Genomic DNA, 42398 nt, shown 5'->3' with positions numbered 1-42398 from the left:
GCCACGGCACCCTCGCCGACGAGGACGAGATGATCGAGCTCACCTTCTGGACCGGCGACGACCACTACTGGATCGCCGTCTCCGACCCCGGCTCCCCCCCCCCCCCCCCCCCCCCCCCCCCCCCCCCCCCCCCCCCCCCGGCCCCGGGGGCCGCCCCCCCCCCCCCCCCCCCGGGCGGGGGGAACGGCGTGGGCTCAGCCCAGGGAGGCCAGGTGGGCCTTGTAGCCCGCGCCGTAGGCGGTCGGGGTGCCGTCGTAGGCGGAGATCAGCGAGGGGCCGCTGGAGCAGTCCCAGGTGTTCCAGGTCCAGGCCAGGTAGGAGATGCCGTGCTGGTCCAGCCAGGGCAGCAGCGAGTCCAGGTAGCCGTGCGCGCAGTCGCTCTCGCCCAGCTCGCCGGCGACCAGCGGCACGGCGGCCGCGACCGGGGCGATCTGGCTCGCCCAGCAGCTGCTGGAGGAGCAGGCGTTGAAGTTGTACGAGTGCCAGGAGGCGGCCAACTGGTGCAGCGGGTCGGTGGGTTCGTAGGCCAGCCACTGGGTCAGGTCGTTGGCGTACTCGATCCCGCCGAGCATCAGCACGTTGTCGGCGCCGGTGCCGCGCACCGCGTCCACCAGCGACTGCATGCCGGCCACCTGGTAGCCGATGCCGTTGCAGCTGCCGCCGTCGCGCCAGCAGGCCCAGCCGCTGGCCTCGCTGCCGGTGGCGCGGGAGGCGTAGGGCTCGTTGAACAGGTCGAAGACGGTGGCGTCGTCGCCCTTGAAGGCCGTGGCCACCGAGCGCCAGAACGGGATCGCGTCGGCGGCGTCCGGCATCGGCTTCTGGCAGGTGGCGGTGGCCGAGGTGCAGGCCGAGGAGTTGCCGGTGTAGACGCCGTCGGTCCAGTGCAGGTCGAGGATGGTGTCGATGCCGTTCTGGTGCAGCAGGGCCACGTAGGCCTTGATCGCGTTGATGTAGGTGGTGCCCGCGTAGGCGGACTGGACGTTCGGCAGGCCGAGCCAGCAGTCCTCGTTGAGCGGGACGCGGACGGCCGTGACGTGCCAGCTCTTCATGGCGTCCACCGAGGCCTGGTCGACGGGGCCGTCGAAGATGCCCTTGCCCTGGACGCAGGCGAACTCGGCGCCGGAGCGGTTGGCGCCGTGCAGGGTGACGGTGTGCCCGGTGGCGTCCTGGAGCTGGTTGCCGACCACGTGCAGCGCGGGCGCCGGACCACCGGGCGTGGGGGTGCCGGTGGGCGTGGGCGTCGGGGTCGGCGTGGGCGTGGGGGTGGGCGTCGGAGTCGGCGTGGGCGTCGGGGTCGGGCTGGACTGCGGGCCGCAGGGGGTGCCGTTGATGCTGAAGGCGGTGGGGGCGGTGTTGGTGCCGCTGTAGTTGAAGTTGGCGCTGGTGGTGTAGCTGGCGCCGGGGTTGATGGTGGCGGCGTAACTCGGGTTGGTGACCGTGACGTTGCTGCCGCTCTGGGTCCAGTTGCCGTTCCAGCCGTTGGTCAGTGTCTGGTTGCCGGTGTAGCCGTAGGTCAGCGTCCAGCCGTTGATCGCGGAGGTCCCGGTGGCGCTGATGGTGAGGTTGGCGGTGAACCCGCTGCCCCAGTCGTTGGTGCTGTAACTGACGTTGCAGGAGACCGCGTTGGCAGCCGCGGCGGGGACCGCGCCGACCGGCAGCAGCAGCGCGCCGGCCAGCGCGCCGGCCGCCGCCAGGGCCGTACCGAACACCGTGTGCGGAGTGCGTGCTCTCATGGGAGCGCTCCAATGAACAAGTCGGGGCCGGCCGGTGGGTGGTCCGGCCGGCCCCGAGGGTGGGGGAGGGGTGGGTCAGCCGGCGGTGCAGGTCAGGGTCGGGGCCGCGTTGCTGCCCGAGTAGGTGCCCTGGAAGCCGAAGCTGGTGTTGCCGGCCGCCGCGACGGTGCCGTTGTAGGCCGCGTTGACGGCGCTGACCGAGGAGCCGGTCTGCGCGACGGTGGCGTTCCAGCCGTTGGTCACCTGCTGGTTGCCGCCCCAGCTCCACGCCACCTTCCAGGAGTTGATGGCCGTGCTGCCGGTGTTGGTCACCGTGACGTTGGCGGTGAAGCCGCTGCCCCAGTCGTTCGACACCGTGTAGGTCGCGGTGCACCCGGCGCCGCCGGTGCTGCCGCTCGCGGTGGTGGCGGTGACGGCGCTGGAGGCGGTGGAGACGTTGCCGGCGGCGTCGTAGGCGGCGACGGTGTACTGGTAGGCGGTGGCGGCGGTCAGGCCGGTGTCGGTGTAGCTGGTGGTGCTGCTGGTGCCGACCTTGGTGCCGTTCCGGTAGATGTTGTAGCCGGTGACGCCGACGTTGTCGGTGGAGGCGGTCCAGGAGAGCGAGGCGCTGCTGCTGGTGGTGCCGGTGACGGTCAGGCCGGCCGGGGTGCTCGGCGGCGTGGTGTCACCGCTGTTGCCGCTCGCGGTGGTGGCGGTGACGGCGCTGGAGGCGGTGGAGACGTTGCCGGCGGCGTCGTAGGCGGCGACGGTGTACTGGTAGGCGGTGGCGGCGGTCAGGCCGGTGTCGGTGTAGCTCGTGGTGGTGCTGGTGCCGACCTTGGTGCCGTTGCGGTAGACGTTGTAGCCGGTGACGCCGACGTTGTCGGTGGAGGCGGTCCAGGAGAGCGAGGCGCTGCTGCTGGTGGTGCCGGTGACGGTCAGGCCGGCCGGGGTGCTCGGCGGCGTGGTGTCACCGCCGCCGGTGCTGCCGAAGGACGGGTAGGCGTTCTGCACCAGCTGCTGGAACTGGGCGCCGAACCACTGGCCGGCCGGGACGTCGTAGCCCGGGATGGCGTCGGTCGGGTAGGAGTTGGTGCCGTCGGTCTGGGTGCCGTTCGGGTCGCAGTGCGGGTCGCCGTGCGGGTGGGTCGCGGTCGGGTAGTCACCGTCCGACTCGCCCGGGGGCTTCACCCAGACGTAGGCGATGATCGGGTTGGTCGAGCCGAACGGCGTGGCCTGCGGCCGCGCGCCGATCCCCGCGCCGTTGACGTTGCACCAGTCGCCGCGGAACGGGCGCTGGTCCACCTTGTTGGCCGAGACGTAGCTGTTGACGTTGGTCGGCGTGGAGTTCAGCGAGGTGGGCCGGGCGCTGCCGCCCCAGCCGTTGCGCGAGGTGTCGATCAGCATGCCGATGGTGCTCGGGAAGCCGTTGGACACCATGGTCGAGTACATCTGGGTGTCGTAGTTGTACTCGTCGAAGTCCGGGTTGTACTGGTAGAAGTTGGCGGACTTCAGCGGCTGGCCGCCGACCTGCAGGTCGGGGTTGGTCAGGAAGGGCTCGTTCACCGGGGTGGTGTTCGCGGTGTCGCTGATGAAGCCGTCGATGCTCGCGAAGCCGGCGTTGGTGGCCTTGGCGACCTTGGCGTACTCCTGGGCGGCCGGGGCCATGTTGCTCGACCAGCCGAGCCAGCCCGAGTGGCCGATGTCCAGGTAGTCGTAGACGTTGCTGATCGGGTGCAGCTTGTTCAGCGCGTACTCGATGCCGGACTCGTAGAACGGCGTGGCGGTGGCGCACGCGGTCTTGCTCTGGTTGGTGACCGCGTTCGGCAGCGAGTCGGGCTCGATGATGGCCGCGATGCGCAGCGAGGCGTACTTCGGGTTGGCCAGGATCGCCGCGAGCGGGTCGATGTACTGGCTCTCGTAGGTGCTCAGGCCGGCTGCGGTGGCGGGGATCTCGCCGTTGGAGGCCAGCGCGGCGCAGTCGCGGCCGGGCAGGTCGTAGACGACGACCTGGAAGACCACGGGGGTGCCGGAGCTGGTCGACTGGGCGAGCGCCGCGTCCAGGTGGGCGCTCAGGCCGAGGCGGCCGCCGTCGCCGGCGATGGCGCCGATGTGGTCCATCCAGACGGCGGTGGAGTTGCCGGCGACCTTCGCCTCGGTGGCGCCCAGCGTGCCGCCGTCGGCGGCGGCCTGGGCGTTGACCTCGGAGGTGAAGTCCGGGTTGAGGTAGCCGGTGGCGCCGACGAACGGGTTGGTCAGGTGGGTGGTCGCGGCCTGTGCGCTCTGGGCGCTGACCACGGGCACGAGCGCGGCAGCGCCCAGGGCGGCTGCGGCGGCCGCCGTGCGGAGTCTGCGGAGAACGGGGTGGGGCACGGTCGGGTCCCTTCGGGTGGGGGTGGGGTGGCCCGGGTTGCGCCTTGCTGGGGGAGTCAGTGGACTCCCAGGAAGCGTGGGAGCGCTTCCACTCATCGGCAGGCGGTGCTCGCCGGTGCCGAAACACATGAAGCCAGGACGGTGATGGTCCGTCAAGAGCCGTAGCGAGATGAGTTGGTCGACGTGGGCACGCTCCCATGAAACTCGGATGTAACTTACCTGCCATCCGGGCCGTCATCCGCCGGGCGTCCGTGCTGGTCGGCGCCGAGATGGCGGCCCGGTGCCCGGGCGGGCCGCGGGCGGCGGGGTTTCCCGGGCCCCCGTAGCGCGGGACGCTGCGCCACACGGGCCCTGGTCCCGCTTCCCCCACCCGAGGAGTCATGCATGAAAAGGAAGACCCTGCGATCCCGCGCTCCCGTACCCACCCTCGCGGCGATCAGCGCGCTCGCTCTGGCGGCGGCCGCCGGCGGCGCCCTCAGCACTCCGGCAGCCGCCGCCGGAGCGGTGTCCTGCAGCGTCAGTTACAGCACCAACGACTGGGGCAGCGGGTTCACCGCCAACCTCACCATCACGGACGCCGGGACCTCCGCGATCAACGGCTGGACGCTGACCTACGGCTACACCGGCAACCAGACACTGACCAACGGCTGGAACGGCAACTGGACCCAGAGCGGCAGCAACGTCACGGTCACCAACCCGAGTTACGCCGCCACCATCAACCCCGGCGCCAGCTACACCACCAGCGCCAACTTCAACTACAGCGGCACCAACACCGCCCCCAGCACCTTCAGCATCAACGGCACCGCCTGCCACGGTGCGAACCAGGCGCCGAGGGTCTCGCTGACCTCCCCGGCGGCCGGCCAGACCTTCACTCCCGGCTCCACCGTCCCGCTCGCGGCCACCGCCGCGGACGCGGACGGCAGCGTCGCCAAGGTGGACTTCTACGCCAGCACCGGCGCGGGCAACAACACCCTGCTCGGCACCGCCACCACCGCGCCCTACAAGTTCAACTGGGCCACCGTGCCGGCGGGCGACTACTCGCTGACCGCGGTGGCCACCGACAACCTCGGCGCCACCACCACCTCGGCCCCGGTGGCGATCAAGGTAGCCGGGCCGACCGTGCTGGTCAACCCGACCAGCCTGGCCGTGCAGCAGGGCAGCACCGGCACCTTCACGGTCGCGCTCTCCCAGGCGCCGACCGCCAACACCACGGTGACGGTGACCCGTTCCGGCACCGACAGCGACCTGTCGGTGAGCTCCGGCGGCACCCTCACCTTCACCCCGGCCAACTGGAGCACCCCGCAGACCGTGACCGTCGCGGCCGGCACCGACGCCACCCAGGCCGGCGGCACCGCCACCTTCACGGCGGCCGGCACCGGCTACGGCTCGGCCGCGGTCACCGTGACCGAGGCGGCGAAGACCTCGGGCTACGACCAGTACTTCCTCGACCTCTACAGCAAGATGAAGAACCCGGCGAACGGCTACTTCAGCCCGCTCGGCATCCCCTACCACTCGGTGGAGACGCTGATCGTCGAGGCGCCGGACTACGGTCACGAGACCACCTCGGAGACCTACAGCTACTGGCTCTGGCTGGAGGCCGACTACGGCCGGGTGACCGGCGACTGGACCGGCTTCAACAACGCCTGGACCAGCCTGGAGACCTACATGATCCCCGGGCACGCGGACCAGCCCGGCCAGAGCACCTACAACCCGGCCAAGCCCGCCACCTACGGACCCGAGAAGGCCCAGCCGGACCAGTACCCGGTCAAGCTCAACTCCTCGGTCCCGGTGGGCTCGGACCCGCTGGCCTCGGAGCTGTCCAGCACCTACGGCAGCTCGGACATGTACTCGCCGGCCTGGATCATGGACACCGACAACAAGTACGGCTTCGGCCGCTGCGAGGACGGCACCACCAAGCCCAGCCTGATCAACACCTACCAGCGCGGCCCGCAGGAGTCGGTCTGGGAGACCATCCCGCAGCCCGACTGCGACGTGCTCAAGTACGGCGAGTCCGGCTCGGGCTTCCTCAGCCTCTTCAACGACGGCGGCGGCTCCTACTCCAAGCAGTACAAGTTCACCGACGCGCCGGACGCCGACGCCCGCCTGGTCCAGGTCGCCTACTGGGCCGAGAACTTCGCCAAGTCGCAGAACAAGAGTTCGGCGATCAGCGGCACCGTGGCCAAGGCGTCCAAGCTCGGCGACTTCCTCCGGTACGCGCTCTACGACAAGTACTTCAAGCAGGCCGGCAACTGCAACGGCTCGACCACCTGCCCGGCCGGCACCAGCAAGGCCAATGAGCAACTCGGCCTGCTGACCTGGTACTTCGCCTGGGGCGGCGACACCGGCGGGGCCTGGTCCTGGCGGATCTCCGGCTCCACCGCGCACCAGGGCTACCAGAACCCGATGGCGGCCTGGGCGCTCTCCAGCGACCCCGGCCTGGAGCCCAAGTCGCCCAGCGCGGCCACGGACTGGTCCGGCAGCCTGGACAAGCAGCTGCAGTTCTACCAGTGGCTGCAGTCCAGCGAGGGCGGCATCTCCGGCGGCGCCACCAACAGCTGGGGCGGCAACTACGGGGACGACGCGGCCCCGCCGGCCGGCGACCCGACCTTCTACGGCCTCTACTACGACTGGCAGCCGGAGTACCACGACCCGGCCAGCAACCAGTGGTTCGGCTTCCAGACCTGGTCGATGGAGCGGGTGGCCGAGTACTACTACGCCACCGGCGACGCCCGGGCCAAGAGCGTGCTGAGCAAGTGGATCCCGTGGGCGATGTCGGTCAGCAAGGCCGACCCGACCACCGGCACCCTGACCACGCCCGACACCCTCACCTGGACCGGGGCCCCGGACACCTGGAACGCGACCAGCCCGGGTACCAACGCCGGCCTGCACGTCACGGCCGCCGGTGCGGACACCGACCTCGGGGTGGCCGGCTCGCTGGCCAAGACGCTCTCCTACTACGCGGCCAAGGCGGGCGACAGCACCTCGCAGAAGTTCGCCCAGAACATCCTGGACATCATCCACGCCAAGTACAGCGACTCGCTGGGCTACTCGGCCCCGGAGACCCGGACCGACTACAACCGGTTCACCCAGGCCTACGACCCCAGCACCCACCAGGGGGTCTACATCCCGCCGGGCTGGACCGGCAGCTACCCCGACGGCACCCAGCTCAGCTCCAGCACCAACACCTTCCTGTCCATCCGGCCCTGGTACACCAGCGACCCGCAGTGGTCCAAGGTGCAGAGCTACCTCAACGGCGGTGCGGCACCGGTCTTCAACTACCACCGGTTCTGGTCCGAGGCGGACATCGCGACCGCCTTCGACACCTTCGCCCAGCTGTTCCCGACCGTGAACCCCGGGTCGTGACGGCTTCCTGACCGATCGTCAGGCAGGAGTGCCGTGCGGGCTGCGCCCCCGCACGGCACTTCGGCCTGCCCGGTCAGCGCGCCGACTCGCGCAGCACCAGGCTGGTCGGCAGCACCAGGGACTCGGAGCGCTCGGGCCGGTCCAGCAGCATCTCCAGGGCGCGGGCGCCGATCTGCTCCACCGGCTGGTGCACGGTGGTCAGCCCGGGGCGGGCCCGGGCTGCGGCCGGCGCGTTGTCGAAACCGATCACCGCGACCTGCTCCGGCACCCGGCGGCCCAGCCGGCGCAGGGCCCGCAGCGCACCCAGCGCCATCGGGTCGGAGGCCACGAACACCGCCTCCAGATCCGGGCGTTGCTGCAGAAGGTGGAGCATCGCGTGTTCGCCCGAGGAGCCGGAGAAGTCCCCGTAGGCCACCGCCGGCCGGCCGGTGAGCCCGGCCTCGCCGAGCGCCTGCCGGTAGCCGGCCAGCCGGTCCGCGCCCACCGTGGTGTCCGGCGGACCGGCGATGGTGGCCACCGAGCGCCTGCCCGTGCCGCAGAGCCGCAGCGCGGCCAGGTGGGCGCCGCTGGCGTTGTCGGCGTCCACGTAGGCGACCGTGCCCGGGTGCAGCGGCCGGCCGATCGAGACCACCGGCACGCCCGAGGCGCGCAGCAGCCGGGGCAGCTCGGGGTCGTCCCAGGCGCCGACCAGCAGTACGCCGTCGACGTGGCCGCCGCACAAGTGGCGGACCAGCGCCGGGCGGTGGGCCCGCTCCGGGACGGTGAAGACGGCCAGCTCGCGCTCCGGCCCGGGCGCGGCCTGCCGCATTCCGGCCAGTAAGCGCAGGTGGAACGGGTCGGCGTGGTAGCGCAGTGGATCGGCGAAGACCACCACCGCCACCACGCCGGTGTCCCGCCCGCGCGGCGCCCGCCGCCGGACGTAAGCCAACTCCCGTGCGGCGGCCTCGACCCGGGCGGCCACCGCGGAGGAGACGGGCGCGGAGCGGTTGAGCACCCGGGAGGCGGTGGCGGTGGAGACCCCGGCGTGTCTGGCGACTTCGGCCAGCGTGGCCGGGCCGCGCGGGTGATGCTCGGGACGGGGGCCGGCCGGGCCGGCGGGGGGAACGCCCGGAACGGGCTGCTGCTGCGGCATGCGCGTTGTCCTCGACTGTCCGGGGACTGGGTGGGGGGAGCGCGCGCCGGCCGCCACGTCGCGCCAGGTCACCTTCGCGCACCAACGGGGTCGCGTCAAGGCATTCGACGGGGTCGCGTCAAGACATCCGGTCGGGAACGAACTCGGGCGGTGGGCGGTCAACTGAAGCGCGGGTCCGGGCGGCTGACGGCCCGGGAACGTCTTGAACGGCCCGTTGAAGGGTGGCAGCATCCCGGAGCCGGGTCGCCGGTGAGGCCGGCCCGGCCCGCAGGAGGAGGCACAAGGCCCGGCTGACCGAGCTGATCGAGTGCCAGCGGGCCGACCGGCGCCCGGGCGAGCGCGAAAGGCGCTGGAGGCGGCCCGCGACCGCTGGGCCTCGCTGACCGGCTCCCGGCCGGGGTGACACGCCGTCAGGGCCGCACCGGTGGTGCAGTAGTGTTCGAACGGCATTCGGGCCGCGAGGGGCGACTTGCAATGCCTTCCATTGGCCGTAGGCCAATGGTTCTCGGGGGCAGCACGGAGCAGGGACAGGGGAACGGGGCATGTGGAGTCGGGGCACGGTCCTCGGGGGCCGCTACACGCTGGTCGAGCGGATCGGCGGCGGCGCGATGGGCGAGGTCTGGCAGGCCGAGGACCAGGTGCTGGAGCGCCGGGTGGCCGTCAAGATCGTGCTGCCCGCGCTGCTGGACGATGCCGACTTCGCGGCCCGGTTCCGCCGCGAGGCGCTGATCCTCGCCTCGCTCAGCCACCCGAGCATCGTGGACATCCACGACTACGGCGAGGACGAGGAGCAGCCCACCGAGCGGCTGGCGTACATCGTCATGGAGCTGGTGGAGGGCCGCCCGCTGGACGCCGTCCAGCGCGAGCGCGGCAAGCTGCCGGCGGCGGAGGCGCTGGACCTGGTCGCCCAGGCGCTGGACGCGCTGCAGGTGGCCCACGAGCGCGGCATCGTGCACCGGGACCTCAAGCCGTCCAACCTGATGGTCACCGACGGCGGGCTGGTCAAGGTCACCGACTTCGGCATCGCCAGGGCGCTGGCCGGGACCAAGATCACCACCTCGCACTCGGTCTTCGGCACCGCGCTGTACATGGCCCCCGAACAGGCCGAGGGCCGCGGCATCGTGCCCGCCTCCGACCTGTACTCGATCGGCGTGGTCGCCTACGAGCTGCTGACCGGCGAGCTGCCGTTCACCGGCGAGGCGGTGCTGGAGATCGTCCTCAAGCACGTCCGCGAGCCGGCCCCCGCGCTGCCCGCCGAGTTCGCCGAGCCGGTCCGCGCCTTCGTGGCCCGGGCGCTGGCGAAGCAGCCCGAGCAGCGGTACCCGGACGCGGCCGCGATGGCCGCCGTGGCGCGGCGGGCGGCGCAGGGGATCGCGGAGGCTGAACCGACGGCGACGGTAGCGGCGATCGCTGGGGCGGCGACGGTGGGCGCGGCGGGGGCGGTGCCCACGGGGGCCGGTGACGGGACGTCAACGTCGGCGGGGCCGACGTCCACGGCCCCGGCGGCTCCCGCGGCCCCCGTCGCGGAGATCGCCACCGAGCCGACCGTGATCGGCGCCGCGCAGCCCGTCTGGTGGCAGCAGCGCCGCACTCGCACCACGGCGGCGATCCTGCTCCCCGGCGTGGTCGCCGCCGGCGTGGTGATCGGCGTGCTCACCCACGACGGCTCGGCGAAGGCGAAGCAGCCGCCGGTCGCGCTGCCCCCGGCCGCCGCGCCGAGCAGCGCGGGCGGAACGCCGACCGAGTCCGCCGCGTCGGCCTCGGTCTCGGCGCCGGCTCCGGGCGACCCGACCGCGAGCGCTCCGGCGAACCCGCAGCCCGCGCCGTCGCAGAACGGGGCCGCCGCCGGGAGCACGAGTGGCGGAACGCGCACCACGGGCACGACGGGCGGCACAGGAACCACCGGCACCGGCGGCGGCGCGGGCACGTCGCCCGGCGGCAAGCCCGCGACGTCCGGCGGCACCAGCGGCGGCGGGACGTCCGGCGGCGGTACGTCCGGTGGCAGCAGCACCGGCGGCGGGACCACCGGCGCTACCTCGACTGGCGGTACGTCCGGCGGCAGCACCGCGTCCACCCAGCCCTCACAGACGGTCACGAGCAGCGCCCCGAGCGTCCCCGCCGGCTGCGGCGGCAGCCACTGGAGCTACATCACCAACGTCGGCGACGGCCTCAAGCTCGGTTTCGCCGGCTCGCTCACCGGCGGCTCGGCCGTGGTGATGAACCAGAACACCCAGTACGGCTGGATCTACTCACAGGGCAGCTTCGACTCCTTCTACCCCTGCAACATGTCCGATCCGCCGCTCAACCAGGTGGCTCTCAAAAACACCTTGGACCTGCGCAGCATGAACGACTTCGGATACTACTTCCACGCGGTCTCTGTAAGCGGCGGCATCTACCAGGTGCAGAGCGGCGCGGCCACCGCTCCCGACTGCATGACCGACAACGGGTCCGGCCAGCAGGTCACCATGACGCCGTGCACGCCGGGCAACACGGCCCAGCAGTGGCTGATTCCCGGCGTGCTCGGCTGAGCCGAGCCCCCAGGAGTTGCGAAGCGATCACCCGGTGCGAAGCATGAGGCGTGTATGCGGACGCGCGGGCGCGCGGGCGCCGGAAGGAAGGTGTGCCACATGACCGACTGGGACGACCGGGACTTCGTCGCGGTCGAGGACGACGGCGTGCTGCAGCCCGCGGACTCGCTGGAGACCGACCGGCTGGACGACGACCCGCTGGAGACCGGTCTGACCACCTCCGGCGGCTACCAGGGCGCCACCGCCTACGGCACCACCGCGGCGGAGGCGCAGGAGGGCGAGTCGCTGGAGCAGCAGCTCGCCGCCGAGGAGCCGGACGGCGATCCGGTCTCGGTGGACGACCGCTGGGCCGACGGCCCCCGCCCGCGTGCCGGGCGCCTGGTGCCGGACACCGACGACACCCACGGCTGGGACGTCGGCCCGGACGGCGGCGCGGCCAGCGCCGAGGAGGCCGCCGTCCACCTCACCGACGAGGACCAGGACGCCGACGCGCAGCTGGACGACGCCACCGACCCCGAGACGCTGGGCGAGGCGATCCGCTACACGATCCTGGACGACCTGGACACCGGCGCCCGCCCGGGCGACGACTACCGCTGAGCCCGGTCGCGGCCGTCAGAGCGTGACGAAGGCGAACCCCTTCGCCTTCAGCGCCGGCAGCACCGACTTCAGCGCGTCCAGGGTCTGCGAGCGGTCCCCGCCGCCGTCGTGGCAGAGCAGGATGTCGCCGGGCCGCGCGGCCATCAGCTTCTCGGTGATGTGCGGCACGCCGGGCCGCGACCAGTCGCGCGGGTCCACGTCCCAGTCGATCGGGGTCATGCCGTACTTGGCCGCCGCCTGGAACACCGCCGGCGACCAGTCGCCGCCCGGCGAGCGGAAGAGCGTCGGGGCGGGCGCTCCGGCGTCCACGATCACCGACTGGGCGTCGGCGATCTGCTGCTGGATCTGCGCGTCGGAGCGCTTGGAGAACGGCTGCGGGTGGGTCATGGTGTGGTTCGCCACGGTGTGGCCGTCCGCCGCGATCGCCCGGATCAGGTCCTTGTGCGCGTGCGCCTCGCTGCCCACCACCGAGAAGGTCGCGCGGATGTCGTACTTGCGCAGCAGCGCCAGCACCTGCGGGGTGTAGAGCGGGTTGGGGCCGTCGTCGATGGTCAGCGCGATGGCGTCGCCGGGCGCGTTCGGCAGCAGGTCGCGCACGGTGTAGACCGGCTTGCTGCGGGCGGCCACGGTGGCGGTGGCGGACGGGGTCGGCAGGCCGGCCGCGGCGGACGGGTTCACCGGCGCGGCCGGGGAGAAGGAGTCCGAGGGCTCGGCCGAGGGCGAGGGCGTGCCCGCGCCGTGCGCGTGGGCGGTCTCGGAGCAGCCGGCGAGCGCGGCGGCGGCCAGCGAGGCGGCGCCCGCGGCGGTCCAGGCCAGGAGGCGGCGGCGCGGCTGTGGGACATGCGGCTGTATCGGCACTGGGTTCTCCATGATGGTGCTTCCTCCCCGGCAGGACGATGCGCCGGTCCCCCGGAGCGGCGGCGCTTGCAGTCCCGTGCAACTCATCCTATGACCAGCTGGACGCCTTCCCAGGCACGGGTGGTTGCCTGCGAACGGCCTGGGCGCCGGAGGGGTGCGGAGTCGCCTCCGACGGCCCGTCAGCCGCCGCCGAGCACCCGCCGCATCGCCTCCACCACGACGGCCGGCGGGTGGTCCCGGCCCGCCGCCAGCTCCGCCCGGGCCAGGGCCTCGGGCAGCTCGCCGGGCGCGGCCGAGGCCAGCTCGGCACGGAGCAGGGCCAGCAGCTCCTCGGGCACCTCGGGCCGCTCGCCGGCCAGGATCTCGGCGTCGGTCAGCTCGGGAAGGCCTGCGGGCGGCGCGGGCGGCGGCGCCAGCTCGTCGGGGTGCGCCCGGTAGGAGCGCGGGGCCGCGGGCCCGGGCGCCGCCACGGGCACCGGGAGCCGATCGGTCGCGTACCGGGCCGCCGGCAGCCCGACCTTGCCGGGGTGCACGCAGACCGGGACCCCGGCCGCGGTGAACCGGAACCCGGTCTCCGGATCGAACGGCCACTCCCGGCTCGGCCGGTCGTGCACGTCGAACCGCCCGGCGGCGTGCCGCAGCGAGGGGCAGTACCAGCACACCTCGCTCTCGTCCGCCAGGTACGGCGGCTCCGGGTCGGCGGTCGGGTCCATGGAGCGGGAGCCTACCGTCCGGCCTCCTTGCGCAGGGCGTCGTGCAGGTCGCCCGCCAGGGCCAGGTACTCCTCGGCGTCGCCCGCCGCGTAGTGCAGGTCGACCAGCAGCTCCGCGCCCAGCGCCCCGACCAGGTGGGTCAGGTAGCCGAGCAGCTGGCCGAAGGTGCCGCGCTGCGGCACCTGGTTCTCGGGGGCCGGCTCGGCCGTCAACACCGGGTTGACGCGGACCACCAGCCGCAGCGCCTCCGGGTCCCGCCCGGCCTGCTCGGCGTGCTGCTGCACCGAGCGCCACATCTGCCGCAGCACCGGCACCGGCAGGGCCGCGCCCAGCCAGCCGTCGGCCCGGCGGCCCACCCGGGCCAGGGTGGCGGCGCTGAAGCCGCCCAGCAGCAGCGGCGGCCGGGGCCGCTGCACCGGCTTGGGGCGGACCACCGACGGCGGGACGGTCCACACCGCGCCCTGGTGCTCCACCAGGTCGCCCTCGGCCCAGACCCGCTCCAGCACGTCCAGGGTCTCCTCCAGCCGCGCGCCGCGCCCGGCCCACGGGACGCCGGCCGCCTGGTACTCGTCCCGCGACCAGCCCAGGCCCAGCCCGACGTCCAGCCGCCCGCCGCTCACCCGGTCCAGCGTGGTGAGGGTGCGGGCCAGCAGCACCGGCGGCTGCCAGAGCGCGTTCAGGGCGCTGCTGCCGAGCCGGACCCGGCTGGTCGCGGTGGCGGCCACGGTCAGGATGGTCAGCGGATCCAGGAAGACCTGCTGCTCGGCCGGCGCCGTCCCGTCGCCGCCGGGGTAGCGGCTCCGCGGGGCAGCCGCCACCAGCAGGCGGTCGCCGACCCAGAGGCTGTCGTAGCCGATCAGCTCCGCGGAAGCGGAGACCTCGGCCGCCAGCTCGGGGTCGGCGAACCGGCCGTACTGCGGGATGGAGAGTCCTATGTGCATGCGGCGGAGCCTGCCAGCCGGGGATCAACGTTCGATGAACGCCGCCGCCTGTCCGCGTGTCGCGATGCCGGTCAGCAGTCGCCCAGCACCTGGCGGAAGTCGGCGTAGTGGTCGGCGGTGAACCAGACCTGACCCGTCGTCACCTCGCGCACCAGGCGCTCCGCGTCACGGTGGGCGGCCGGGGCGGTGCGCGGGTTGACGTCGTACTCGTGGTAGGCGCCGTCGCCGGCGGCCGGGAGGTCGCCGCTGCGGTTGCGGTAGGGGTTGCCGCCGCGCAGGAAGCGGCCGTCGGCCAGGCGGTAGTCGACCGGCTGCCCGGTGGCGGGCCAGTGCAGCTGGCCGTGCCAGAGGCCGCAGGCGGCGGCCACCTGCGGGGGCAGGTCGGCGAGCCGGCTCGGCGGCAGCAGGGCGCGCGACGAGGCCGGGTCGGCGGAAGCCGAGCAGGGGACGGCGGACATGGCCAGCGCGAGCATCAGGGCGACGAGGGCGGACCGGCCCCGGGGCGGGCGCGGGCGGCGGTGGCGGTGGCGGGAGGGCATGGCGGTGGTTCCTTCGGGGGACGCGCGGTGGTTCGTTCGGCCGACCGCGGTGGTTCGTTCGGGTGACCGCGGTGCTGCCAGCAGCAGGGAACCGGCCGCGCGCGGCCCGGTCCAGCCGCCGCGCCACCCGAATGCCCGCATCCCACCCGCAGGTGGGACGGGCGTCGGCGCGGAGTTGACGCGGGCAAACCAGGAGACCGGCTCAACCGGGCGTGGTTGACTGCCGGTATGGATCACCCCGCCACCCTCATCCGGGTCTTCACCGATCCCGCCGGCCGGTTCGGCAACACCCTCGCGGTGGTCACCGACGGCGCCGCGATACCCGATCCGACGGACCGTCAGCAGTTGGCCCGCCGCCTCGGCCTGAGCGAGACCATCTACGTGGACGACGCGCTCACCGGCGCCGTCGAGATCTACACCGTGAGCATCCGGCTGCCGTTCGCCGGCTACCCGCTGATCGGCGCCGCCTGGCTGCTGGGCGCCGAGCGCCTCTCGCTGGACGTCGGCGAGATCCCCGTGCAGCACGAGGGCGACCTGACCTGGATCACCGCGCGCCCCGAGTGGGCCCCGCCGCGCACCCTGCGCCAGTACGGCTCCCCGGCGGAGGTGGAGGGGCTGGCCGTGCCCGAACCCGGCGAATGGCTCTACGCCTGGGCCTGGCAGGACGAGTCGGCCGGGCGGATCCGGGCCCGCGGCTTCCCCGGCCGCGGCGACGGCATCGACGAGGACGAGGCCACCGGAGCCGCCGCCCTGCTGCTCGCCAAGGAGTTGGGCCGTCCGCTCACCATCACCCAGGGCGCCGGCTCCCAGCTGCACACCCGGCCGGCCGGCGGCGGGTTCCTCTCGCTCGGCGGCCGCGTCGCCCGGTGACCTCCGCGCCGGCGGCCCGCGCCGAGGAGTGCGCGGCCGGTGCGCTCGACTGGCTGCTGCACACCGCGCTGGCCACGCCGGACGGCGGCCTCTCCTGGCCCACCCGGCCGTCCGAGCCCGAGTTCAACCCCGTGCTCTACAGCGGCACCGCCGGGGTGGCGCTGGCGATGCTGGAGGGCCTGCGCCACTTCGACGACGAGCGCTACGCCGAGGCCGCACTGCGCGGCGCCCGGTCCGTCGCCACCGCCGTGGACGAGGGCTGGGAGATCTCCTCGCTCTACTTCGGCCTGGCCGGCATGGCCTTCGCCCTGCACACCGTCGACCGGCAGCTCGGCGACCGGGCCTGCGGCGCCGCCGCCCGCCGCGCCCTGGACCGGGTCCGCAGCCGGTTCGACGGCACCCGCTGGGCCCCCCAGTTCGAGCTGCTCAGCGGCAACGCGGGCATCGCCCTGGCCGCGCTGGAGATCGGTGACTCCGAACTGGCCCTGCTCGCCGTCGAGCCCTACCTGCGCGCCGCCGAGAGCACGCCGCACGGGGTGAGCTGGATGAGCCGGGTGGACCGGCCGGCCAGGCTGCACCACCTCTCGCACGGCACCCTCGGCGTGGCGTACGCGCTGGCGAGCGTCGGCCGGGCCACCGGCCGCGCCGACCTGCTGGAGCTCGCGCTGGCCGGCACCGCCGACGTGGTCGCCCGGAACGAGGCCGGCCCGACCGGCTTCCTCGTCCCGCACTCCGACCCCCAGGACCGGCCCGACCGGATCGAGCGCTACAGCTACGGCTGGTGCCACGGCCCGGCCGGGGACGCCCAGGCCTTCCGCCATCTGCACGCGCTGACCGGCGACCCCGCCTGGACGGCGCTCGGCGAACGCTGCTGGCACACCGTCACCCGCTCCGGGCTGCCGAACCGGCTGCGCCCCGGTTTCTGGGACAACAACGGGCGCTGCTGCGGCACCGCCGGGGTGCTCGCGCTCGCCTGCGACCGGCTGGCCGAGCGCGGCGACCCGCCCGGCTTCGCCGACACCCTGGCCGGCGACCTGCTCGCCCGTGCCACCGCCGACCGGACGGGTGTGCGCTGGTCCAACACCGAGCACCGGCGCACCCCCAGCGCGCTGGAGCCGCTCACCGGCTGGGCGATGGGCAACGCCGGCATCGCGCGCGAACTGCTGCGCTACGCCCGGATCCGCGGCGGAGGCGAGCCGGGCTACGCGGTGGACTGGCCGGACCACCAGCCGGTGGCCGTCAGCGCTGCGCGGCCTTCTGCGCCTTCTCGGCCCGCTTCTCCTTGATCCGGACGCTCTCGCGGCGCACCTCGGCCTGGATCTGGCGCTCCTCGCGGAGCCACTGCGGGCAGTTCTCCTTGATCGCCTCGATCTCGGCCGTGGTCAGCGCCTCGGTGATGCCGCCGCGGGCCAGGCCGGAGACCGAGATCTCGAGCTTGGCGGCCACCACCGGGCGCGGGTGCGGGCCGTTGCGGCGCAGCTCGGCCAGCCAGGCCGGCGGCTCGGCCTGCAGGGAGTTCAGCTCGTCGCGGGAGACGACGCCCTCCTGGAACTCGGCCGGAGTGGCAGGCAGGTACACACCGAGCTTCTTCGCCGCGGTGGCGGGCTTCATGGTCTGGGTCGTCTTCGGCTTGAGCGATGTCATGGTCACCAGGGTATAGGGGATGGCGGGCACTCCTGATCACGGACGGTAGCCTGGGGCCCGTGACCGATAACCAGGCGACCTCCGCGTTCCGGCTGGCCTACGTGCCCGGCGTGACCCCCGGCAAGTGGATCCGGATCTGGGAGCAGCGGCTGCCCGGCGTTCCGCTCACCCTGCTGCAGCTGGACCCGGCCGCGGCCGAGGCCGCGCTGACCGCCGGCACCGCCGACGCGGCGCTGCTGCGGCTGCCCGTGGATCGCACGCTGCTCAGCGCCATCCCGCTCTACACCGAGACCACGGTGGTGGTGCTGCCCAAGGACCACGAGCTGACCGGCGACGAGGAGCTGCTGGTCGAGCAGCTGGCCGAGCAGGTGATCTGGCACCCCGAGGACGACACCCTGGTCTGGGAGACCCGCCCGGGCACGCCCGGCTACGAGCGGCCCGCCAGCACGGCGGACGCGATCGAGCTGGTCGCGGCGGGTGTTGGTTTGCTGGTCGTGCCGCAGTCGCTGGCCCGGCTGCACCACCGGCGCGACCTCACCTTCCGCCCGCTGGCGGACGCCGCCGCGCAGTCCCAGGTGGCGCTCGCCTGGCCTGAGCAGCAGACCACCGAGCTGGTGGAGGAGTTCATCGGCATCGTGCGCGGCCGCACGGTGAACAGCTCGCGCGGGCAGACGGCGACGGCCGAGGCGAACAAGCGGCCGCAGTCGAAGCCGCAGCCGAAGAAGAAGCCCGCCGCCGCGGCCCCCGCCCGGCGCGGGGGAGCGGCGGCGGGCGCGAAGCGGGGGAAGCCGAAGCGGCGGGGGTGATCCCCTAGCCCCGCAGCCGCGGGTGGTCCGCGAAGCGCCGCAGTGCCGTGTCGCCGAGCCGGCCGGTGAGCGGGCGCAGCAGGCGGGCGGCGGGGGAGCGCAGGCCGCCGAGGGTGGCGAAGCGGGTGCCGTCGCCCTCCGGGACGGCGGCCATCGCGCCCAGCACGAAGCGGCTCTGCATCAGGCACCAGCCGGGGCGGAGCACCACCTCGAAGTCGGCGCGCTGGCCCAGGACGCCGACGGCGTGGGCGGTGCGGCGCTCGTCGGCGTCGGTGCCGGAGGTGAACCGGAAGCTGCGCACGCTGGGGAGCAGGTGCGGCAGTTCGGCCTCCAGATCGGCGGCGACGGCCCAGACCCGGTCCAGCGGGGCGGGGAGCACGAGTTCGCGCAGGCGGTAGGTGCCGCCCGGCAGGGCCGCGGCCAGGATCCGGAGCCGGCGGACCGGGTCGAGCTCGGCGGTCGTCCAGTCCCCGGTCATGACTCCCACACCTTCCGAAAGCTCTTCCGCGCCCGGGCCAGCCGGGACCGCACGGTGCCGAGCGGGACGTCCAGCACCGAGCTGGCCGCCGCCTCGTCCAGGCCGGCCAGGTCGCGGACCAGCAGGACGGCGCGGTGCTCGGGGGTCAGCCGGGCCAGGGCGTCCTCGATGTCGGCGGCCAGCTGCGGGTCGCCGGCCGCGCGCAGCTCGGCCAGCGGCTCGGCGACGGTGCGGCCGGCCCGCTGGGCGGTGCGGACGGCCTCGCGCACCGCGATGGTGCGGACCCAGCCGAGCAGCGCGGCCGGCTCGCGCAGCTGCCGCAGCCCGCGCAGGATCACGATCAGCGCCTCCTGGGCCGCGTCCGGACCGTCCTGGCGGGCGATCGGCCCGCAGATCCGGCCCACGTAGGGCGCCAGCAGCTCCATCAGCTCCGCGACGGCCAGCGGCTCCCCGCGCTGGGCGGAGCGCACCAGCACCGGGTCGATGCCGGGCGCCTGCCCCGCACCGCCGCCGACCGCCGCGCCCTGGCTCACGACCGCCCTCATTCCTTCTCGGCCCGGGGCATTCTGACAGTCCGCCGGAAGTGCTCGCGCGCCGCCCCGGCGACCACCGCAGGCGCCTCCTCGGGCAGCAGATGGCCGCCCGGCACGACCCGGACGTCGATCCCGTGGACTTCCGGTGCGGGCCTGGTCACCGGGTCGCGGTCGCCGCAGAGCATCAGGGTGGGCACGGTCAGCCGCCGGTCGCGGTGCCGACCGGTGGCCAGCGCCGGGATGTCGTGCAGCACGAACTGCCAGAGCAGCTGCTCGGCGACCCGGGCCCGGTCCGGCGCGCGGAGCGCCTGGACGAACTCCTCCAGCACCGCCGGCTCCCAGCAGGACGGGTCGGCCGTCCAGTGCCGGAGCAGGAAGCGGGTGAAGCCCGGCCAGTGCCGCAGCACCCGGCGGCCGATCCCCGGGTACTCCCAGAAGGCCGTGTACCAGAACCGCCAGGCGTCCAGCGGAAGCCGGCCCTGCGGCCGGCGCCACGGGTGCGAGGTGTTCAGCGCCAGGAAGGAGGCGACCCGGTCGGGCGCGGCCAGGCAGAGCAGGAAGCCCAGCCAGCCGCCGCACTCGTGGCCCACCAGCCGCACCGGCTCGCGCAGTTCGAGTGCGTCCAGCACCGCCACGAGGTCCGCCACCAGCCCGGCGCTGTGGTACCCGCGCCGGGGTGCCTCGGACCAGCCGCAGCCGCGCAGGTCCAGGCAGAGCACCCGGTGGTCGGCGGCCAGCTCCGGGACCACCCGGTGCCACGCGTACCAGTGCTGGGTGAAACCGTGCAGCAGCAGCACGGGCGGGGCCTCGGCCGGGCCGGCCTCGGCGATGTGGAAACTGATGCCGCGTGCGCTGACGAACCGGTGGCGCACGCCCGCCACCTCGGGCATCGGTCTGTCGCCCATGTCCCTTCCTCTCCTTCGCGGTGATCCGTTCGCGTTCTCGTGGAGAGAGAGGAAGGGCGGGGCGGCTTCTATCCTGTGACCTGGATCACCGTGCGGCCCTCAGTCGAGCCGGGCCTCGTAGGCCAGGCGGCGGGAGAGCTCGTCCACCGAGGCCTTGGGCAGGCCGCGGGCGGTGAACCAGGCGCCGACGTTGCGCACATCGCGCTCCAGGAAGGTGCGGCCGCGCGGGTTGGCGATCACGTCGACGATCTGCGGCACGTCGATGATCACCAGGCGGCCGTGGTGCACCAGGATGTTGTAGGCGGAGAGGTCGCCGTGGGCGTAGCCGCCGCGGGCGAGCAAGGCCAGGCTGTCGCCGAGCTGGTCCCAGAGGTCGGCCAGGTCGGCTTCCTCCGGGCGGACCTGGGCCAGGCGGGGCGCGGCCGTGCCGGAGTCGTCGCCGATGAACTCCATCAGGATCTCGGTGCCGAGGATCTGCACCGGATAGGGCACCGCCACGCCGACGCTCCACAGCCGGGAGAGGGCGGCGAACTCGGCGGCGGCCCACTGGCCGGCGATCACCTGCTTGCCGAACTCGGTGCGCCGGGCCATCGCCCGGCTGACCCGGGACTCCTTGTGGGCGCGGCCCTCCAGGTAGCCGGAGTCGCGGTGGAACATCCGGTGGTTGCCGTCGCGGTAGCGCTTGGCGGCCATCAGGGTGCGGCGGTCGGTGCCCGGCACGCCGCGCTCCAGCAGGAAGACATCGGCCTCCTTGCCGGTCTTCACGATACCGAACTCGGTGTCGACGGCGGCGAGTTCGGTGATCACCCAGTCGGGCCGGGGGTCCGGGCCCTTCTCGGTGGGGGTGGACTGGTCCCAGGTGGACCAGCGGTCGCCGGACGGCGGACCGTCCAGCGGGGCATCGGCGGCCGGCTCGGCCAGCTGCTCGATCGCGTCGGCGTACGGCTGGTACTCGACGGCGTCGTCCAGGAAGGAACGACGGCCGGGGTTCTTGCCGCGACCCTTGCCACGGATGCGGGAGAAGGAGTCGGCGTCGGAAAAGCGCTCGCGCACTGCGGTGGTCTCCTGTGGAGAAGGCCCACCGGAGGGTGCGTCAGCGGACGACTCGTCAGCCGGCGGGCAGGGAAGAGGGGGAGGCGTATGGCGCGCACGACAGGGCGCGCCGCGTCACGGCGGCAACCACGATGGTGCACCTCCTCCTTCACCCGGCCGGGCAGCGCTCAGCGCTCCGGCTCCCTACGGGAACACGGCGATGCTATCGGCCGGGCTCCGGCGTGCACAGTCATTTTTTGCTCCGTAGCCGGCGCGGGCGCCGCGCGCCGACGGGCGGTTGCCGGTGGCAGGCGGTACTGATGGGGACGGGCGGGTGCGACCCGCCCGTCCCCGTTCGTGACCTCAGCACGCGACAGCTCCGGGAGGAAACCGATGACCGGTCCGCTCACCACCTGCCTCTGGTTCGACGGCCGCGCGGAGGAGGCCGCCGAGCACTACCTGTCGGTCTTCCCGGACTCCCGGATCGGCTCGGTGCTGCGCACCTCCGAGGCCGGCCCCGGGGAGCCGGGCACCGTGCTGACGGTGGAGTTCACGATCAACGGGCAGAAGTTCCTCGGCCTCAACGGCGGGCCGCAGTTCACCTTCAACGAGGCGGTCTCGTTCCAGATCCCGTGCGCGGACCAGGACGAGGTGGACCACTACTGGTCGCGGCTCTCCGAGGGTGGGGAGGAGAGCCAGTGCGGGTGGCTGAAGGACCGGTTCGGGGTCTCCTGGCAGGTGGTGCCGGCGGTGCTGCCCGAACTGCTGGGCGACCCCGACCCGGCCAGGGCCGCCCGCACCACCGAGGCGATGCTGAAGATGGGCAAGCTGGACATCGCCGCGCTGCGCCGGGCCTGGGCGGGGGAGTAGCGCGGTCGCGGGTCGGCTGGGCCGGGCGAGCCGGGAGGGGGCGGGCCGGTCGGGCGGATCAGGAGGCGAACCGAAGGCGGTCGGCGAGGCCGGCCGCGGCGAAGGCGGCGGTCAGCTGCTCGCGGCCCTCGGTGAAGTGGCCCCAGCTGTCGAAGTGGGCCGGTACCACCTGGCGGGCGCCCAGGACGGCGGCGGCCTCGGCGGCCTGGGCGCTGTCCAGGGTGAGCAGGGCGCCGTCCAGCAGCACGGTGCGGGCGGCGCCGGCGAAGAGCACGGCGGTGTCGACCGGGCCGAACCGCTCGGCGACCTCCCGGACCACCGCGAGCGAGGCGTTGTCGCCGCTCACGTAGACCGTGGGCAGGTCGGTGGCGGTCAGCACGAAGCCGACCACCTCGCCGGTCACCGGCTCGCAGCCCTCCGGGCCGTGCTGGGCGGGCGTGCCGGTGACGGTCAGTGAACCGCCGTCCGGGCGGGGCAGGGTGACGGACTCCCAGGGTGCCAGGCCGCGGGCCGCGCCGCCGAGCCGGCCGGCGCCGCCCGGGGTGGTGAGCACCAGCGGGACCTCGGCGAGGTAGGCGCGGCCGGCGGTGTCCAGGTTGTCAGGGTGCTCGTCGTGCGAGAGCAGCACGGCGTCGATCCGGCCCAGCTCGGCGGGGGTGACGGCGGTGGGGGCGGTCTTGGTCAGGGCGCGGTCCGGGCCGATCGGGTACTCGCCGGGGGCGTCGAAGGTCGGGTCGGTGAGCAGGCGAAGGCCGCCCAGCTCGATGAGCGCGGTCGGGCCGCCGAAGACGCGGATGGTGGTGGTCGTCATGGTGGTGCTGCTCCTCCTGATCGGCGGCTCCTCACGGTAAAGGAGCTCGTTTGCCGTGAGGTGAATCTAGCCATCCCTCACGGGGAAGCGCAAGGTTTAACATGAGGGGCATGACGGAGACCGCTGCTGCCGTGACCGCCGACGGTGTCGATCCGCTGCCACCCGCGCCCGGCGCCGCGCAGCACGTCGCGCTCGCCTTCGCCAACAGCCGGCTGACCCTGCCCGCCGGCGCGCTCGACCTGCTCGCCACGCCCGCCGCCGCCACCCGGTGGCTGGTCGACCACGGGTTGGCCCAGGAGGACGCGGTGCTCTACGAGTACTGCTCGGGGCGGTTGCGAGAGCTGCGCTCACAATTGAGAGCACTGCTCTCGTCACGGATCGACGGCGAGCCGGCCCAGCCCGAGGCGCTGGAGGCCGTCAACGCCGCGCTGACCACGGTGCCCGCCGCCGCCCTGCTCTACTGGGACGAGGCCCGCGGGCTGCACCGCGCCCTCGCCCACCCGTCGGACCGGGCCGCCATCCACGCCATGGCCGCGATCGCCGCCGACGCGGCCGAGCTGCTCACCGGCGAGGACGCCGACCGCCTCGCCCGCTGCGAGGCAGCGCCCTGCACCCGCTACCTGGTCCGCACCCACGCCGCCCGCCACTGGTGCTCCACGCGCTGCGGCGACCGCGTCCGCGCGGCGCGCGCCTACGCCCGGCGGACGCAGGCGAAAGCCTGACGGGGGCGGGTCCGGGCCCGGGGCTCCCTGGGCCCGCGGTGCGCGAGGCCGGCGGCGGGCCGGGCAGTGCACCGGCGGGGCCAGGTGCGCACCGGCCGCGAACTGTCACCGGAACCCGCGGAGACGGGGAGGATGGGGAGGGGATCTGACGGACCGTCGGAACCGGGGTTATGATCGGCCGATCATGGATCAGCTGATCAGCATCCCGGGTGGCTGGATCACCCTCTCCGACCGGCGCACCCAGCACCGCTGGGACGTGGAGCTCTCGCCCTACCGGATGGGCGCCTGTCCGGTCACCCAGGCCGAGTACGCCGAGGTGACGGGCGAGCGGCCGGCCGAGCACGACGGCGAGGACCGGCTGCCGGTCGAGACCGTCTCCTGGTGGGACGCCGTGCGCTACTGCAACGCGCGCTCCCAGCGCGAGGGGCTGCGGCCGGCGTACCGGTTCAGCGACCCCGAGAACGCCGTCTGGGACGCCGGCGCCGACGGCTACCGCCTGCCCACCGAAGCCGAGTGGGAGCACGCCTGCCGGGCCGGCAGCACCGGCCCGCACCACGGCGAACTGGACGCGATCGCCTGGTACCGGGAGACCTCCGGCGGGCGGCCGCAGCCGGTCGGGACGAAGGAGCCGAACGCCTGGGGGCTCTACGACATGCTCGGCAACGTCTGGAACTGGTGCTGGGACCTCTACGACGCCGAGGTCTACGGCAGCTACCGGGTGCTGCGCGGTGGCGGCTGGTTCGACGAGTCGTGGAGCTGCCGCGCCTCGGCGCGGCGGCGCAGCCACCCCACGTTCCGGGTGGAGGACGTCGGCTTCCGGGTCGCCCGCTCCGGGGGGTGACGGGGGTTGACGGGGTTGACGGGTCGGACGACCCGGGCGGCCCGGCCGGGTCCGCCGGGCCACCTGTCGCCGCGCGCCCGCCGGTGCCATGATGGCCCGGCCATGCCTCACCCCGTCCAGTCCGCGCCCGGTGCCCCGAGTGCGGCGAGTGCCGAGCCCGCGGCCGTGCCGCGCCGGGTCGCCGCGCTGGACCTGAACCTGGCCCGCTCCGTCCCCTTTGCGACGGTCTGCGTGCTCTTCGGGGCGAGCGGCCACCTGCTCGGGTCGGGTAGCCCCGTGCCGCTCGGCGCGATGCTGTTCGGCTGGCTGCTCGCGCTGGCCGTGGCGATCCGGGCCGCCCGCCGGGAGCGGTCGCTGCGGGCGATCACCGGCGGCCTGGCGGTCGGTCAGCTGGCGCTCCACCTGCTCTTCCAGCTGGCCCAGGCCGTTCACCAGGCCCAGCCCGCCGGGCGGATGCCCGGGATGCCCGGTATGCCGGGCATGGACGCGACCGCCGCGCACCCCCTGTTCGCCGTCACCCCCGCGATGCTGCTCGGCCACGTGCTCGCCACCGTCGCCGCGGGCTGGTGGCTGCGCCAGGGGGAGGCGGCCCTGTGGCGCCTGGCCGGCACCGGCTCCCGCGCCGCCGCGGCCACCTGGCGGTGCGCCGCCGCCGTGCGCACCGTGCGGGCGCTGCTCGGCGCGGCCGTCCCGGCCGCGACCCGGGGCCGGGCGCCCCGGTTCGTCCCCGCCGCCCCGCCCAGTCGGCCGCCCGGACGGCCGGCGCTGCGGCACTCCCTGGCCAGGCGCGGTCCGCCGGTGCCGGTGGCTCGCTGACCGACAGCGAGCCACCGCCAGCCACCGTCAACCACCAGCACCGGCCAACTCGGAGTACCCCCATGCCATTTCCCAAGCCGCTTCCCGTCCGCGCCGCCGTCGCATCCGTCCTCGCCGCCGGCGCCGTGCTGCTCGCCGCGCTGCCCGCCGCCGCGCACGTGACCGTGCAGCCGTCCAGCGTCGCGGCCGACGCCACCGACCAGACCTTCGCCTTCCGGGTCCCGAACGAGCAGGACGGCGCCAGCACCACCAAGGTCGAGATCGACCTCCCGAGCGACACCCCGATCCCGTCCGCCCTGGTCGCCCCCGTGCCGGGGTGGACCGACCAGATCCAGACCGCCAAGCTGGCCACCCCGATCCACACCGACGACGGCGACATCACCGAGGTGGTCTCGCAGATCGTCTGGACCGGCGGCCAGATCGCGCCCGGGCACTACCAGGACTTCACCGTCGACTTCGGCGCACTGCCGACCGGCACCGACAAGGTCGTCTTCAAGGCGCTGCAGACCTACAGCGACGGCAGCGTGGTGCGCTGGATCGACGTGCCGAAGGACGGTCAGCCGGAGCCGCAGCACCCGGCGCCGGTGCTGCACCTGACCGCGGCGGCCGACTCCGCCGCCTCGAAGGCGCCCTCGGCTGCGGCTTCCGCTGCTGGGGCCTCCGCCCCGGCCGCCGCGGCCGCCGTGCCTGTGGCGGTGGCGAAGGACGACGCCGACAGTGACGGCACCGCGCGGGTGCTAGGCGTGGTCGGCATCGCGGTCGGCGCGCTCGGCGTGGCCTCCGGTGTGCTGATCGGACGCCGCCGCGGCACCGGCTCGGCGGACTAGTCCGGGAGGGGACGGGTAGGCGCAGGTCGGGGCCCGGACGCCGGTGGGCGCCCGGGCCCCGTTCGTATACCTACCCCGGCGCGCGCCGGAGCTCGTGGGGCAGTAGTGTGTCCGCCGCGTGAGGAGGCGTGATGATTGCTGGACCGGGATTCTGGGACGCGGAGATAGCGGGGGCGGGTTGGCGGCGGGTGCCGAACCCCGGCCTGGCCGACTTCCCCGAACTGGCCGCACGCGGCACGGCGTGGGGGCGGAACGCCTACGTCCGCGGCGGGCAGCGGCTGGTGATGGAGTGGTCGGACATGGTGACGCTGGCCGCCGTGCTGCTGAACGGCGTACCGCGGACGGTGGCCACCGAGGCGGAGCTCGCGGCGGTGGTCCGGGGCACCTGAGGCCGGTCGGCGCCTCCGGCGTTACGGCCGCCGAATGATCGCGTCCGGTGGGAACCAACCCGGCCTCGATCGGCGTTATCGGGCACGAAAGCCCGTCACCGGCCGGTCGGTGGCCGGCGGGCGGGTTCGGTTATGGAGGAACGTCCATGGGTGAGGCCCTGACGAAGGGCGGCAACGTCTCCCTGGGCCGGCAGGCGCCAGGGGTCGGCACGGTGTTGGTGGGTATGGGGTGGACGGCCGATCCGGCCTACGACCTCGATGCCAGCGCCCTGCTCTGCGACGGTGACGGCCGGGTCGTCTCCGACGAGCACTTCGTCTTCTTCAACAACCTGCGCAGCCCCGACGGCTCGGTCCGGCACCACGGCAGCACGGTCGACGGCAGCGCCGGGCCGGGCGACCGGCAGCAGATCGAGGTCGAGCTGGCCTCGGTGCCGGCCGTCGTGCAGAAGATCGTCTTCGCCGTCGCGATCTACGACGCCGCCCAGCGCCGGCAGAGCTTCGGCTCGGTGCGGCAGGCGTTCGTCCGGCTCGCCGATCCGGGCAGCGGTACGGAGATCGCCCGCTACCAGCTGGCCGACGAGCCGCGCACCGAGACCGCGATGGTCTTCGGCGAGCTGTACCGGCACAACGCCGACTGGAAGTTCCGGGCGATCGGCCAGGGGTACGCCAGCGGGCTGGCGGGCATCGCGACCGACTACGGGGTGGCGCTGCTCCAGGCTCCGGCTCCGGCCTCGCCTCCGCCTCCGCCTTCGGTGGCTGTACCTGCTCCGGCTCCGACCTCCGCGCCCGCGCCAGCGCCCGTGCCGGTCTACCAGTCCGCGGCGGCGGCCGCCGCCCAGCCCGTCCCCGTCACCCCGAGGAGTACGCCCGTGACCTGCTTCTTCGATCCCTCGCACGGTGTCGGCGGCACGGCCGTCGTGTGGTCCCCGCAGTGGGGCGTGCCGCGGCAGGTCCAGGCCTGCGCCGTCTGCGCCCAGCGGGTGCAGACCACCGCGCCGCCGTTCTACACCCCGCCGCAGCCGGTTCAACACGGCTACCCGCAGCCGGTCCAGCAGGGCTACCCGCAGCAGGCCGGTTACCCCCAGCAGCAGGGCCAGCAGCCGCCGGACCAGCAGCGGCGCTACGGCACGGGTGCGCTGATCGGCGCGGGCGTGGCGGGCGTGCTCGGCGGTGTGCTGCTCGACGAGGCGTTCAGTGACGACCGGCCGGACGTCGTGGTGAACAACTACTACGAGGACGACGACGGCTTCTTCTAAGCCGAGAAGCCGAGAAACCCAGGTACCCATATACCCAGATACCGACAGACCGCTCGCCGCACCGGGCCCGCCCGTCACACCGCCCGCCGCCGATCCGTCAGTGCTGCGCCGGAGCGATCCGCTCCGATCCGCCGCAGCCGAGGAGGCGCAGCCGTGCAGGCTCGTATGCAGAACCCCGCCGTGGTCATCCCCGAGGCCGTCCCGGCCGTCCTGGACCTGCTCAAGGCCGTGCGGTCGGGCGGAGTCCCGGAGCGCACGCTGGAGTTGGTGAACCTGCGGGCCGCCCAGCTGAACGGCTGCAGCGCCTGTGCGGACGCGGGGGTGCGCAGCGCCCGCCGGGCGGGGGAGGCGGACGAGCGGCTGTTCGCGGTGGCCGCCTGGCGGGACACCCGCTGCTTCACGGCGGCCGAGCGGGCGGCGCTCGCCCTGACCGAGGCGGCGACCCGCCTGGCGGACCTGCCATCCGGCGCGCGGGTGCCGGAGGAGGTCTGGCAGGAGGCCGCCGCGCACTACGACGAGCGGCAGTTGGCCGCGCTGGTGCTGGCGATCGGCACCGCCAACCTGCTCAACCGGCTCAATGTGACGACTCGGCAGGTTGCCGGTATGCCTTGGTGATTCAGGCGTCCTGGGCGGGCCAGCGGCGAGTCGAGGTCGAACCCGGAGTGCTCCAGGCCCAGTCGGGTACCGGTGCGCTCGGGCTCCAGCCGCCAGGGGAGCCGGCGGCTGGCAGGAGCCGGCGGCGGAGCGGGGCGGCCTCTTCCGCGAACTGCTCGACGTGCAGCGCGACCGGGGGTAGCGGCGGGGGACGGTCGATGCCGATGGTGACCGTCGAGGTGGCGGGCCCATCGGCATCGGTCCCCGGCTCGGCCGGCCCTGAAGGGCCGTGTCCCGGTGTGCGCCGGCCGAGCCGGGGCACCGTGCTAGGTTTCCGCCTAGATACCCTAGGAACCCCGAAGGAGACGCATGGCGCGCGCAGGCCTCACCGCTGCTCGGCTCACCGAGGCGGCGGCCCGGCTGGCGGATGAGAAGGGGCTGGACCGGCTGACCGTCTCCGGGCTCGCGCGGGAGTTCGGGGTGAAGGACGCCAGCCTCTACTCGCACGTGCGGAACCTGCGTGAGCTCCGGGTGCGGGTGGCGCTGCTCGCCGCCGAGGAGATGAGCGAGCGGATCGCCCTCGCCGTCGCCGGGCGGGCGGGCAAGGACGCGCTGCTCGCCTTCGCCGATGCCTACCGCGAGTTCGCGCTCGCCCATCCGGGGCGGTACGCGGCCGCGCAGTTGCAGTTCGAGCCGGAGGAGATCGCCGGCTCGGTCGGCTTCGCGCGCGGGGTGGAGCTGACCCGCCGGGTGCTGCGCGCGTACGGACTGGCCGAGCCGGACCTCACCGATGCCGGACGGCTGCTGCGCGCGGCCTTCCACGGCTACATCCACCTGGAGCTGAACCAGGGCTTCGCCGACAGCCGGGTGGTCGAGGAGTCCTGGCGCCGCTCGCTGGAGGCCCTGCACATCACCCTCGCGAACTGGCCCGTCCGCGGCGGTGCCGAAGCTTCCACGTGACATGGCACCGGCTCGGCTGGTATCCAGGAGTTGATCTTCGAGCCGGGGGAGCCGATGCGCGTACTGCTGCTGGACGCGGCGCCAGGTGTGCTGCTCGACCGCGAACTGGCGCGGGTGGTGGAGCACGGACTCGCCGCCACGCTCAACCTGCGGCGCGTCGAGCGGCCTGCCGAGGTGCGCGGGCGCTGGGGCGGGCGGATCGGGTTCACCGACTTCGACCCGTTCGACGAGCGGGCGCTGATCGCCGAGCTGTGCCGGGACGGCCTCGGCTACCAGGCCGTCAAGTCCCGGGCCGGAGTGCCGTTCCGGGCGCCGCTGCTGGCCGCCGCCGGCGCGCCCGGACTGCGCGAGCCGCTGCGGGTGATCGGCCGGGCCGGCGCCGGGACCGACCACGTGGACCTCGTGGCCGCCGCCCGCCACGGCGTCACCGTCACCCACACGCCCGGATCCAACGCCGGCGCCGTCGCCGAGTTCGCCCTCGCCCAGCTGCTCGCGCTCACCCGGGATCTGACGCTCCATCATGCGAGGGCGCGGGCCGGCCGCTGGGGCGCCCCCGCCGTGCCCGCCCGGGAGCTGGGCGAACTCGCCCTGGGCATCCTCGGCTTCGGCCGGATCGGCAGCGCACTCGCCCAGCGGGCGCAGGCCCTGGGCATGAGCGTCCGCACCCTTGCCCGACCAGGCCGGCCCGTTCCGGTCGGGGTCACCGAAGTGGCCGACCTGTCGGAGCTGTTGAGCACCAGCGACGTGCTCTCGCTGCACCTGCCGCTCACCGAGCGGACCCGGGGGCTGATCGGGGCGACCGAGCTGCGCCGGCTGCCGCCGGGCGCGATCCTGCTGAACACCGCGCGCGGCGGCATCGTCGACGAACAGGCGCTGGCCGACGCGCTGCACGACCCCGGACACCCGCTCGCCGCAGCCGCCGTGGACACTTTCGCCCATGAGCACGCCGCCTTCGCCTCCCCGCTGCTCGGCGCCCCGCACACCCTGCTCACCCCGCACCTGGCCGGGATGACCGCGACCGCCATGGCCGAGGCCGCCCTGCGCTGCGCGGACCAGATCGCGGCGCTGCTCGCCGGGCGGCCGGCGGGAGTGCCGGTGGTCAGCTGAGCAGCGGACCGGCCGTGGCGAGGCCGCGCGACAGCAACCGACCCTCCGGGTAGGCGAGGGCGGCCGGCGGCAGGCCCTCGAGCCGTCCGCTGCGCAGGCTGGTGACGCCGCCGGTGGCGGGCGCGTCGGAACGCGGTGGCAGGCCGAGCGCCTTGAGGGCCGCCGCGGCGAGGCGCGGGGCGGTGCCGTGCAGCACCGGCACCTCGCGGCCGGCGAGGCGGAAGGCCGTCCGGATCCGGGGGCCGATCAGGTCGTAGTGGGTGCAGGCGAGGGAGACCGAGCGGACCCCCGGCGGGGTCAGGGCGACCGCCTCGGCCAGCGTCGCGGCGACCGCCTCGTCGTCCGCGCGTTCGATCGCCTGGGAGAGGCCGTCGCAGGCGACCGGGGTCGCCGCGCGGTCCGCGGCGAGGTCGCGCAGCAGGCACCGCATCCCCTCGCTGCGCACCGCCGCCGGCGTGCCCCAGACCGCGAACGGGCCGCCCAGCGCGACCGCGTCGGCGATCGGCGGCACCGTCTCCAGCAGGGCGGTGCCCGGCCGCAACTGGTCGCGGATCGCCGGCAGGGCGACCAGGCAGGCGGTGTTGCAGGCGACGATCAGCGCGTCGGGCTCGAAGCCGGCCGCCGCCCCGGCGACCAGCACCGCACGGGCCGTCAGCTCCTCCGGCGAGCGCACGCCCCAGGGCAGGCCGTCGGGGTCGGTGGAGAGCACCAGGTCCGCGTCGGGGCGCAGGCGGCGGACCGCGGCGGCGGTGGCCAGCAGCCCGAGCCCCACGTCCATCAGCGCGATCCGCGGCGGCCGCCCGGCGCCCGGCGGGTGCGGCCGGCCCGTGGCGTGGTGCGGAGCGGGTCCCATGGTGTCCTCCGGGGTGGTCCTCGGTCTCGTCGGAAGGACCAAGTCTCGGCGGGGGCGACCGGGCGGCGACAGGGCCAATCGGGATCAGGTGGCCTGATGGGCCTCCTCCTGCGCCGTGTGCGGAACGGCGGAGCGCGCGGCCGGCCGGGAGCCGTTTCACCCGCCCGCTGTGCCACTGCCCAATCCTTCATCATGGCACGCCGGGCGGGGCCGTGGGGATCAGCCGATCGGTGCGAGCCCGCTACCAGTTCGGGTATGCACCGATACCCGAACTGGTCTGGTCAGCCCTGCCCCGGCGGTGGTCCACTCGACCCATGACAGAGACCATCGCCTTGGTGACCGGTGCCAACCGCGGTATCGGTCGGGAGATCGCCGCCCAACTCGCCGCCCGCGGCTGCACGGTGCTCGCGGGCTCGCGCAAACCGCCCGGCGAACCGGCCGCCGAACCCGGGCCGGCCGGCGGCCGGATCCACCACGTCCGACTGGACGTCACCGACCCGGCCGACATCGCCGCCGCGGCCGCCTGGGTCGAGGCCAGTTTCGGCCGGCTCGACGTGCTGGTGAACAACGCCGGTATCTCCGGCCCGCTGCAGGAGCAGACGCCCAGCACCACCAGCGTCGCCGTGCTCCGCGAGGTCTTCGAGACCAACGTCTTCGCCGTGCTCGCCGTCACCAACGCCCTGCTGCCGCTGCTCCGGCGCTCCCCGGCGGCCCGGATCGTCAACGTCTCCAGCGGCCTCGGCTCGCTCAGCTGGCTGGGCTCCCCGGCCAGCCCGGTCGGCGGCAGGCCGCCGTTCGCCGCCTACCCGCCGTCCAAGACCGCGCTCAACGCGCTCACCGTGCAGTACGCCAAGGAGCTGCGGCCGCACCGGATCCTGGTCAACTCGGTAGCCCCCGGGGCCTGCGCCACCGACTTCGTGAACGGCCTGCCGTTCGCCGAGAGCATCACCCGCACCGCGGCCGAGGGCGCGGCCGTCGCCGTCCGGCTCGCCACCCTGCCGCCCGAGGCGGAGGGCCCCAGCGGCGGCTTCTTCGACGACAACGGGGAGGTGCCGTGGTGACGGTCAGTCAGCCGCTGGGCTGAGCGGGGTCGGTAGGCGGATCGAAGCTGCCGTGCCGGCCGCTGCCCGCCGCGAACCGGGCCGCGCCCTGGGCGGCGCCGGCGGCGAGCGAGCGCTCGCCGTGCCGCCACTCGTTGCGCAGTGCCTCGTCCAGCGGCAGGCCGGGCTGCTCCAGGACGGAGAGGCGGTCCTCCCGCAGGCAGGTCTGCGGGAAGGCGGCGAGCTGCCCGGCGAGGGCCAGCGCGTCGGCGAGCGCCCGGCCGGGGGCGGCCAGGCGGTTGGCGAGCCCGATCCGGAGGGCCTCCTCGGCGTCGACCGGGCGGCCGGTGAGGATCAGGTCCAGCGCACGGGACTCGCCGATCAGGCGCGGCAGCCGCACGGTGCCGCCGTCGATCAGCGGCACGCCCCAGCGGCGGCAGAAGACGCCGAAGACCGCGTCGGCGGCGGCCACCCGCAGGTCGGCCCAGAGCGCCAGCTCCAGGCCCCCGGCGACGGCGTGCCCCTCCACGGCGGCGATCACCGGCTTTCCCAGCCGCAGCCGGGTCGGCCCCATCCCGGCCGGCCCCTCACCGGGGGCGCCGACCACCGCCTCACCGCGGGCCACCGCCTTGAGGTCGGCGCCCGCGCAGAAGGTGCCGCCGTGGCCGTGCAGCACCGCGACGGCCGCCGCCGGGTCGGCGTCGAATCGCTCGAACGCCTCGGTGAGCAGAGCGGCATGCTCCGCGTCGACGGCGTTGCGGACTTCGGGCCGGTCGAGCACCACCACGGTCACCGGTCCGTGCCGTTCCACTCGTACTGCCATGCCTTGGACCTCCTGGTGCCCGGTTCCTGACGTGCGCCCAGGTAACCTCCCCTACGGGCCGGTAGCAACGCGTGGGAGTGCGACCATGAGCGAGATCACTGACGGAATCAGGGCGCGCCAGTTCCACCTGGCCGAGGGCACCTCGGACTGGCGGGTGCTCGGCGAGGGGGCCTGCACCGTGTTCCGGGCCGGTTCGCTGGCGGCCGGAGCCCGGTTCGCGCAGGCCGTCGCCGAGCTGCCCGGGACCGGGCCCGGCCGCCCGGACCTCGACCTGCGGGCCGAGGGGGTGACGGTCCGCCTGATCACCGTGGCGGCCGGCTACTACGGGATGACCGAGCGCGACGTCGAGCTCGCCCGGCGGATCTCCGCGCTGGCCCGCGAGCTCGGGCTGGCGGCCGACCCGACCGCCGTGCAGACCGTGCAGGTCACCGTCGACGCCCTGGTCACCGCCGAGACGCTGCCGTTCTGGCGCGCCGTGCTCGACTACCGCGACCGCGGCGACAGCGGCGAGGACCTGCTCGACCCGCGGCGCCGCGGCGCGCCGTTCTACTTCCAGCCGATGGACCGGCCGCGCCCGCAGCGCAACCGGATGCACGTGGACGTCTGGGTGCCGCACGACCGGGCCGAGGCCCGGATCGAGGCCGCGCTCGCTGCCGGCGGCCGGCTGGTGACGGACGCCCACGCGCCCGGCCACTGGGTGCTCGCCGACTTGGAGGGCAACGAGGTGTGCGTCGGCGTGGCCGGCTGGCCCGGCCCGGAGGCCGACTGACCATCCGTCAGACCGGCACCGTCAGCCCGAGGCCGCCCCGTGGTCCGTCAGGTAGCGGGCGGTCTCCCGCAGCCAGGCATCGAAGCCGGCGATCCAGTCCCGCAGGGCCTGCGCCCGCCGGGCCAACAGCGGGTGCGGCGGGACCGCCGCCAGCGCCTCGAACTCCCGGGTCCGCACCGCTATCCGCCGGTGCACCTCGGCGGCCGCCGCCTCGTACGGCGCGCCAGCGTTCCGGGCCACCAGCAGCACCAGGTTGTGCACCTCGCCGCCGTACAGCTCCTTGCGCCAGGAGGCCAGGTCGTTGGTCCAGTTGATCACGTCCGAGGCGGCGTCCAGCAGCAGGTGGTGCCAGGGGTGGTCGAAGAGCTCGTCCGGCAGTGAGCAGCCGGCCAGGTGGTCGGCGCCGTCCAGGCTCTCCCGGATCGCCCCGGTGATCCGGCGCTGCACCACGTACTCCCGCTCGTCCGGCTGCCGGCCCGAGCGGCGCTCGGCGTTCTCCCGCACCAGCGCGGCCAGGTACTCCTCCAGGTGCCGGGCGAACCGGTCGCGGACCGGGTCGGCCGACGGCCCGTCGGACCCGTCCCACAGCTCCAGGAAGGCCGCGACGAACGGCGAGTCGTGCTCCGCCCGCCCGGTGTGCAGCGCCGTCCCCAGGGCCGCGAGCAGCCGGTGGCTGTCCCCGGCCGGGTCGGCGGAGGAGTCGAGGCGGTCGTCCAGCAGGAAGTACCAGCCCAGCCACTTCGCCTGCATCACCACCGAGGCGGCGTCCGCGGACGGGTTGGTGTGCGCGGCGAGGCTGCCGAAGCGGGCCAGCCGGAACCGCCGCTCGGTCTCCTGGTCGGGGAGCAGACCGCGGTCGCGGCACCACTCGGCGGTGCGGGCGTCGGCCTCGGCGGCCCGGCGGGCGAACTCGGGGGAGGGGGAGGCGGGTGCGGGCACCGGTCGGGTCCTCTCGGGCGACGGGACGGCCAGGCGGGGCTCGTTCGCGGCTGAGCGCAGGGCGTGGGCAGGCTAGCCGCCCACCACCATACGGTCCGGCTGACGGTCCGTCAGCTGATGGCGGCGGACCCGCTCCCGGGCGCCCTGCCTCGCGCTCCACCCCGCTCCGTGCCCCGCGCTCTACCCCGCGCCCTACCCCGCGCGCTGCACCGCGTGCGCACCGTTCCCGGACGGGATGCCGTTGGCCAGGTCCTCCGCCAGCAGCCGCTTGGCGATGCTGTCCACCGCCGCCCGCAGCTCGGCGCTGCGCGGGCGGCCGACGTCCGCCTCCAGCTCGGCGTTCAGCCAGTCCGACCAGGCCCGGGTGAGTGCCCGGGCCTCCGCCTCGCCCGCCGGGGTGTGGTCCAGGAAGTCCTCCCGGCGGTTCAGGTAGCCCTCGGCCACCATCCGGTCGAAGACCGGCTCCAGCACCTCCGGCGGAATCCGCTTGCGGGCCGCGATCAGGTTGAGCCGGGCGTGCCCCACCACCCGGGTCAGCAGCTCGACCTCCATCAGCGCCCAGGCCCCCGCCAGGTCCACCCGGGTGTCGGCCCCGGCGACGATGCCGCGCACCGTGTCCAGGTCCACCTGGCGGATGATCCGCGCCACGCTGTACTCCAGGTGCTGCAGCGCGTCGCTGCCGGTCGGCTGGGCGAAGCCCTCGCCCATGTCGGTGGAGCCGGCCCGGGCGCTGTCGCGCAGCTTCACCTGCTTGAGGAAGAGCGCCACCACGAAGCCCAGCAGCGCCACCGGCACCGTCCACAGGAAGACGGTGTGCAGGGTGTCCGAGTAGGCCGAGATGATCGGCGCGGCCTGGTCGGCGGGCAGGCGGTGCAGGCCCTCCGGGCTCTGCGCGGCCCTGGCCAGCGTGGCCGGGTCGGCGCCGGTCAGCCGGGCCGACTCCAGCACGCCCTTGCCCAGGTTGGTCTTCAAGGTGTTGGTGTAGATGGTGCCGAAGACGGCGGTGCCGAAGGAGCTGCCGATGGTGCGGAAGAAGGTGACGCCGGAGGTGGCGGTGCCCAGGTCCGCGTAGTCCACGGTGTTCTGCACGGCGATGGTCAGCACCTGCATGCAGAGCCCGATGCCGGCGCCGAGCACGAACATGTAGAGCGAGGCCAGCCAGGTGCCGGTGCCCGGCTTCATCAGCGAGAGCAGGTAGAGCCCGACCGCCATCACCAGCGAGCCGATGATCGGGAAGATCCGGTAGCGGCCGGTCTTGCTGACCACGTTGCCGCTGAAGATCGAGGCGATCAGCAGGCCGAGCACCATCGGCAGCGTCCGCACGCCGGAGACGGTGGCCGAGTCGCCGTCCACGTACTGCAGGTAGGTCGGCAGGAAGGTCATCGCGCCGAGCATCGCGAAGCCGACGATGAAGCTCAGCACCGAGCAGACCGCGAAGACCGGCGTGGTGAAGAGCCGCATCGGCAGCATCGGCTGCTCGGCGCGGGTCTCCACCCAGCAGAAGCCGGCCAGTGCCAGCACCCCGCCGACGAACAGTCCGATGATCATCGCAGAGCCCCAGGCGAACTGGTTGCCGCCCAGGCTGGTGGCCAGGATCAGCGCGCTCGCGCCGACCGCGACCAGGCCGATCCCCAGGTAGTCGACCACCGGCCGGACCACCGACTTCACCGCCGGCAGCGTGCGAGCCGCCGCGAAGACCACCACGATCGCGATCGGCACGTTGACGTAGAACGCCCAGCGCCAGGAGAGGTGGTCGGTGAAGAGGCCGCCCAGCAGCGGGCCGATCACCGTCGCCACGCCGAAGACCGCGCCGATCGCCCCCTGGTACTTGCCGCGCTCGCGCAGCGGGATGACGTCCGCGATCAGCGCCATCGACGTGACCATCAGTCCGCCGGCGCCCGCGCCCTGCAGCGCCCGCCAGGCGATCAGCAGCGACATGTCGGTCGCCAGCCCGCAGAGGAAGGAGCCGGTGATGAAGACGATCGCGGAGACCTGGAAGACCAGCTTGCGCCCGTACAGGTCGCCGAACTTGCCGACCAGCGCGGTGGCCACCGTCTCGGCCAGCAGGTAGGAGGTCACGACCCAGGACATGTGCGAGGCGCCGCCCAGGTCCGAGACGATGGTCGGCAGCGCGGTGCCGACGATGGTCTGGTCGAGGGCGGCCAGCAGCATGCCGAGCACGATGGTGCCGAAGACGATGTTGCGCTGGCGCACGTCCAGGACGGGCGGTGCGCTCTGCTGACTTTCGGCGTGCGTGGTCATAGGGGCAGGGTCACACCGGTGCGGCGGGGGCGCGAGGCGGGCGCGGCGGGGGAGTGACGGGAGAGCGGCGGTGGCGTGACCGGGGTGTGACGGGGCATGAGGAGCTGACTGCCAGTCAGTTCGATCGTCTGCGCACGTACTGCGTTCGGGGGATGCGGTGGATGCGTACGGTTGGCTCCGGTCACTCTGGGTACTCGATCGCACATGACTGACCTCCACGTTCTCCCCGAACGCGCGCGCCTGGTGACCACCGCCCGGGCCTGGGCCCATGCCCTGGCCGAGCACGCCGACCCGCACGAGGACCTCGTGGTCTACGGCGGCCCGGACACCTTCCTGGTCGGCGTCGGCAGCAGCGCCCGGCTCGCCCTCGACCCGGCCGACCCCGATCCCTGGCGCTCCGTCACCGACTTCCTCGACCAGGCGGCCGGCGCCCCGGTGCTCGGCCACCTCTCCACCGACCTGCTGCGCCCGCACGACCCCGCCGCCCCGCGGCCCGGCTACCCGGCGAGCTGGCTCTGCCTGCCCCGGCTGCTCTTCCAGGTCGACGGCACCGGCCCCACCGTGCTGCGCGGACGCCCCGGCCGGGACTGGGACGCGGTCCGCCCGGCCGACCTCGCCGCCGCCCGCTCCGCACCCCTGGACGGCACCGACGAGACCGGCCGCCCCGCCTACGAACAGGCCGTCCGCGACGCCCTCGACTGGATCGGCGGCGACCCCGAGCGCCGCTGCACCGTCGCCCGCCGGATCGAGATCGCCCCGGCCTTCCCGCTCAGCCGGCTGCTGCTCACCGGCCCGCAGCCCAACCCCACCTGCCGCCTCTTCCACATCCGCCACGACGGCTTCCAGATGTCCGGCAACAGCCCCGAACTGCTGGTCCACGGCAACCTCGCCGCCTTCCGCTCCTACCGCCTGGCCGGCACCCACCCCCGCCGCCACCTCGGCACCGCCGACCGCGAAGCCGCCGCCGCCTTCCTGCGCGACCACAAGATCCTCGCCGAACACGCCTCCACCCTCACCGCCTGGCGCCGCTCCCTGCGCCGCCTCGGCGCGGTGGTCGGCGCCGGCCCCACCGTCCTGGACCGCCACCGGCTGCGCCACCTGATGACCGTCCTCACCGTCCAGGCCGACCACGCCTCCCTCACCGACCTGCTCCGCGCCGCCCTCCCCGCCCCCGCCACCCCGCCCGCCCCGCTCCCCTTCCCCGCCGGCGCCTACCACGGCCTGGTCGGCCGCATCCAACCCGGCCGCCTGGCCCTCTCCAAGATCCTCCGCACCGTCTTCCAGGAATCCGGCCACACCTACGCCTACGCGGGCGCCACGGTCACCCGCGACTCCGTCCCGGCCGGCGAATGGGCGGACACCTGCCACAAGTTCGCGGACATCGAGGTGCCGGTGTAGCGGGGGGATGTCATGGATCGGCCGGACCGGGAGGGTGGGACTGACCCGACGGTAGCATCACAGCTTCGCAACTCCCCTACGTACAAGGTGATCTGACTGACAGTCTGCTGATCTCTGTTCCGTCCTGAGGAGATCAGCGCATGTCCACCCCTGCCCCGAACCAGTCCCCCGCCTGGGGCCAGCCGCCACAGCAGCCCGGCCCCGGTTGGGGGCAGCAACCCATTCCGCCGAAGAAGAGCGGCGCCGGCAAGAAGGTCGGCCTCGGCTGCCTGGGAGCGGTCGGCGTCGTCGTCCTCATCGGGGCGATCGGTGCTGCCGTGGACAAGAAGTCCGGTACCACTACAGCCGCCGCCGTCCCGTCCACCTCCAGCGCGACCACTCCCGCTGCTGCCGCCCCCGCCGTGGACGCACCCGCCCCGGCCGCCTCCGAAACCCCGGCGCCCGCGGTGCCCGAAGCGCCCGCGACCAGCGCGGCCGCGGCCGCGCCGCCCGCGAGCGCCCCCGCCACCCACCACACCGTGACCTTCATCGTCAGTGGTGCCGCGAACGCCGACGTCCAATACGGGTCCGCCGGCTCGTCCAACCAGGGCCACTCCCCGATGAGCATCAGCCAGCCTCTCGGGAACCCGCTGTACTACTCGATCTCCGCGCAGCTCCAGGGCGGCGGGAAGGTCTCCTGCGAGCTGCAGGTCGACGGCCGGACGATCTCGCAGGCGTCGGCGAGCGGTGGCTACAACATCGCTTCGTGCGAGATCAGCAAGGACCCGCTCAACGGCGAGTGGAAGGACACCAACCAGGGCTGCCGCAGACGGCCGCCCGACCGTGGGGGCCGCCCGGCCGGTCGGCCCCCACGCTCGGTGTCAGCAGGTTGTTCGACGACGCCCGGGGGCTGGTGGACAGTGATCACCCGTGACGGCACGGAGCGTCAACAGGCCCGCCTCCTCCGTCGCCACCAGGGCGAACGGGTACTGCTCCGCCGTCAGGCAGAGCGGCACGTCGTCGGGGTGGATGCCGGGGTAGCCGCGGCGCACGCCCTCGGCGAGGGTGGCGGCGTGGGGGGCCGTGGCGGCTTCGGTGAGGTAGGGGGCGGGGGAGGCGGCGGGGTCGGCGAGGAGGGCGGTGATGTAGTCGGCGCAGGCGCGGTCCTCCGGGGCGGTGCCGTCGTCGCCCGTGATGACGAAGTGCGGGGTGAGGCCGCGGGTGCGGAGCAGGTCGGCGGTGGCGGCGGCGGTGACGAAGCTCGCGCAGAGCAGGAGGGTGGCGTCGCGGGAGGCGTGGGCGCCGACGGTGCCGTTGGTGGTCTTCTGGATCAGGGTGCGGCCGGTGAGGGTGAGGGCGCGCAGGTGGCCGGGGGAGTTGACGGAGTCGAAGCCGTCCGCGGGCGCGCCGTCCTTGATGGCGAGCCAGTCGGGGTGACGCGCCTTCAGGGCGAGCGCCTGGTCCAGGGAGTCGGCGAGCACGATCCGCTCGGCGCCCTGGGCGAAGGCCTGGGCCGCCACGGTGAAGGCGCGCAGCACGTCGATCACCACCGCCGCGCTGCCGGGGACGTCGAAGGAGGCGAGCAGGTCGCCCGCGGCGAGGCGGGTCAGGCCGGCGGACTCGTCCAGCGCGCCCGGGTAGAGGCGGTAGGCCTGACCGGTGGCCCCGGGCGCCGGGAGGTCGCCGTGGACGAGGGCGAGGAAGGCCGGCGACGCGGTGACGGGGGCGAGCGGGGTCGAGGGTGCGTCGAGACCGCCGATCCGGCCGGCGAAGGAGCCGGCCGACTCGCCGTCACCCCGCCGGTACGCCCGCACCGAAGCGCCGTCGCGGGAGCGGACCAGCACCTCGCGCGCCGTGCCGGCCGCGCGCCAGCGGGCCAGGTCCCAGAGCGTGGCGCGGCTGCCGCCGCCGAAGTGGGCCAGCAGGTCGGAGGCGAGCAGGCCCAGCCGCCGGCCGTGCCGGTCCACGTTGTGCAGGCCGCCGCTCGCCGAGAGGTTGACGTCCGTCCAGTGGGCGCGGCCCTCCGCCAGGTCCACCACCATCGGCAGGCAGGCCCGGGCGTCGCCGGCCAGGTCGAAGCGCTGCCGGACGGCGTCCGGGTGGTAGGGGCCGCCGGAGGTGTCGTCGGGCGCGAGCGCCATGAAGCCCGCGAAGGCCTTCGGCAGCTCCTCGAACGGGATGTCGTTGTAGCTGAACACCACCGGCAGCACGTACCGCACCCCGGCGGCGGCGAGCCGCGGCAGGTCCAGGTCGGCGAACTCGGTGGCGCCGGCCGGGGCGGGCGCCTCGGTGTAGTCGCCGGAGTGCACGGCGGCCCGGTCGCCCCAGACCAGCCGGGTGTAGTCGCACTGCCCCATCGGCTCCCAGCCCGCGCCGAAGAACGCCACCGACAGATCCAGGTCCACCCGCACCCCGGCCGGCTGCACCCAGTGCACGAAGAGCCGCACCCGGGCCGCCGGGGGAACCGGCTGGACGCTGCCGCGCGGCACCGCGACCAGCGCCTTGGAGAGCGCCCGCTCGGCGAACGGCACGGTCAGGTCGGCCAGCCCCTCGTCCAGCAGCGCGGTCTCCACCGGCACCCCGTGGGCGGCGCGGCGCAGCAGCTCCGCCTCGATCAGCCCGGCGACCGGGTCGGCCAGTTCGGCGGGCACCGGCGCGCCCCAGTCGTCGCGGCCGTACACCTTGGTGATCCGCCCGCGCGGGAAGTACGCCCGCCGTTCGCCCGGCTCGCGGGGCCCGCGCAGCCGGCCCCAGGCGCCGAGCAGCGGGCCCGGCGCGACCGCGCGCAGCGCCCCGGGCAGTCCCTCGGCCAGTCCGGCGGGCAGCACGGCCGGGTCCTGACGCTCCGTCTGCACCCGCAGCAGGTGGTGCAGCCGGCGGACCAGCTCGCCGGGCCGGGTCAGCAGCAGCGCCGTCGCCGCGTCCGGGTCGCCCGCCGCGAGGGCCTGCTCCACCCGGGCGGCGAAGCCTGGCGGCAGCGCGGCCGCGTCCCCGCGCAGGGCGTCGAAGGCGCGAGCGGCGTTGCCGAACCGGGCCCGGTGCTCGCCGGGGTGCAGCAGCTCGCCGACCCGCAGCCAGGCCTGCCGGTGCCGGCCCAGGTCCTCCCGGAGCAGCGAGGGATCGAAGGCGTCCAGCCGGGCCAGCAGTGCCCGGCGCAGCGGGCGCGGCACCGCGGCCAGCCGGGGCGGCGGCGCCAGCAGGTCGGCGTCCGCGCCGGACCAGGCCCAGAGCAGCCGCAGCAGGTCGGTGGCGGTGGTGAGCTGTGCGGGCAGCAGCTCGACGGCCGCGGCCCGGGTGGCCTCGGCGCGCAGCAGCGCGGCCAGCACGGCGGCCTTGGTCTCGCGCACCGGGATCCGCGCGGGCAGCCAGTCGGCGGGCGCGCCCGGGGCGTGCGGCAGCAGGACGGCCAGGTCGGCGCGGTCCTGCGGGTTGAGCGGGGTGGTCCGGGCGAGCAGGCGCAGCAGCAGCTCGCGGGCGTCGGCGGTCTGTTCGGCCGGGCCGCCGCCGAGCCGCAGCGGGCGCAGGGTGCCGTCGCCGAGCAGGTGGACGGCACGCCGCACCTCCTCGGCCGGACGGCCGCCGCCGCGCTCCGGCGGGGCGTAGGGCTTGGCCCGCAGGTAGGGCTGCCAGCAGAGCGGGCAGGCGTCCGGCACGCCGTCGGCGGCGCGGCGGTCCAGGCAGTCGGGGCAGAGCAGGTGGCCGCAGGTGGCCAGCGCGCCGATCCGTCCGGTGGTGCCGCAGAGCATGCAGGGCTGGACCGGCTGGCTGAGCAGGAAGGCGGTCATCCGGCCCGAGTAGAACCGCTGGGCGTAGGACGGCACGCTGTCCGGGAAGTCGCGGAAGAGCGGCTGGTGCGGCCGGTCGGCGCCGATCCGCAGGTCGACCCGGCCGAGCAGCCGGATGCCGTGCAGCGCCAGGTCGGTGGGTGCGAGTCCGCGCAGCGCCGCGCGCAGGTCGGCGGCGAGCAGGTGGCCGCGCAGGGCCAGGTCGGCTTCGAGCGCGATCAGGCCCGCGGTGTTCTGCGCCAGGTGCTCGGTGCCGCCGGTGGCGGGGGCGTGCAGGTAGACCGTGCCGAGTTCACGGAGCAGCAGCCCCTCGACGTCCTCGGTGGGTGTGAT

At 74.4% G+C, this 42398-nt stretch carries 37 protein-coding genes; 19 read left to right on the top strand and 18 right to left on the bottom strand.

Annotated elements, in window-relative coordinates; genetic code table 11:
* Positions 1-194: 194 nt before the first annotated feature.
* Complete coding sequence (locus ACFYNO_RS26985; RefSeq protein WP_388017701.1) at positions 195-1733, bottom strand: cellulase family glycosylhydrolase; 1539 nt, start codon at positions 1731-1733, stop codon at positions 195-197.
* A 75-nt stretch (positions 1734-1808) separates the two neighbouring features.
* Positions 1809-4085, bottom strand: coding sequence for a glycoside hydrolase family 6 protein (locus ACFYNO_RS26980; RefSeq protein ID WP_388017698.1), 2277 nt, complete (start codon positions 4083-4085; stop codon positions 1809-1811).
* Positions 4086-4469: 384 nt separating this feature from the next.
* Between ACFYNO_RS26980 and ACFYNO_RS26975 the strand changes: the two genes are divergently transcribed.
* The gene (locus tag ACFYNO_RS26975; protein ID WP_388017695.1) at positions 4470-7448 is read left to right on the top strand and encodes a glycoside hydrolase family 48 protein; all 2979 of its coding nucleotides are present in this window, start codon (positions 4470-4472) and stop codon (positions 7446-7448) included.
* 73 nt (positions 7449-7521) lie between these two features.
* Here ACFYNO_RS26975 and ACFYNO_RS26970 read toward each other — a convergent pair whose 3' ends face one another.
* Positions 7522-8580 carry a LacI family DNA-binding transcriptional regulator gene (locus tag ACFYNO_RS26970; protein ID WP_388017692.1) on the bottom strand — a complete coding sequence of 353 codons (1059 nt, stop codon included), beginning with the start codon at positions 8578-8580 and terminating at the stop codon, positions 7522-7524.
* A 542-nt stretch (positions 8581-9122) separates the two neighbouring features.
* Here ACFYNO_RS26970 and ACFYNO_RS26965 point away from each other — a divergent pair.
* Positions 9123-11108, top strand: coding sequence for a protein kinase (locus tag ACFYNO_RS26965; RefSeq protein WP_388017689.1), 1986 nt, complete (start codon positions 9123-9125; stop codon positions 11106-11108).
* A 99-nt stretch (positions 11109-11207) separates the two neighbouring features.
* Complete coding sequence (locus tag ACFYNO_RS26960) at positions 11208-11705, top strand: DUF5709 domain-containing protein (protein WP_388017686.1); 498 nt, start codon at positions 11208-11210, stop codon at positions 11703-11705.
* Positions 11706-11720: 15 nt separating this feature from the next.
* On the opposite strand, the gene ACFYNO_RS26955 is transcribed toward ACFYNO_RS26960, so the two are convergent.
* From ACFYNO_RS26955 to ACFYNO_RS26940, 4 genes are all read right to left on the bottom strand, one after another.
* Positions 11721-12575, bottom strand: a complete 855-nt coding sequence (locus ACFYNO_RS26955) for a polysaccharide deacetylase family protein (protein ID WP_388017683.1) — start codon at positions 12573-12575, stop codon at positions 11721-11723.
* 167 nt (positions 12576-12742) lie between these two features.
* Positions 12743-13276: a hypothetical protein gene (locus tag ACFYNO_RS26950; protein ID WP_388017680.1), complete on the bottom strand. Its 534-nt coding sequence runs from the start codon at positions 13274-13276 to the stop codon at positions 12743-12745.
* A gap of 11 nt (positions 13277-13287) precedes the next feature.
* Complete coding sequence (locus ACFYNO_RS26945; protein WP_388017677.1) at positions 13288-14217, bottom strand: TIGR03619 family F420-dependent LLM class oxidoreductase; 930 nt, start codon at positions 14215-14217, stop codon at positions 13288-13290.
* A gap of 71 nt (positions 14218-14288) precedes the next feature.
* The gene (locus ACFYNO_RS26940) at positions 14289-14756 is read right to left on the bottom strand and encodes a ribonuclease domain-containing protein (protein WP_388017674.1); all 468 of its coding nucleotides are present in this window, start codon (positions 14754-14756) and stop codon (positions 14289-14291) included.
* A 228-nt stretch (positions 14757-14984) separates the two neighbouring features.
* Here ACFYNO_RS26940 and ACFYNO_RS26935 point away from each other — a divergent pair, with 228 nt between their 5' ends.
* Together ACFYNO_RS26935 and ACFYNO_RS26930 are read left to right on the top strand one after the other, a co-directional pair.
* Positions 14985-15626 (top strand): PhzF family phenazine biosynthesis protein, encoded by a 642-nt coding sequence (locus ACFYNO_RS26935; protein WP_388017671.1) that lies wholly within the window; start codon positions 14985-14987, stop codon positions 15624-15626.
* The gene (locus ACFYNO_RS26930) at positions 15623-16912 is read left to right on the top strand and encodes a lanthionine synthetase LanC family protein (RefSeq protein ID WP_388017668.1); all 1290 of its coding nucleotides are present in this window, start codon (positions 15623-15625) and stop codon (positions 16910-16912) included. Before ACFYNO_RS26935 ends, ACFYNO_RS26930 begins: the two co-directional genes overlap by 4 nt.
* Here ACFYNO_RS26930 and ACFYNO_RS26925 read toward each other — a convergent pair.
* On the bottom strand, positions 16866-17270 hold the full coding sequence (locus ACFYNO_RS26925; RefSeq protein WP_388017665.1) for a DUF5997 family protein: 405 nt from the start codon (positions 17268-17270) through the stop codon (positions 16866-16868). The genes ACFYNO_RS26930 and ACFYNO_RS26925 overlap by 47 nt on opposite strands.
* A 59-nt stretch (positions 17271-17329) precedes the next feature.
* On the opposite strand from ACFYNO_RS26925, the gene ACFYNO_RS26920 reads away from it, so the two are divergent.
* A complete protein-coding gene (locus ACFYNO_RS26920; protein WP_388017662.1) occupies positions 17330-18076 on the top strand; it encodes a LysR family substrate-binding domain-containing protein in 747 nt (248 codons plus the stop codon).
* A 4-nt stretch (positions 18077-18080) separates the two neighbouring features.
* On the opposite strand, the gene ACFYNO_RS26915 is transcribed toward ACFYNO_RS26920, so the two are convergent.
* From ACFYNO_RS26915 to ACFYNO_RS26900, 4 genes are all read right to left on the bottom strand, one after another.
* Complete coding sequence (locus ACFYNO_RS26915; RefSeq protein ID WP_388017659.1) at positions 18081-18554, bottom strand: hypothetical protein; 474 nt, start codon at positions 18552-18554, stop codon at positions 18081-18083.
* Positions 18551-19087, bottom strand: a complete 537-nt coding sequence (locus tag ACFYNO_RS26910; RefSeq protein ID WP_388017657.1) for an RNA polymerase sigma factor — start codon at positions 19085-19087, stop codon at positions 18551-18553. Before ACFYNO_RS26910 ends, ACFYNO_RS26915 begins: the two co-directional genes overlap by 4 nt.
* An 8-nt stretch (positions 19088-19095) precedes the next feature.
* The gene (locus tag ACFYNO_RS26905; RefSeq protein WP_388017654.1) at positions 19096-19992 is read right to left on the bottom strand and encodes an alpha/beta fold hydrolase; all 897 of its coding nucleotides are present in this window, start codon (positions 19990-19992) and stop codon (positions 19096-19098) included.
* 99 nt (positions 19993-20091) lie between these two features.
* Positions 20092-21045, bottom strand: a complete 954-nt coding sequence (locus tag ACFYNO_RS26900) for a serine protein kinase RIO (protein WP_388017651.1) — start codon at positions 21043-21045, stop codon at positions 20092-20094.
* Positions 21046-21417: 372 nt separating this feature from the next.
* Between ACFYNO_RS26900 and ACFYNO_RS26895 the strand changes: the two genes are divergently transcribed.
* Entirely contained in the window at positions 21418-21894 is a 477-nt protein-coding gene (locus ACFYNO_RS26895) for a VOC family protein (protein WP_388017648.1), read from the top strand.
* 58 nt (positions 21895-21952) lie between these two features.
* Here the strand turns inward: ACFYNO_RS26895 and ACFYNO_RS26890 are convergent, their stop codons facing one another.
* The gene (locus ACFYNO_RS26890) at positions 21953-22705 is read right to left on the bottom strand and encodes an MBL fold metallo-hydrolase (RefSeq protein ID WP_388017645.1); all 753 of its coding nucleotides are present in this window, start codon (positions 22703-22705) and stop codon (positions 21953-21955) included.
* A 101-nt stretch (positions 22706-22806) separates the two neighbouring features.
* On the opposite strand from ACFYNO_RS26890, the gene ACFYNO_RS26885 reads away from it, so the two are divergent.
* The 9 genes from ACFYNO_RS26885 (at position 22807) to ACFYNO_RS26845 (ending at position 30217) form a co-directional block, all read left to right on the top strand.
* The gene (locus ACFYNO_RS26885) at positions 22807-23427 is read left to right on the top strand and encodes a CGNR zinc finger domain-containing protein (protein ID WP_388017642.1); all 621 of its coding nucleotides are present in this window, start codon (positions 22807-22809) and stop codon (positions 23425-23427) included.
* A 184-nt stretch (positions 23428-23611) separates the two neighbouring features.
* Positions 23612-24268, top strand: coding sequence for a formylglycine-generating enzyme family protein (locus ACFYNO_RS26880; protein ID WP_388017639.1), 657 nt, complete (start codon positions 23612-23614; stop codon positions 24266-24268).
* Positions 24269-24370: 102 nt separating this feature from the next.
* Positions 24371-25084 carry a hypothetical protein gene (locus ACFYNO_RS26875; RefSeq protein ID WP_388017636.1) on the top strand — a complete coding sequence of 238 codons (714 nt, stop codon included), beginning with the start codon at positions 24371-24373 and terminating at the stop codon, positions 25082-25084.
* 62 nt (positions 25085-25146) lie between these two features.
* Positions 25147-25911: a YcnI family protein gene (locus ACFYNO_RS26870; protein ID WP_388017634.1), complete on the top strand. Its 765-nt coding sequence runs from the start codon at positions 25147-25149 to the stop codon at positions 25909-25911.
* A 131-nt stretch (positions 25912-26042) separates the two neighbouring features.
* Complete coding sequence (locus tag ACFYNO_RS26865; protein ID WP_388017631.1) at positions 26043-26300, top strand: hypothetical protein; 258 nt, start codon at positions 26043-26045, stop codon at positions 26298-26300.
* Positions 26301-26446: 146 nt separating this feature from the next.
* On the top strand, positions 26447-27556 hold the full coding sequence (locus ACFYNO_RS26860) for a TerD family protein (RefSeq protein WP_388017628.1): 1110 nt from the start codon (positions 26447-26449) through the stop codon (positions 27554-27556).
* A 153-nt stretch (positions 27557-27709) separates the two neighbouring features.
* Complete coding sequence (locus tag ACFYNO_RS26855; protein WP_388017625.1) at positions 27710-28171, top strand: carboxymuconolactone decarboxylase family protein; 462 nt, start codon at positions 27710-27712, stop codon at positions 28169-28171.
* Between the two features lie 348 nt (positions 28172-28519).
* Complete coding sequence (locus ACFYNO_RS26850) at positions 28520-29110, top strand: TetR/AcrR family transcriptional regulator (RefSeq protein ID WP_388017622.1); 591 nt, start codon at positions 28520-28522, stop codon at positions 29108-29110.
* Positions 29111-29164: 54 nt separating this feature from the next.
* Positions 29165-30217, top strand: a complete 1053-nt coding sequence (locus tag ACFYNO_RS26845) for an NAD(P)-dependent oxidoreductase (RefSeq protein ID WP_388017620.1) — start codon at positions 29165-29167, stop codon at positions 30215-30217.
* Here ACFYNO_RS26845 and ACFYNO_RS26840 read toward each other — a convergent pair.
* Positions 30210-30995 carry a glutamate racemase gene (locus ACFYNO_RS26840; RefSeq protein ID WP_388017704.1) on the bottom strand — a complete coding sequence of 262 codons (786 nt, stop codon included), beginning with the start codon at positions 30993-30995 and terminating at the stop codon, positions 30210-30212. The genes ACFYNO_RS26845 and ACFYNO_RS26840 overlap by 8 nt on opposite strands.
* 389 nt (positions 30996-31384) lie before the next feature.
* On the opposite strand from ACFYNO_RS26840, the gene ACFYNO_RS26835 reads away from it, so the two are divergent.
* Positions 31385-32131 carry an SDR family NAD(P)-dependent oxidoreductase gene (locus ACFYNO_RS26835; RefSeq protein WP_388017617.1) on the top strand — a complete coding sequence of 249 codons (747 nt, stop codon included), beginning with the start codon at positions 31385-31387 and terminating at the stop codon, positions 32129-32131.
* A 7-nt stretch (positions 32132-32138) separates the two neighbouring features.
* Here ACFYNO_RS26835 and ACFYNO_RS26830 read toward each other — a convergent pair whose 3' ends face one another.
* On the bottom strand, positions 32139-32933 hold the full coding sequence (locus ACFYNO_RS26830) for a crotonase/enoyl-CoA hydratase family protein (RefSeq protein ID WP_388017614.1): 795 nt from the start codon (positions 32931-32933) through the stop codon (positions 32139-32141).
* Positions 32934-33018: 85 nt separating this feature from the next.
* On the opposite strand from ACFYNO_RS26830, the gene ACFYNO_RS26825 reads away from it, so the two are divergent.
* On the top strand, positions 33019-33702 hold the full coding sequence (locus ACFYNO_RS26825) for a VOC family protein (protein WP_388017611.1): 684 nt from the start codon (positions 33019-33021) through the stop codon (positions 33700-33702).
* A gap of 21 nt (positions 33703-33723) precedes the next feature.
* Here ACFYNO_RS26825 and ACFYNO_RS26820 read toward each other — a convergent pair whose 3' ends face one another.
* Both ACFYNO_RS26820 and ACFYNO_RS26815 read right to left on the bottom strand, forming a co-directional pair.
* Entirely contained in the window at positions 33724-34641 is a 918-nt protein-coding gene (locus ACFYNO_RS26820) for a hypothetical protein (RefSeq protein WP_388017608.1), read from the bottom strand.
* 192 nt (positions 34642-34833) lie between these two features.
* Entirely contained in the window at positions 34834-36903 is a 2070-nt protein-coding gene (locus ACFYNO_RS26815; RefSeq protein WP_388017605.1) for an MDR family MFS transporter, read from the bottom strand.
* A 204-nt stretch (positions 36904-37107) separates the two neighbouring features.
* Here ACFYNO_RS26815 and ACFYNO_RS26810 point away from each other — a divergent pair, with 204 nt between their 5' ends.
* On the top strand, positions 37108-38301 hold the full coding sequence (locus tag ACFYNO_RS26810) for a chorismate-binding protein (protein WP_388017602.1): 1194 nt from the start codon (positions 37108-37110) through the stop codon (positions 38299-38301).
* Between the two features lie 860 nt (positions 38302-39161).
* Here the strand turns inward: ACFYNO_RS26810 and ACFYNO_RS26805 are convergent.
* On the bottom strand, positions 39162-42101 hold the full coding sequence (locus ACFYNO_RS26805) for a 2-phosphosulfolactate phosphatase (protein ID WP_388017599.1): 2940 nt from the start codon (positions 42099-42101) through the stop codon (positions 39162-39164).
* Positions 42102-42398 lie beyond the last annotated feature (297 nt).

The sequence above is a fragment of the Kitasatospora sp. NPDC006697 genome (assembly GCF_042869935.1).
In the GTDB taxonomy this organism is placed as follows: Bacteria; Actinomycetota; Actinomycetes; order Streptomycetales; family Streptomycetaceae; genus Kitasatospora.
The sequence above is the reverse complement of the archived record's forward strand: the minus strand, read 5'-3'. Positions and strand labels throughout refer to the sequence as shown.

Coding starts and splice junctions, on each gene's coding strand:
- ACFYNO_RS26985 (WP_388017701.1), bottom strand. CDS start 1,733: ATGAGAGCACGCACTCCGCACACGGTGTTCGGTACGGCCCTGGCGGCG.
- ACFYNO_RS26975 (WP_388017695.1), top strand. CDS start 4,470: ATGAAAAGGAAGACCCTGCGATCCCGCGCTCCCGTACCCACCCTCGCG.
- ACFYNO_RS26970 (WP_388017692.1), bottom strand. CDS start 8,580: ATGCCGCAGCAGCAGCCCGTTCCGGGCGTTCCCCCCGCCGGCCCGGCC.
- ACFYNO_RS26965 (WP_388017689.1), top strand. CDS start 9,123: ATGTGGAGTCGGGGCACGGTCCTCGGGGGCCGCTACACGCTGGTCGAG.
- ACFYNO_RS26960 (WP_388017686.1), top strand. CDS start 11,208: ATGACCGACTGGGACGACCGGGACTTCGTCGCGGTCGAGGACGACGGC.
- ACFYNO_RS26955 (WP_388017683.1), bottom strand. CDS start 12,575: ATGGAGAACCCAGTGCCGATACAGCCGCATGTCCCACAGCCGCGCCGC.
- ACFYNO_RS26950 (WP_388017680.1), bottom strand. CDS start 13,276: ATGGACCCGACCGCCGACCCGGAGCCGCCGTACCTGGCGGACGAGAGC.
- ACFYNO_RS26945 (WP_388017677.1), bottom strand. CDS start 14,217: ATGCACATAGGACTCTCCATCCCGCAGTACGGCCGGTTCGCCGACCCC.
- ACFYNO_RS26940 (WP_388017674.1), bottom strand. CDS start 14,756: ATGCCCTCCCGCCACCGCCACCGCCGCCCGCGCCCGCCCCGGGGCCGG.
- ACFYNO_RS26935 (WP_388017671.1), top strand. CDS start 14,985: ATGGATCACCCCGCCACCCTCATCCGGGTCTTCACCGATCCCGCCGGC.
- ACFYNO_RS26925 (WP_388017665.1), bottom strand. CDS start 17,270: ATGACATCGCTCAAGCCGAAGACGACCCAGACCATGAAGCCCGCCACC.
- ACFYNO_RS26915 (WP_388017659.1), bottom strand. CDS start 18,554: ATGACCGGGGACTGGACGACCGCCGAGCTCGACCCGGTCCGCCGGCTC.
- ACFYNO_RS26905 (WP_388017654.1), bottom strand. CDS start 19,992: ATGGGCGACAGACCGATGCCCGAGGTGGCGGGCGTGCGCCACCGGTTC.
- ACFYNO_RS26895 (WP_388017648.1), top strand. CDS start 21,418: ATGACCGGTCCGCTCACCACCTGCCTCTGGTTCGACGGCCGCGCGGAG.
- ACFYNO_RS26890 (WP_388017645.1), bottom strand. CDS start 22,705: ATGACGACCACCACCATCCGCGTCTTCGGCGGCCCGACCGCGCTCATC.
- ACFYNO_RS26885 (WP_388017642.1), top strand. CDS start 22,807: ATGAGGGGCATGACGGAGACCGCTGCTGCCGTGACCGCCGACGGTGTC.
- ACFYNO_RS26880 (WP_388017639.1), top strand. CDS start 23,612: ATGGATCAGCTGATCAGCATCCCGGGTGGCTGGATCACCCTCTCCGAC.
- ACFYNO_RS26875 (WP_388017636.1), top strand. CDS start 24,371: ATGCCTCACCCCGTCCAGTCCGCGCCCGGTGCCCCGAGTGCGGCGAGT.
- ACFYNO_RS26870 (WP_388017634.1), top strand. CDS start 25,147: ATGCCATTTCCCAAGCCGCTTCCCGTCCGCGCCGCCGTCGCATCCGTC.
- ACFYNO_RS26865 (WP_388017631.1), top strand. CDS start 26,043: ATGATTGCTGGACCGGGATTCTGGGACGCGGAGATAGCGGGGGCGGGT.
- ACFYNO_RS26860 (WP_388017628.1), top strand. CDS start 26,447: ATGGGTGAGGCCCTGACGAAGGGCGGCAACGTCTCCCTGGGCCGGCAG.
- ACFYNO_RS26850 (WP_388017622.1), top strand. CDS start 28,520: ATGGCGCGCGCAGGCCTCACCGCTGCTCGGCTCACCGAGGCGGCGGCC.
- ACFYNO_RS26845 (WP_388017620.1), top strand. CDS start 29,165: ATGCGCGTACTGCTGCTGGACGCGGCGCCAGGTGTGCTGCTCGACCGC.
- ACFYNO_RS26840 (WP_388017704.1), bottom strand. CDS start 30,995: ATGGACGTGGGGCTCGGGCTGCTGGCCACCGCCGCCGCGGTCCGCCGC.
- ACFYNO_RS26835 (WP_388017617.1), top strand. CDS start 31,385: ATGACAGAGACCATCGCCTTGGTGACCGGTGCCAACCGCGGTATCGGT.
- ACFYNO_RS26830 (WP_388017614.1), bottom strand. CDS start 32,933: ATGGCAGTACGAGTGGAACGGCACGGACCGGTGACCGTGGTGGTGCTC.
- ACFYNO_RS26825 (WP_388017611.1), top strand. CDS start 33,019: ATGAGCGAGATCACTGACGGAATCAGGGCGCGCCAGTTCCACCTGGCC.
- ACFYNO_RS26815 (WP_388017605.1), bottom strand. CDS start 36,903: ATGACCACGCACGCCGAAAGTCAGCAGAGCGCACCGCCCGTCCTGGAC.
- ACFYNO_RS26810 (WP_388017602.1), top strand. CDS start 37,108: ATGACTGACCTCCACGTTCTCCCCGAACGCGCGCGCCTGGTGACCACC.